Genomic DNA, 44,216 nt, shown 5'->3' with positions numbered 1-44,216 from the left:
GCCGGGGTGCTCGCCGTGGTCGGCGGCGGGTCGGCCGGGGTGCTCGCCGTGGTCGGCGGCGGGTTGACGGGGGCCGTCGTCGACGGGATGCCCGACGGTCTCGGGTCGGTCGACGCGCTGGGCGCCGCGCTGGGCGTCGCCGAGACCGACGCGGACGGCCGGTTGCCCGGTCCGACCGGCCGGTAGGTCCGTCCGTTCTGGTCCGTCGGGACGGCCTCGGTGGCGGCCGGGTCCTCGCTCATTCCGCCGCTGGGCGTGGGCGCGGTGTTCTCGATGGTGGTGGCGGGGTTGTTGCCGACCGACTTGGCCGCGCCGAGCGCCGCCCCGAGGGCGGCGAGCGCCACCAGCACCGCGGCGAGCGCGCCGACCAGCGTGCCGCGCCGCCCCCGGCGGCCCGCCGGGACCACCGTGGCGAGCGGTGCCGCGGCAGTGTGGTCGTCCCGGGTGGTCGTCGGGCCGCCGGCCGGCCTGCGCAGCGCGACCGGCACCATGGCGGTGGGCGACTCGGAGAGCGCGGCCCGGGCGGCCGTTGCCATCGCGACGCCGGTCGGGAAGCGGTCGGCCGGGTCTTTCGCGAGCGCCCGGGAGACCATTTCGCGGACCGGCTGCGGGATGTCCTGCGACAGCTCCGGCGGCTCGTCGTCGAGATGCCGCACGGCGACCTGGAGCGGGTTGTCCCCGGTGAACGGCGGGCCGCCGGTGAGGCAGCAGTACGCGACCGCGCCGAGCGCGTAGATGTCGGTGGCCCCGGAGACCGGATGGCCGGCGGCCTGCTCGGGAGCCATGTAGAGGGCGGTGCCGGGCACCGCGTTCGCGCTGGTGATGCTGGTCACGTTGGTCGACCGGGCCACCCCGAAGTCGACCAGCACCACGGTGCCGTCCTGCTGCACCAGGAGATTGCTCGGCTTCACGTCCCGGTGCACGATGCCGCGGGCGTGCGCCGCGTCCAGGGACTGGGCCACCTGCGCCACGATCGACATCGTCTCGGCGACCTCGAGCTGGCCGGCGGCCTCGATCCGCCGGGACAGCGGTTCGCCCTCGACGAACTCCATGACCAGGAAGTCGGCGTGGCTGCCGTCGGGCAGGTCGTCCGTGCCGGAGTCGAAGACCTGCACGATGCCGGGGCTGCGCAGCGAGGCCATGATCCGGGCCTCGGCGCGGAACCGGGCGATGAAGTCGGGGTCGGACACCAGCGCCGGGAGCAGGACCTTCACCGCGACCTGACGGCCCAGCACCTGGTCCTTGGCACGCCACACGTCGCCCATGCCGCCGGTGGCGACACGTTCGACCAGGCGGTACCGACCGCTGAGTACGACTTCCGATGACAACACCCCAATACCGTACCCAGAGTGGCGGCGGAGTATTTCCCGCGATCTCTCCCGTCGGAGACGGCGGCCGGTCCGAGGTCGATCCGCCGAACGGTCAGCGGTAGCAGCACCATTCGGCTGACCGTGGTGACGTCGGTGCGATTGCCAGGAAAAGGTACGAAAAAGGTCGTATGTCCGTCTTCAGGGCACCGCGTTCACAGGATTGTCCGCCGATCAGGGTGCCGGAGCGTCCGACAGTCGCCTGCCGTTACACCGACTCGCCGTGGTTGGCCGTAGACAAATCTCACTCTCTCCCCGCTGAACGTCGGCTTTCAGCGCCGCGGTGGAGTTCAAGAAGTTCTTCATCACGATCGACAAAGCGGTGCCCGCGTCCAGGCCCTCGAAGCCGACATCCGCGCATGGGTCGCGGACTGGAACCCCAACCCACGATCATTCACCTGGACAAAGACCGCCGAAGAGATCCTCGAATCACTCGCACGATCTCGTAGGCGAACTTCTAGCGCAGGACACTGGCGTTGGCCCGGCTCCCGGCCGCCCCGTGACGCCGGTACGGTATGTCCGCCGAGGGCCGTACTTTGGCGGCGTGTGTCGATACGTGCCGTCCGCCGCTCCGGCGTCGGGCGCGATCGGGTCAGCGGGGGGGCTGATGGGGCGGGTGGTGGTCCGGTTGCCGGACGGGGCGGGCGTCGCGTACGCCAACCCCGGCACGGGCCGGCCCGGAGAGTCCGGACGGCGGAAGCGGCGGGTCCATGACCGGTGAACTGAGCGAGGCGGTCGCCGCCGCGCAGGCGGGGGACGAGGAAGCCTTCCGCTTCCTCTACCGCAGCCTGCAGCCCGGCCTGCTGCGCTATCTCACCGCGCTGGTCGGCGCGGACGCCGAAGACGTCGCCTCGGAGACCTGGCTGCAGATCTCCCGTGACCTGCCCCGCTTCACCGGCGGCGAGTTCCGCGCCTGGACGGTGACCATCGCCCGTAACCGCGCCATGGACCATCTGCGCCGGCAGCGCCGCAGACCGGCGCTGCCGGTGCCCGTGCAGGCGCTCAGCGAGCTGGCCGGGGACGCGGACACCGCCGAGCGGGCCGGGGAGACCATCGGCACCGAGGCGGCGGTCGCGCTGATCGCCACCCTGCCGCCCCGGGAGGCCGAGGCGGTGCTGCTCCGGGCGGTGATCGGGCTCGACGCGGAGACCGCCGGGCGGGTCCTCGGCCGGCGCCCGGGAGCGGTCCGCACCGCCGCCCATCGGGGGCTGCGCCGACTCGCCGCGCTGCTGGACCGCGCCGAGCTGGACCAGCCGTCGGACCGGGCCGGGAGCCCGACCCCGCCCCGCCCCCGGACCCGCCGGGGACGGCAGGCGCCCGGTGCGCCGCACGCCGAGCCGGCGGACGGATGACGTGAGGGGATTCCGAATGAGCTCTCGCCGGTCCGACGGACCCGCCGACCCGGCGGAGTCCGAGCGTCTCCTCGACGCGGCCCGGGACGGCCGCGCCCCGGCGGCCGACGCCGACCCGCTGCGGCACCTGCTCGTCGCCGCGGCCGCCCCGGCCAACCCGGGCGAGCTGTCCGGGGAGGACCAGGCCCTGGCCGCGTTCCGGGCAGCCCGCGCGGCGCCCGCGCCCGCGCCGGCGCGGGCGCCCCGGGGACGGCGGTTCCGGGCCGGCGCGGTGGCCTGGCTCGCCGGGCGCGCCGCCACCGCCACCGCAGGCGTCGCCGTCGCCGCGGTCAGCCTCGACCGCCCCGAGGAGCCGACGCCGTCACCTGCGCCCACCACGCCGGGCAGCGCCGGCTCCGGCGTCGACAGCTCGCGGTCGCCGACCCGGGGGGCCGACCCGACGGGGAGCGACCCGGGCTCTCCCGCCGCCACGGCCCCGTCCGCGGCACCGGGCACCACCGGCGCCGGGCCGGGCCGGCCGGCGGGTACGACGAAGCTGACCGGGCTCTGCCGGGCGTACCTCGCCAAGTCGCCCCAGCAGCGGGCCAAGGCGCTGGAGACGCCCGGCTTCGCCGACCTGGTGACCGCCGCCGGCGGCGCCGACCGGGTCGAGGCGTACTGCCTGCGGCTGGTGCCGGAGGCGGGCGAGAAGTCGTCGCCCGGCCCGGGTGCCGGCACGTCGACCCGACCCACGCCCGCCGCGCCGACCGGGAAGCCGAGCACCGGCACCGTCGACTGAGTCGCCGATCCGGACAAAAATTCGTCTCCTGGGGCGCGCGGATTTCGTCTGCTAGACAGAAGATGGTGGGACTGCGGGCGCACCGGCCGGTCACGGTCGGTGACATCGCGGTCGACGCAGCGGTCGGGACCCGCACGGAGAAGGGAGCCGTTCCTTGGTGATTTCGCCAGAGCTGGACCGGACCATCGTCCTGCGGGACACGGCCAGGGCGGCCAGACACATCGCCAGGATCTGCTTCAAGACCGGCCCACCGAGACTCACCGGCGTCGAACTGGAATGGACCGTGCACGACGCCGCGGACCCGGCCCGCCCCGTCGATCGTGAACGACTGCGCCGGGCGCTGGGGCCGCACAGCCCGGTCACCATCGACGGGGCGAGCCCCGCCGAGCCGCTCCCCGGCGGCGGCGCCGTGACCGTGGAGCCCGGCGGGCAGGTGGAGATCTCCACCCCGCCGCGGTCGTCCGTTGGCGCGCTGATCGGGGCCACTGAGGCCGACATCGCCGAGCTGACCGCCGTGCTGGACGCCGCCGGCCTGGTCCTGGGCCACACCGGCATCGACCCCTGGCGAGCCCCTCACCCCGTCGTGGAAACCCCGCGCTACCAGGCCATGCGCTGCGTCTTCGACCGGCGCGGACCGGCCGGTCGGACCATGATGTACAGCACTGCCGGGCTGCAGGTGTGCCTCGACGCGGGCGAGCCGGAGCGGCTGGCCGAGCGGTGGGCGGCGGTGCACGCGGTGGGGCCGCCGTTGCTGGCCGCGTTCGCGACCGCGGACCGGCACGCCGGCCAGCGTACCGGCTGGGCCTCAGCCCGGATGGCCGCCTGGCTGGCCATCGACCCGGACCGGACCCGACCGGTCTGGTCCCCGGCCCGGCCCGATCGGGACCCGGTCGAGGCCTGGACGGAGTACGTCCTCGCCGCGCCGCTGCTCTGCCTGCGTGACGACGGCCCGGACTGGACCCCGCCGCCCGGAGTCAGCTTCGCCGACTGGCTCGCCGGGGCGCTGCCCGGGCCACCCACCACCGACGACCTGGAATACCACGTCAGCACGCTCTTCCCGCCGGTGCGCCCCCGCGGCTACCTGGAGGTCCGCTACCTGGACGCCCAACCCGGTCGGGAGTGGACGGTGCCGCTGGCGGTGCTGGCCGCCCTGTTCGCCGATCCGGGCACCACCCGGACCGCTCTGACCGTCGCCGCCCCGGTGGCCGACCGCTGGCACACGGCTGCCCGGTACGGCCTCGCCGACCGGCCGCTCGCCGAGGCGGTGGTGGCCCTGTTCGACCTGGCCCTGGCGGCCCTGCCGCGGCTGGAGTTGCCGGCGGGAACGCACGCGGAGACGAGCCGAGGAATCCGGCGGCGTCGCGCCGCCGCGGAGAGGGGGTACCGGTGACCACGACCGAGCGGCCGGGTACGGAGGCGGAACGACTCCGCTGCCGGATCGCGGCGGAGCTGGAGCGGACCCGGGCCCGCACCGCCCTGCTCACCGAGGCGGTGGACGACGACGACCTGATTCGGCAGCACTCGCCGCTGATGTCGCCGCTGGTCTGGGACCTGGCCCACGTCGGCAACCAGGAGGAGCTCTGGCTGGTCCGCGACGTCGGCGGCCGACCGGCCCTCCGCCAGGACATCGACGACCTGTACGACGCCTTCAAACAGCCCCGCAAGGACCGACCGTCGCTGCCGCTGCTGCCGCCGGCCGAGGCGCGGGCGTACGTGAACACCGTCCGGGACAAGGTCCACGACCTGCTGGACGGCATCCGCTTCACCGACCGGGGGCTGGTGGTCGACGGGTTCGCGTTCGGGATGATCGTGCAGCACGAGCAGCAGCACGACGAGACCATGCTCGCCACCCACCAGCTGCGCTCCGGCCCGCCGGTGCTGGACGCGCCGCCGCCGCCGGAGCCGCGGGCCCGGGTGGCCGGCGAGGTGCTGGTGCCGGCCGGCCCGTTCACCATGGGCACCTCCAGCGACCCGTGGGCGCTGGACAACGAGCGCCCGGCACACACCGTCGAGCTGCCCGCGTACGTCATCGACGCCGCGCCGGTCACCAACGGCCGGTACCGCGAGTTCATCGCCGACGGCGGGTACGACGAGCCGCGCTGGTGGAGCGAGGCGGGCTGGCGGCACCGCACCGAGGCGGAGCTGACCGCGCCGATGCACTGGCGGCGGGACGGCGACGGCTGGGCGTACCGGCGGTTCGGCCGGTGGTCGCCGGTCCGCGACGACGAGCCGGTGGTGCACGTCTGCTTCTTCGAGGCGCAGGCGTTCGCGGCGTGGGCCGGCCGACGGCTGCCCACCGAGGCGGAGTGGGAGAAGGCGGCCCGCTGGGACCCCGCCACCGGCCGGTCCCGCCGCTATCCGTGGGGCGACGAGGGCCCGACCGCCGAGCACGCCAACCTGGGGCAGCGGCACCTGTGGCCGGCGCCGGTGGGCGCGTACCCGGCGGGAGCGTCGCCGCTCGGCGTGCACCAGCTGATCGGCGACGTCTGGGAGTGGACCTCGACGACCTTCCGGGGCCATCCGGGGTTCGCCGCGTTCCCGTATCGCGAATACTCGGAGGTCTTCTTCGGCGACGACCACCGGGTGCTGCGGGGCGGTTCGTTCGGCACCGACAAGGCGGCCTGCCGGGGCACCTTCCGCAACTGGGACTACCCGATCCGGCGGCAGATCTTCAGCGGGTTCCGCTGCGCCCGCGACGCCCGACCAGAGGAGGCCTGCGGGTGAGCGGCGGTTCCGCCTGATGTGTCGCCACCTCGCGTACCTCGGACCGCCGGTCAGCCTGCGGACCCTGCTGTACGACCCGCCGCACTCGCTGCTGCGGCAGTCCTGGGCGCCGCGGGACATGCGCGGCGGCGGCACGATCAACGCCGACGGCTTCGGCGTCGGCTGGTACCCGGGCGAGGGTGACCCGATCCGCTACCGGCGCGCCCAGCCGCTCTGGGGCGACACCACCCTGCCGGAGCTGGCCGCCGTCACGGTCACCGGCGCGGTGCTCGCCGCCGTCCGCTCGGCCACCGTCGGGATGCCGGTGCAGGAGAGCGCCGCCGCGCCCTTCGCCGAGGGGCGCTGGCTGTTCAGCCACAACGGGGTGGTCCGGGGCTGGCCGGACGCGGTGGTCCCGCTCGCCGCCGACCTGCCGGTACGCGACCTGCTCACGCTGGACGCGCCGACCGACGCCGCGCTGCTGTGGGCGCTGGTGCGGCATCGGCTGCGGGCCGGCGAGGACCCGGCCGCCGCGGTGGCCGACACCGTGGCGGCGGTCGCGGCGGCCGCCCCCGGTTCCCGGCTGAACCTGTTGCTGACCGACGGCCGGACGGTGGTGGCCAGCGCCGCCGGGCACGCGCTGTCGGTCCGGACCGCCGGGGACTCGGTGCTGCTGGCCTCCGAACCCCTCGACGACGACCCCGACTGGCGGCCGGTGCCGGACGGGCAACTGGTGGTGGCCACCCGGGCCGGGGTGCGGACCGGCGCCCTGGCGGGCGGGTGACGCCGGAGGTTTTCACAGGTGGGACAGGGACGTTCGCCAACGGAAGGGACACCTCATGAGCGCGGAGCCACTGGAGATCTACCTGGAGGAGCAGGACGTCGGCCGCAGCATGCGGGAGGACGTACGGTTCGGGCTGACCGCCGAGCCGAAGTGGCTGCCACCGAAGTGGTTCTACGACGCCCGGGGCAGCGAGCTCTTCGAGGAGATCACCCGGCTGCCGGAGTACTACCCGACCCGGGCCGAGCGGGCCGTGCTGGCCGAGCACGCCGACGAGATCGCCGAGCTGACCGGCGCGAAGACGCTGATCGAGCTGGGCTCCGGCTCGTCGGAGAAGACCCGGCTGCTGCTGGACGCCTTCACCCGCCACGGTGGGCTGGGCACCTTCGTGCCGCTGGACGTCTCGGTGAGCGCGCTGCGGCAGTCCACCGATGAGATCGCCGCCGACTACCCGGGGCTGCGGGTACGCGGGATCGTCGGCGACTTCACCCGGCAGCTGGACCGGCTGCCCACCGGCGGCCGGCGGCTGGTGGTCTTCCTGGGCGGGACGATTGGCAACCTGCTGCCGGTCGAGCGGGCGGAGTTCCTGACCGCGATGCGCGCGGCGCTGGAGGCCGGCGACTGGCTGCTGGTCGGCACCGACCTGGTCAAGGACCCGGCGGTGGTGGTGCCGGCGTACGACGACGCCGCCGGGGTGACCGCCGAGTTCAACCGCAACGTGCTCCGGGTGATCAATCGGGAGCTGGGGGCGGACTTCGACCCCGACGCGTTCACCCACGTGGCGGCCTGGGTGCCGGAGCGGGAGTGGATCGAGATGCGGCTGCGCGCCGAGCGGCCGATGCGGGTGCGGGTGCTCGACCTGGACGTGGAGTTCGCCGCCGGCGAGGAGGTGCGGACCGAGATCTCGGCGAAGTTCCGGCCCGAGGGGATCGCGGCCGAGCTGCGCGCCGCCGGGTTCGCCCCGGAGGCCTTCTGGACCGACCCGGACGGGCTGTTCGGCGTCACGCTGGCCCGGGCCGACTGAGCGGGTACGACGCGGGGAGCAGACCGCCGCGGGTGACCCTGTTCACCCGCGGCGGCCGGCGCCGGAGCGGTCGGCTAGGCTGGCCGACGCGAAGGGGAGTAGCCCCCAATGTCGTGGTCGACATACTGGTGCGTTCCGCATCCGGCCACGCGGCCCCGGTTCCCGGGGCGGGCGAGACCTTCGACTCAGGCTGTCGCAGCCGGGTCGAGGGCACCCCTGTACCTCCTCCCGGCTTGATCGGGAAGGTTCTCATGGACGGTTTCCTCCTTGCGCTGGTGATCAGCTTCGGCGTCATCTTCGTCGCCGAGCTGGGCGACAAGTCCCAGCTCATGGCCTTGACGTTCGCCACGCGGTTCAAGCCGATCCCGGTGCTGATCGGGATCACCGTCGCCACCGCGGTGGTGCACCTGGCCTCGGTGGGCATCGGGTACGGCCTGGGCGCCGCCCTGCCGACCGGGTGGATCTCACTGATCGCCGGCGTGGCGTTTCTCGCCTTCGGCGCGTGGACCCTGCGCGGGGACAAGCTCACCGAGGTGGAGAAGCGCAAGGCCGAGAAGAGCAGCAAGTCGGCCGTCGTCGCGGTCGGCGTCGCGTTCTTCCTCGCCGAGCTGGGCGACAAGACCATGCTCGCCACGATCACCCTGGCCACCAAGTACGGCTGGTTCGGCACCTGGCTCGGCTCCACGCTCGGCATGGTGGCCGCCGACGCGCTGGCCATCCTGCTCGGCCGGCTGCTCGGCCGGCACCTGCCGGAGAAGGCCATCCGGTACGGCGCCGCGGTGCTCTTCGCCATCTGCGGTCTCTGGCTGATCTTCGAGGCGGTCGCCGAGCTCTCCTGAGCCTGCGGGCTGACCGGCCGAGCGGCCCACCGGCCGGTCCCGCCTGCCGACTACTGCTGCCCGCGGCGGGTAACGGCCCGGGGTGCGGTGGTCGGAGGTCCTGCGCCACGGCGACGAGGTCGTGGTCGCCGTGGTGGAGGTCGCCGGCGCGTTGATCATCTTCGTCGGGGCGCTGTGGGCGGCGTTGCGGTTCGTGGTCGTGGGACTCCGGCACCGCGACGCCGCCCTGTTCACCCCGATCCGGATCTCCCTGGGCCGGTTCCTCACCCTCGGGCTGGAGTTCCAGCTCGCCGGGGACATCCTGCGTACCGCGGTGTCGCCGACCTTCACCCAGATCGGGCAGCTCGCGGCGATCGCCACGATCCGGACCGCGCTGAACTTCTTCCTCCGCCGGGAGATCGCCCAGGAACAGCGGCAGGTGGGCCAGGCGGGCCGCGGGTCCCCGCCGTGACCGGACCGCTGCCGGACCTGACCACCGGGCTGGCCTTCCTCGCCGGGTTCGCCGCGCTGGTCACCACCGGTTCCTGGCGGGCCGCGCTGCGGGCCCTGCTGGACCTGCTGGTCGCCGCCGGGCTGCTGCACCTCTCCCTGGCGCGGGGCTGGTCCGCGCTGACGGTGGCGGCGGCCGTGGTGGCGCTGCGGCACCTCCTCTGGGCGGCCCTGGCCGCCGGCGCGCCCGGCCCGGCCCCAACATCGCTGGCGCCCTGCGGCGCAGACGATCGCCGCATAGCGTTGGCGACGAGAGGCGAACACGGAGCAGACCGGAGGGCAGGCCCATGAGCAGGCACGACGAGCCCAACGAGTACGGCTTTGCCGGGGAGACCACCGCCCCGGAGCCGCCGGCCGGCGGGCGGCCCGACGAGCAGGACCGGATCGAGGAGGTCGCGGTGCCGGGCGACGACTTCACCGAGCCGTTCGCCGACGCGCTGGAGGAGACCGAGGAGACCGAAGAGGAGCGGACGCCCGAGCGCCGGCGCTGAGCATCGGCGTCCCGGGCGGCCGGCGCGACCGGACGCGGTGGGATGCCCCGACGGACGGGCCGTCCCACCGCGTGGGCCGTCAGCGCGGGGCGGGCACCGCCCTCAGCGGTGCCTCGGACTCCGTGCAGAGCCCGGCCAACCGCTTGATCAGCTCCTCCGGGTCGGCGTACGGGTCCAGCCCGCGCTCCTCCGGCTCGCAGCGGGCGAGCTGCCGGCACAGCTCTGAGCCGATGGAGCCGCCTGCTCCGGTGACGAGGACCCGGCGACCGGCCAGCCCGCTGCGCCCGGCCGGGCAGGTCGGTGGGCTGCATGTCCCGCACGTCGGTCACCGCCACCGGCCGGTCCAGCAGCTCGCGGACCCGGGGGGAGCACCTTGAACGCGGCGCCGGCCTGGAGGGTCCGCTGTGCCCGTCGCGCATCAGCGCGGCGTCCGAGCCGCTCATCGAGAAGATCAAGGTACGCGCCCGGGTCCGGCGGACGGCCTCGCCGAGGTCAGGCCGAAATTCGAAGCCCGTCCAGGCGGCCCAGAAAACCGGCGCACCAGGCGGCGGTGTCCAGCGTTAACAGAGACGGGGTGGCCGCGCGGTGGGTGCCCGGGGCGGGTGCTGCGGCTGCTTCGGCGGTGGTGGCTTCGCGATCCATGGTCTGCCCTCTGCGTCTGATCCGGGAATGGGGGGATTCGGGGCTTGTGTGTCGGTCTGATCGTCTACATTCGTTGAGTCGTTCACTGAGAAGGATGAGTGTTTTGGATCCTGTCATGTGTACTGGGCGTTTTAGGGGGCTTTCGTGCAGTCTGACCGTATAACTGACCCGACGCGAGGGAGGTTGTGATGGACGTACGCAGCTACCTGCGCCTGATCCGCCGCCACTGGTGGATCGTGCTGGTCACCCTGATGGCGGCGCTGGGCACGGCCGCCCTCGTCACGGTCCGCACCCCGCCCCGGTACGTGGCCTCGGTGACCTTCTTCGTCACCACGCCCAGCCAGGGCGTCACCGACGCCTACCAGGGCGGGCTCTTCCTTCAGCAGCGCGTGAAGTCGTACGCCGACCTGCTCACCAGTGACCGGCTGGCGCAGAGCGTGGTGGCCGAGAACCAGGTCGGTCTCACCGCCGACCAGGTGCAGCGGCGGGTCACCACCTCCACCGAGGCGGGCACGGTGCTGCTGAAGGCCACGGTCACCGACACCGACCAGACCCGCGCGCTGAAGATCACCGAGACCCTCTCGGCCAAGTTCGTGGAGCTGGTCCAGAAGGTCGAGACGCCGCCGGACGCCAAGGCCGCCACGATCAAGCTGGAGGTGGTCAACGGACCCCGGGTCAGCTACAGCCCGGTCTCCCCCCAGCCGGTGCGCAACCTGGTCCTGGGTGGCGTGCTCGGCCTGCTGCTCGGCATGGCACTCGCCGTGCTCCGCGGGCTGGCCGACGTGCGGATGCGGGACGCCGCCGCGCTCCAGCGGGTGACCGGCAGCCCGCTGCTGGGAGAGATCCCGTTCGAGAGCGGCGCCCGGAACGCCCCGCTGATCGTCGGCGAGGCGGCGAACTCGGCGCGCGCGGAGGCGGTCCGCAAGCTCCGCACCAACCTGCGCTTCGTCGACGTGCACGAGCCGGCCCGGGTCATCGCGGTCACCAGCGCCCTCCAGGGCGAGGGCAAGACCACCATGGCCTGCAACACGGCCATCGCGCTGGCCGAGGCGGGCTGGCGGGTGCTGCTCATCGACGCCGACCTGCGCTTGCCCAAGGTCGCCGACTATCTCGGTCTCGACGGCGGCGTCGGCCTCACCGACGTCCTCGTCGGCGACGTCCAGGTCGGCGACGTCGTCCAGCGCTGGGGCGACAAGTCCCTGCTGGTGCTCCCCAGCGGGTCCGCGCCGCCCAACCCGAGCGAGCTGCTCGGCTCCAAGGCGATGGCGGACCTGCTGCTCGCCCTGCGGGAGTCCGCGGACATCGTGCTCATCGACACCGCGCCGCTGCTGGCCGTCACCGACGGGGTGGTGGTGGCGGTGCAGGCCGACGGCGCCCTACTGATCACCCAGCAGGGCCGGACGTCGCGCCGCCAGGTGGCGGCCGCCGCCCGGTCGCTGCACTCGGTCTCGGTCCGGCTGCTCGGCTGCGTGCTGAACATGGCGAAGGTGCCGAAGGCGGACGCCTACCAGTACGAGGCGTACCGGGTGACCGTGCCGCCCGCGCCGTCCGGGCCCGCCGACCGGGCGCCCGCCGCCCGGCGCGGCGAGCGCCTCGGGGCGGGCCGGGTCAGCGATCCGACTCAGGAACTCACCCGGCTGTCCCGATGAGCGCCAGCACGGGTCTGATCGACTGCTCGATCTCCTCGGCGCAGCGCCGGAAGTCCGTCGGCGTACCACCGATCGGGTCACGCAGATCGTCCGCGTCGGGGGCGGCGGGTTGCAGCCGCCCCCGGGCGCGGGCCGCCGCCTCGACCGCCGCCCGCAGCGGTCGGCCGGCCGGGTCCTTCAGCGGTTCCGCCGCGGCGGCCAGCCGGGCGAACTGGCGGAGGGTGAAGGTCCGGTGCAGCACCCCCGGGGCCAGCGCCGTGCAGAGCGAGCGTTGGCGCCGGGTCGCGGTCAGCACCACCGTGGCCCTCGTCAGGTGTTCCGGGCGCAGCTTCCGGGTGCGGAAACCGGTGGGGTCGGCGCCGGTCCCGGCCGCGACGTCGATCGCGTACGGATGCATGGGCGCCCCGTCGACGGCGTCGGTGCCCGCGCTGGCCACCGTGACCGGGTGCGCGGCGAGCAGCCGACGCGCGATGTACTCCGCCATCGGTGACCGGCACATGTTGGCGTGGCAGACGAAGAGCACCCCGTCGACCATCTGCACCCCTCTCGTCGGCGTGGTCGCGGGACGGATCGCCGCGACGGCGGTGCCCCGGCGGTCGCGGCCGGACGCAGAGGGGTTGCCGGCATCGTACGGGGTTCCGGCGGCCCGCCGCCGGGCCGCCGCGCCGGGGGCAGGCGCATGAAGATCGGCATCCTGTCGTACCACTTCCCGCCGGAGCCGGCGTTCATCCCCGGCAGCCTGGCGGAGGAGCTGGCCGCCCGCGGGCACGAGGTCCGCGTCCTGACCGGCTTCCCGGACTACCCCGGCGGGCATGTCTATCCGGGCTGGCGGCAGCGCTGGCGACACCAGACGCGCAGCGAGCGGCTGACGGTCCGCCGGGTGCCCCGGTACGCCGGGGGCGACGGGTCCACGCGGGCGCGGATGGCCAGCTGGCTGTCCTTCGCCGGCAGCGTCGCGCTCACCGGCCGGCGCTACCTCGGCGACGTCGACGCCCTGTACGTCTTCCAGCTTCCGGCGGTCACCTTCGCCGCCGCCGGCCTGCTCCGGCTGCTCGGCCGGGTGCCGACCGTGCTGCACGTGCAGGACGTCTGGCCCGAGGAGGACCCGTCCCGCGGCGCCGACACCCGACGCTGGTCGGGTCGGGTCGGCGCCACGCTGCGCCGGCTCTACTCGGAGGTCGACGGCATCGCGGTCAGCGCACCGTCGATGCGCGACCTGGTCTCCGACGTCGGCGCCGACCCGGCCCGGGTGCGGAACGTGCTCAACTGGACCGACGAACGGATCTTCCACCCGACCGAGCCGAGCCGGGCCGCCCGCCGGCTGATCCGCCGGGACGGCCGGTGCGTGGTGATGCACGCCGGCACGATCGGCGTACGGCAGGGTCTGGAGACCGCGGTGCGCGCGGCGGCGGCGCTGGAGGACCGGATGGACCTGGTCCTGGTCGGCTCGGGCGCGGAGGAGCGGCGGGTGCGGGGGCTCGCCGCCGAGCTCCGGGCGGAGAACGTCCGCTTCGTCGAGCGGCGCTCACCGGTCGACATGCCGGAGCTGTACGCGGCGGCGGACTACCAGCTGGTGATGCTGCGGGACCTGCCGGAGCTGCGCGGCATGGTGCCCGGGAAGCTGCAGGCGGCCCTCTCCTGCGCCTCGCCCGTGGTCGCCTCGGCCGGCGGTGACACCGTCGAGCTGGTGGAACGGGCCCGGGCCGGGCTCTCCTGCCCGCCTGAGGACTGGGCCGCGCTGGCCGACCGGTTCTGGCTGGCCTCCGCCATCCCGCCACCGGCCCGCGCCGACATGGGCCGCCGGGGACGCGAGGCCTACCTGCGGGAGATGTCGCTGCGGGCCGGGGTCGACCGGATCGAGCAGATGCTCCACGACGCGGCGGCCGGCGCGGCGCCGGCCGGCGGCCGCTCCGAACGAAATCCGCATAAGGGCTTGAAGGCGTAAAAGGTCGAATAACACCACCGGACCTGGTCGTTAGTGCTAGAAAACGGCCAATGGGGGTGTCTATCCGTTTTTCGGAGTGGAGAGCGGTGTGACGCATAGTGGTGTGCCGAGTCGCCGGAGCAGGTCCCGACGGCGCACCCGGGCTCGGGTCCGGCGCGTGCTCCTCGCCGGGCTGGTGGTCCTCTCGCTGGTCGTGCTGACCGGCGGGTGGATCGGTTTCCGCGGTTGGCAGGCCCGCGCCCACCTGCTCAACGCGGCCGGCCTGGCGCGTCAGCTCAGCGTGGACGTGGAAGGTGGGGACGCCGCCCGCGCCCAGCGCACCCTCGCCGCCCTCCAGGAGCAGGCCGGCGCGGCCCGGAGGGCGACCGGTGATCCGGGCTGGTGGCTCGGCCAGCATTCGCCGTACGCCGGCGACGACCTGGGCGCGGTACGCCAGATCGCGGTCGCGATCGACGACCTCGCCCGGCGGGCGCTCCCGAACCTGCTCCGGACCGACCTCACCAGCCTGGTGCCCCGCACGGGGCGCCTCGACCTGGCCCGCCTCCGATCGGTCTCGGCCGAGCTCTCCGGAGCCGACAGGGCGGTGAAGGAGACCAGCACCCGGCTGGCGGCGGTGCCCACCGGCGACCTCTTCGCGCAGCTCCAGGACGCCCTGTCCAGCGTGCGCGCGGCGATCGACCGGCTGGCCGACCTGACCGGCGCCGCCGACCAGGCCGCCCGCGTGCTCCCGCCACTGCTCGGCGCCGACGGACCCCGACGCTATCTCCTGGTGTCGCAGAACCCCGCCGAGCTGCGGGCGACCGGCGGCACGTTCGGTGCCTACGCGGTGATCCGGGCCGAGAACGGCCGGGTCGCGCTGGCCCGGCAGGGCACCAGCGCGGAGCTGACCCGCTTCAACCCTCCGCTGCGGGTCGACCCGGAGCTGCGCCGGCTCTGGAACGACCTGCCGGGGAGGTATCCGGCGGACGTCAACCTCGGGCCGGACTTCCCCAAGGCCGCCGCGCTGTACCTCGAGATGGTGCGTCGGCGGACCGGGACCACCGTGGACGGTGTCCTGGCGGTCGATCCGGTGGTGCTCTCCTATCTGCTCAAGGCGACCGGTCCGGTCGCGGTGCCCGGCAGCCCGCCCCTGGTCGGCGACACCGTCGTCCGCACCCTGCTCAGCGATGCCTACCGGGATCTGGGCACCAGGGAGCAGGACGCCTACTTCGCCGCCGCCGCGGCGGCGGTCTTCGACGCGTTCCTCACCAAGAACGTCGACGTGCGGGCACTGTTGACGGCTTTTGATCGTTCTGTGGAGGAACGCCGGATGTTGTTCTGGAGTGTCCATCCGGAGGAGCAGCGTGTCCTGGGTGACAGCCGGTTGACCGGGACGCTCCCCGAGAAGGACGTCGTGCCGACGGTTGGCGTCTTCCTCAACGACGGCAGCGGCGCGAAGCTCGGCTACTACCTGCGGTTCTCGGCGAACCTGACGGTCGGCGACTGCCATTCCGACGGCCGCCGGGAACTCCGGCTCCGGGTCGCCGTGCACTCGACCGCGCCGAGATCGGGCCTGTCCGACTCGGTCACCGGTCTGGCCCTCGCCGGCGATCCGTACACCGCCCGCACCTTCGTGTCGGTGTACAGCCCGGCCGGCGGGGCGGTGCTCGGCGGCCGGCTCGACGGCAAGGTCGCCGCATTGGGCAGCGGGACCGACCGCCGGCGGCAGGTGACGGTCGCGACGGTCGAGGTGAAGCCCGGGGCGACCCGGACCCTCGACGTCACGCTGCTCACCGGGAAGCCCAGCGCGGGCACGATCGAGCTGCAACTAACCCCCACTGTCACCCCATGGAACACCCAAGTTGCTACCGCGCCAAGCTGTGATCAGTAGGAGAGAATCCCCATGCGGCTTTCCCGCATCATCATGGCGCTCACGGTCGGCACGGCCCGGCGCAGCGACGGCAGCACCGTCGCGCGCTGGCCGTCGTGTCGGCACAATGGGACGATGTGGGCGGAGAAGTCCTGGGTGGATCGGACTGGGCTGGTGACGCTGCCCGGCGGGGCAGTGGTGCGCGGACGGCGGATCGCCGACACCACCTCGCCCGCCGACTTCGCCCTGCTGCTCGCCCCCGGCCCGCTCCCCGCCTGGCCGCACCGGCGGATCCGCTGGCCCGACTTCTGGCTTCCGCTGGATCGCGAGGACGCGCTGGACGCGCTGCACGAGGCCCGGCTCCGGGCGTACGCCGGTGAACGGGTCGAGGTGACCTGCCGGGGCGGTGTCGGCCGGACCGGGACGGCACTGGCCGCCCTCGCCGTCCTCGACGGACTGCCGGCCGACCGGGCGCTGGAGTGGGTCCGCGCCCGGTACCACCCCCGGGCGGTGGAGACTCCCTGGCAGCGGCGCTGGTTGCGCCGGCTGGGGTGACCACCCGCTCGCTCAGCCCCCGACGTGCGCGCGCAGGTGGCGGCCCGGTGACGGCGTCGCCGTGCGCGACCAGGTCGGCGGGGGTGCCGGTGGAGACCACCCGCCCGCCGTCGTGACCGGCACCCGGTCCCAGGTCCACGATCCAGTCGGCGTGCGCCATCACCGCCTGGTGGTGCTCGATGACGATCACCGTGTTGCCGGCGTCGACCAGCCGGTCCAGCAGCGCGAGCAGTTGGTCCACGTCGGCCAGGTGCAGCCCGGTGGTCGGCTCGTCCGGCTGGCCCGGCGCGAGCAGGAGCTGCATCGGCGCAGCCTGCGCCGGCTGCGCGCGTCGGCCGCCCTGCACGACTACCTTGCCGAACGCGGAGCGACGCTGCTCTGACCGCCTGGGTCGGCAGCGGTCGCGGGTCAGGCCGCGTGCGGTCGCAGTCGGGTACGGACCGCGGCGCGGTCCACGGCCAGCTCGCGGAACACCTCGGCGGCCGGGTCGGGCGGCGCGCACTCCAGGATGGCCAGCAACAGGTGCGCCGGCCTGATCCGCCGGCCGCCCTGCTGGCGGGCCACGCCGACGGCCCGCCGAAGGGTGGTTCGCGCCGCGGAGGTGAACGGCGTCCGCTTGGGGGACAGCGGCACGGGTGCCCGCTCGACGCCGCGTACGTCGATGCCGACCGCGGCGAGGGCGGCGAGGTCCAGCGCGTCCAGGGCCGCCCGGGCCCGGGTCAGATCCAGGCCGAGCGTGCCCAGCGGGTCGAGTTCGCGGGCGTGCAGCACCCCGAGGAGCAGGTGCTCGGTGCCGATGCGGCGGTCGCCCCGATGCCGGGCCTCCTCTAGGGCGGCGGTCACGGCCATCCGCGCGTCGGCGGCGACGTGTTCGAACATCTCGGCCTCACTTCCCGTGCTTGCTGTGCACCGACTGGCGGGACACGCCGAGCGCGTCCCCGATCTGCTCCCAGGACCAGCCGTCCTGACGGGCGCGCGCCACGGCCGCCGCCTCGACCTGTTCGGCCAAGCGGTGCAGCGCGCCGACCGCGCGCAGCCCGACGGCCGGATCGTGCGAGCGCAGCCGCACGCCGAGCTCGGTCTCCTCCATGCCTGTCAGTCTGGATTGACAAGCTTGAGTTTGTCAATCCAGACTGACGCCGAGCGCGGTTGTCAGGCCAGACTGACAACGCCGTCCGGAGGAGGACCGGAATGACCCTCGATGTGGTGATCGTCGGAGCGGGCCCGAACGGGCTGCTGCTCGCCTGCGAACTGCGACTGGCCGGCGTGCCCGTGCTGCTGCTCGAACGCAGCCCCGGGCTCGGCGGCGAGCCGCGCGCGAACGGCCTGATGGGTCGGGTGGTCCAGGCGATGGACCTGCGCGGCCTCTACGAGCCCCTGGCCGGGCGACCCGGACCGCCGGCACCGACGCCCTGGTTCCAGTACGGCGGCCTGCCGCTCGACCTCTCCGGAGTGGCCGACAACCCGCTCTTCGCGCTGCCCGTGCCCCAGGCCCGGATCCAGCAGGTGCTGGCCGAACGCGCCCGCGCCCTCGGCGCGGAGATCCGGTACGGACACGAGGTGATCGGGTTCGCGCAGGGCGACGACGGGGTCGTGATCACCGTCCGCGCACCGGACGGCGACCAGCGGCTGCGGACCCGCTGGCTGGTCGGCGCGGACGGTGGCCACAGCCTGGTCCGCAAGCATGCCGGCATCGACTTCCGGGGCGGCGCCGACGACCGGTTCGTCTCCCACCTGGGGCACGCCGTCATCCCCGCCGACCGGCTCGGCCCGGACGGCACCCTGGCGCTGCCCGACGGCCGGCGGCTCTGGCCGTTCGCCCACCACAGGCTTCCCGGCGGGGTGTTCACCTTCGCCCGGCTCGGCGACACCGGCGCGGCGCACCTGGTCGCCGCCATGGAATGGACCGGCCCACGGCCGGACGACGCGCCGGTCACCTTCGCCGATCTGCGCGACGCGGTCGACCGGGTGCTCGACGTGACGCTTTCGCTGGGCCCCCCGACCGGGGCGGCGCCGCTGCTGCGCCGGCTGTCGGGCGTCAACCTCCGGCAGGCCGCCAGCTACCGGGCCGGACGCGTCCTGCTGCTGGGCGACGCCGCGCACGTGCACCCCGCGGTCGGCGGTCCCGGACTCAACCTCGGGCTGCAGGACGCGCTGAACCTCGGCTGGAAGCTCGCCGCCGAGGTGCGCGGCTGGGCGCCGCCCGGCCTGCTCGACACGTACCAGGCGGAACGGGCGCCGGTCGGCCGACGGGTCGCGCTCCAGTCCCGCGCGCAGCTCGCGCTCCTCGCCCCCGGGGACGACGTGACCGCCGTCCGCGAGCTGCTCGCGGAGCTGCTGCGGCAGGAACACACCCGGCGGGACGTGGCCGCCCTGCTGGCGGGCGCCGACCAGCCGTACGACATGGGCCAACCGGATCCCCACCCGGCGACCGGTGCGTGGCTGCCAGACCTGCTACCCACCCTCGCGCGGGGGCGGGCCGCCGTCCTGGACCGGATCCGAGCCGCCCGCCCGGTGGTGGTGGAGCTGGTCGACGGCGCGGCGGCGGTGACGGCCGGGTGGCGCGACCGGGTCGACGTCGTGCCCGCCCGGGGTGGCCCGGACGCGACGGCACTGCTGGTCCGTCCGGATGGCCACCTGGCCTGGGCCGGCGACACGGCCGACGGGCTGGCCGGAGCGCTGCGCCGGTGGTTCGGGTCGCCGCGGTAGCCGTGCCGGCGGACCTGCTGGACTCCTTCGGCGGCCCGTCACCGACGCGGGTGGAGGGTGCGGGGCGGTGGCTGCTCGCGCTCTGGTGGCCGCTGGGACAGTTCGGCGTCGCCCTGGGGTGTCGGTGCTCGGCGTGCTGGGCGTGCGCCGGCTCCGTCATCGCCGGGCCTACCGCCGGTCCGGCCAGCTCGGGTGACCGGCCCGCCGTGTCCGGCGATCGTATGAATTGTCCGGGAACGCCCGGCCGGGCCGGCCGCAGCCAAGCGATCTTGCGGGTTAGTCTGCGTGGTCATGAGAGCTCGGGTCCTGGCCGCCACCGCCGCCGCCGTACTCCTGACCGTCGGGCCGGCCGTGCCGGCCGAGGCCGCGACGACCCAGGCCGCGCGGGCCGCCCGCGCGCCGCTGCCCTGCCCGAAGGCGCCGGCCCCGAAGGTGTCCCGGCCGCCCCGGCCGGTGCCCCCGCCCGCCGTGCCGCCGGACCGGGTGGTCGGTGGCGAACAGCTCGACACGCCGGGACTGGTCGCGCCGGCCGGCGCGCCGGCGCCGCCGCCGGTCACCGCGACGTCGTGGCTGGTCGCCGACCTGGACACCGGCGCGGTGCTGGGCGCCTGCGGCCCGCACGAGTACGGCACCCCGGCCAGCACGCAGAAGCTGCTGCTGGCGGCCACCATGATGCCGAAGCTCGACCCGAAGCAGCTGGTCACCGTGACCCGGGGCGACCTCGACATCGCTTCGGGCAGCTCCGCCGTCGGCCTGCTCGCCGGCGGCCGGTACCCCGTGGAGACGGTCTGGCTGGGGCTGCTGCTCAACTCCGGCAACGAGGCGGCGAACGTGCTGGCCCGGCTCGGCGGTGGCACCGAGGGCGTGACCGGCGGGGTCCGCGCGATGAACGAGGAGGCCCGCCGGCTGGGCGCCCGGCAGACCCACGCGGTCACCCCCTCCGGCCTGGACGGCAAGGGGCAGTTCACCAGCGCGTACGACCTCGCCCTGATCGCCCGGGCCTGCTTCGCCAACCCGCTGTTCCGCCGGTACACGCTCACCGAGCGGACCCAGATCCCGGCCCAGCCCGGGCTGAAGAAAGGCGGGTTCCAGATCCAGAACGAGAACCAGCTGATCTACCGGTACCCGGGCGCGCTCGGCGGCAAGACCGGCTTCACCGAGCTGGCCCGGCACAGCTACGTCGGCGCCGCCCAGCGCAACGGCCGGCGACTGGTGGTCACCCTGCTCGGCGCGGAGGCCCGGCCGGTACGCGGCTGGCAGCAGGGTGCCCAACTGCTCGACTGGGGCTTCTCGCTGCCCCGGGACGCCTCGGTCGGCCGGCTGGTCGACCCGGGCGAACTCGACGTGGCGGAGGCCGCCCCGACCGGGTCCCCGGCTGCCCGGCCGGCCGGGACCGCCCCATGGCGCGGCCCCGCCGCGACCGCCGTGCACCGGATGGCCGAGGGGGACTGGCGGGTCATCGGGTCGGTCGCCGGTGGCGCCGCCACCGTCGTCGGAGTGCTGGTGGCGGTGCTGGTGGCGCGCCGCCGTCCCCGCCCGACCGGCCGCCGCCGCGCGTAGCCCGCGCCCCGGGCCGCGTCGGCCCGCGAGGTAGGGACGAATCGGCCCTGTTGCGGCCCGTCGCGCCCCGGGGTCGCCCTATGGTCGACTCATGCGGGACAGCGCGGCAGCCGCCCGGACGATGTCGCAGCCGGAGCCGGCCCCGCGTACCGGTGGCCCGCGCCGGCCGGACGTCCGCTAGGGCCGGGGATGCCCGGGGCCCGCCGGCCGTCGCCGGCGCTGGTGTTCAGCCTGACGGTCTCCGGCGGGCTGCTCGCCGTGGTCAGCCTCTGGGTCCGGAACCGGCCGCCCGGCCGCTGGGAACGGGACCTCTTCGCGCTGGTCAACCAGATCCCGGGGCCGGTCGGGCCGGCCCTGGTGCTGGTCATGCAGCTCGGCGCGTACCCGGCGGTGCTGGTGGCGGCGGCCGGGGCGTTCGCGGCCCGGCGGATCGGCCTGGCCCGGGACCTGCTGATCGCCGGCAACCTCGCGTACTGGTCGGCCGTCCTCTGCAAGGCCCTGGTCGCCCGGGAGCGACCGGCCGCGTTCCTGGCCGACATCCGGTTCCACGACACGATCACCGGGCGGTTCGGGTATCCCTCCGGGCACGTGTCGGTGGTGACCGCGCTCGCCGTGGTGCTCGCCCCCGCCCTGCCCGCTCGGCTGCGTAGCCTGGTCTGGCTCGCCGTGGCCGCGGTCGGGACCGCCCGGATCTACGTCGGCGCCCACCTGCCGGTCGACGTGCTGGGCGGGTTCCTGGTCGGCTGGTTCGCCGCCAGCCTCACCCGGCTGATCGTCGGGGACGTGGGCCCCGGCGACTCGGCCGGGCGGCTCCGGCAGGTCCTCCTCGGCCGAGGTGTCGAGGTGGCCGAGCTGACGCCGGTCCGCGGGGACGCCCGAGGCTCCCGCCCCTGGCAGGTCACCGCCACCGACGGGCGACGCCTCTTCGTGAAGGTCACCGGTGGCCGCCAGCGGGACGCGGACTGGCTCTACAAGCTCTACCGCCGGCTGCGCTACCGGGACATCGCCGACGAGCCGCCGTACGTGACGGCGAAGCAGAAGAACGAGCACGAGGCGTACCTGCTGCTGCTCGCCGAGCGGGCCGGGGTGCGTACCCCGCGACTGGTCACCACCGCCACCGACGCGGTGGGCGACGCCCTGCTGGTCCTGGAGTTCGTGCCCGGGCGGCCGCTCGACGCGCTGGACCCGGCCGAACTCGGGCCGGACGTCCTCGACGAGGTCTGCCGGCAGGTGGCCCGGCTGCACCGGGCCGGCCTGGCTCACCGGGACCTGCGGGCGGCCAACGTGCTGGTCGCCGACACCTCGGCCTGGCTGGTCGACCTCGGCTTCGGCGCCGAGGGCGCCTCGGCCGACCAACAGGCCCGCGACCTGGTGGAACTCCTGGTCACGCTGGCCGCGCTGGCCGGCGTGCGGCCGACCGTCGACGCCGCGACCCGGCAGCTCGGCGCCGATCCGGTCGCCGACACGCTGCGCTGGCTGCAACCAGCGCTGCTGTCCCGGGCCGGCCGGGCCCTGGCCGACGCCCACCCCGGCCTGCTGGAGGACCTGCACGACGAGATCGCCCGCCAGTGCCCCGACCGGCAGGACCGGCTGGCCCGGGTCGTCCGGATCACCCGTCGGGACGTGTTCCTGCTGGTCATGCTCGGCCTGCTGGTGCACTTCCTGCTGCCCCAGCTCGGCCAGGTGCGGGCCGCGTTGCACGCCGTGCTGCACGCCGACCCGCTGGCCGTGGCCGGCGTCCTGCTCGCCTCGGCCGCCACCTACCTGCTGAGCGCGGTGGTGCTGCGGCTGGCCGCCGCCGGCCGGGTGCCGCTCGGCCGGACGGTCGCGGTGCAGGTGGCCGCGTCCTTCGTCAACCGGCTCGCCCCGGGCGCCCTCGGTGGCGCCGCGCTGAGCGTCCGCTACCTGCGCCAGCAGGGCCTGCCGGTCCCGGCTGCGGCCACCGCCGTCGCCGTGGACCGGGTCTCGGGCATCGTCTCCGTCGGCCTGCTGCTGCCCGTCCTGCTGCCGTTCGCCCATGGCTCGCGCCGGCATCTGGTGAACGCCGCCACCGGGCGGGGCCTGGCCGTGTCGCTGACCGTGCTGGCGGTGCTGCTGCTCGCCGCCGCGGCACTGGCCGTACCCCGGCTGCGCGCACGGGTCGACGCGGCCCGCCGCCAGGCGGCGCAGGCCGTACGCGCGCTGGCCCGCAGCGGCCGGATCACCCGGCTGCTGGCGGCGAGCGTAGCGCTGACCCTCGCCTACGGCGCCGCGCTGTATCTGGCGCTCCTCGCCGTCGGCCTGCCGTTCGACCCCGCGCTCGTCGCGCCGGTGGTGCTCGTCTGCGTCGTCGGGGAGGGGGTGTCGTCCGCCGCCCCGACCCCCGGCGGGCTGGGCGCCACCGAGGCGGCGCTGGTCTCCGGCCTGCTGCTGTACGGAATCGGGGTGGACACGGCGGTGGCCGGGGTCCTGGTCTACCGGCTGGCCACCTTCTGGCTGCCGGTGCTGCCCGGCTACGTGGCGTTGCGGGTCCTGGTCCGCCGACACGCCGTCTGAGCGGCCGCACGCGGCGGAGTGGAACCCCCGACGGAGTGGAACCCCCGGCGGGGGGTATGCGCCGCGGCATGGAGGGCCCGGGCCGGATCGTCGTGGTCTCCGCCGACGTCGGTGCCGGCCACGACACGGCGGCCGCCGAGCTGGCGCGGCGCCTGCGCGGCCGGGGCTTCGTGGTGGACCGGCTCAACCTGCTGGAGGTGCTGCCGCGCCCGGTGCACTGGGCCTTCCGTGAGGCGTACCGGGGCATCCTGCGGTGGATGCCGTGGGGCTACGAGGTGATCTTCGCCGTCACCAGCCGGTCCCGGCTGTCCGTTTCGGTGCTCCGGGCGCTGCTTCGTCCGGTCCGTCGCCGGATGCGCCGGGCGATCCCCCCGGACACCCGGGCGGTGGTGACGACCTATCCCTTCGCGAACCAGCTCCTCGGGCCGCTGCGCCGGCAGGGACGGCTCGTCGTCCCGGTCATCACCTACGTGACCGACTTCGTGGTCCATCCCACCTGGCTCTCACCCGGGGTGGACGTCTACTGCGCGGTCCGGCACGCCGAGGTGCAACCCGCCGGGGCCGGCGACGGCATCGACGTCACGGTGGTGCAGCCGCTGGTCGCGGGCGCCTTCTCCGCCCCCTCTGCGACAAGCCGCCAGCAGGCCCGCGAGCGGTTCGGCCTCCCGCCGCACGGCCGACTCGCGCTGATCGTGGCCGGCGCCTGGGGCGCCGGTGACGTGGAGACCACGGTGGCGGAGGTCGCCGGCGCCGGCTGCGTACGGCCGGTGGTGGTCTGCGGCCGCAACGAGGCGCTGTACGACCGGCTGCGGCAGAGCTGCGACCACGTGTTCGGCTGGGTCGACGACATGCCGACGCTGATGCGGGCGGTGGACGTGGTGGTGGAGAACGCGGGCGGGCTGACCTGCCAGGAGGCGCTCGCCTGCGGGGTGCCGGTGGTGACCTACCGGCCGATCCCGGGGCACGGACGGGCGAACGCCTCGATCCTGGCCCGGTCCGGTCTCACCCGGTGGGTCCCCACGTCCGCGCAGCTGCGTCCGACCCTGGACGCCCTCGCCGCCGGGGAGGACTCGACGGCCAGCCGGTCCGCCCGCGCCGGGCCGGCACCCCGAATCGACCCGGCCGGTCTCGTCGCCGAGGCCGTCGCCGACGCCGCCCCCGGGACCGGGGTCGCCGGCGCGGACGACCGGTCGCGCCGCTCCTTCGCCGACTCGCTGGGCGACGCGGTGGCCGTGGTCGCGGCGCTGCTCCAGTCGTCCGGCGGCCCCCGGTGAGCCGCGGGCGGGCCGGGCTGGTCGCCGGTGCGGTGATGCTGCCGGCGCTGCAGGTGGCGCCGGCCGTCACCGCCCTGCCGGCCGTCCGGGCGCGGTTCCCCGGCCTCCGGGGTGCCGGCCCGCCGGACCGGATCGCGCTGACCTTCGACGACGGTCCCGACCCGGAGTCGACCCCGCGGTTCCTGGAGGTGCTGGCCGGACACCGGGTCCGGGCCACCTTCTTCCTGCTGGGCGCGATGCTCCAGCGGGCGCCGGACCTCGGCCGGGAGGTCGTGGCCGGCGGTCACGAGGTGGCGGTGCACGGTTGGGAGCACGACAACCTGCTGCTGCGGGGGCCGGTGGCCACGGTCCGGGACCTGGCCCGGGCGCGAACGCTGATCGACACGGTGACCGGCCGTACGCCCCGGTTCTTCCGCCCGCCGTACGGGGTGCTGACCGGCGCCGCCCTGCTGGCCGCCCGTCGGCTGCGGCTGGAACCGGTGCTCTGGAGCTGCTGGGGGCGGGACTGGACCCGGACGGCCACCCCGGAATCGGTGTTCGACACCGTACGCCGCGGGCTCTCCGCCGGCGGCACCGTCCTGCTGCACGACTCCTCCAAATCCGCCGTGCCCGGCGCCTGGCGGGCCGGCCTGGCCGCCCTGCCGCGTCTGCTCGACGAGTGCCGCCGCCAGGGTTGGACGGTGGGTCCGCTCGCCGAGCACCGGGAACCCGCGCGGTGATTCTCGCGGTGGCGGCCGCTCTCGCCGCGGCCTTCTTCTTCGCCCTGTCCACGACGATCCACCAGCGGGCGGCGAAGCGGCAGCCGCCGCGGCGCGCACTGGACCCTCGGCTGCTGCTCCGGCTGGTGCGGACCCGGATGTGGCAGCTCGGCTGGGTCCCCGGTACGGCCGGCGCGCTGTCCCAGGCGGTGGCCCTGCGCTTCGGCCCGCTGACCGTGGTGCAGCCGCTGCTGGCCAGCGGGCTGTTCATGGCGATCCTGATCGAGGCCGCCTGGAGCCGGCAGCCGGTGCGGCGCCGGGATCTCGGGGCGACCGTCGTCGGCACGGGCGGCCTGGCCGCCTTCCTGGTCACCGTCGACCCGCGGGCCGGGGTCGCGGACCCGGGTTCGACCGCGTGGTGGTGGGTCGCGGCCGGCGCCGGCGGCACGGTGGCGGTCTGCCTGGCCGCCGCCCGGTCGACCACCGGCGCGACCCGCGGCACGCTGCTCGGCGTCGCGACCGGCGTGCTCTACGGCGTGGCCGCGGCCCTGCTGAAGGCGGTGGCGACGCGGTTCCAGGGCGACCTGCCGGCGCTGCTGCTCGATCCGCGTCTCGCGGCGCTGGTCCTGGTCGCCCTCGTCGGCGTGCAGGTGAACCAGAGCGCGTTCCAGAGCGGGCGCATCGCGGCGCCGCTGACCGCGCTGACCCTGAGCGAGCCGGTGACCGGCGTGGTGATCGGGGTGACCGCGTTCCGGGAGGCGCTCTCGCTGAGCGGCCCGCGGATCCCGCTCGTCGTGGTGGCGGCCGGCGCGATCACGGTGGGCGTGTGGCTGGCCGGCAGTTCGTCGCGCGCCGCCGCCCGGTGACGCCGGCCCGACCGGCGTCCCGCAGGCGTCGCGGGTGGCCTCGGTCCGGGCGCAGCCTAGCGTTCCGGAGCCCGTGACGGTCGGGATCCGGCGACCGGCACCCCGATCGGGCAGCCGTGGCTACCGTCGCTGAGCATGAGAGCTTGGGCTCTGCCGCTCGCGGCGCTCACCGCCGTGCTGCTGCCCGCCGTCGGCGTACCGACGGCCGCCAGTGCTTCCCCGGCCGCGGTCCGCGCTGCCACGGCCGCCGTCACCGGCGGCCCGGGCATCCGCAACCGTGCCCCGGCTCGCATGGCGCCGCCATGCCCGAACGTGCCCGCCCCGGCGACCCGGCCGCCGCAGCCACCACCGCCGGCGGATCCCGCATCCCGCGCCGTCGGCGGGGCCGAGCTCGCCACCGCCGGCCTGGTGGTGCCGCCGTCCGTGCCCGCACCGCCCGCGGTGACGGCCAGGTCGTGGCTGGTCGCCGACCTGGACAGCGGCGCGGTGCTGGGAGGCTGCGGCCCGCACGAGTTCGGGGTCCCGGCCAGCGTGCAGAAGCTGCTGCTGGCCGCCACGATGCTGCCCCGGCTGGACCCGCAGCGGGAGGCCACCATGACGGCGGAGGACCTGGCCATCGAGCCGGGCAGCTCCGCGGTCGGCCTGGCCGAGGGCGGCCGGTACCGGATCGAGACGATCTGGCTGGGCCTGCTGCTCAAGTCCGGTAACGAGGCGGCCAACGCGCTGGCCCGACTCGGCGGCGGCGCGGACGGCCAGGCCGGCGGGATCCGGGCGATGAACGAGGAGGCGCGGCGGCTCGGCGCCCTGCAGACCCACGCGGCCACCCCGTCGGGCCTGGACGGCCCGGGCCAGTTCACCAGCGCGTACGACCTGGCGCTGATCTTCCGGGCCTGCTTCGCCGACCCGGCCTTCCGCCGGTACACGGCGACCCGGACCGCCGAGATCCCCGGGCAGCCGGCCCTGCGCGAGAAGCCCTTCCAGATCCAGAACGACAACCAACTCCTGTACCAATATCGCGGCGCGCTGGGCGGCAAGACCGGGTTCACCGACCTCGCCCGGCACACCTACGTCGGCGCGGCCGAGCGCAACGGCCGGCGGCTCGAGGTGACCCTCCTCGGCGCGGAGATCCCCACCCAGCGGGGGTGGCAGCAGGGCGCGGCCCTGCTCGACTGGGGCTTCGGGCTGTCGAGGGACGCCGCCGTCGGCCGGCTGGTCCGCCCCGGCGAGCTGACCTCCGCCAGCCCGTCGCCGACCGACGCGGTGCCGCCGTCGGCCCTCGCGGGTGGCGCCCGGCTGCACGGCGCCGCGGCCGGCGGCTCAGCGCCCTGGCCCCGCACCGGGCCGCTCGTCGGGGTCGGCGCGGTGCTGGTGGCGGGCGGAGCCGTGCTGATCACGCGGCGCCGCCGGCACGCCGTCCGGGCCCGCTCGGGTACCGGTCAGGGCTGGTAGCGCCGGTCATCCGCCGCGGTGCCGGTCGACCCGTCGACGGGTCCGGGCGCCGGCCCGGCCGCGCCGGTGTGCGCGTTGGCCCGTCGCCGCTTCCGCCCGTCCGGTAGACAGGGCAGCGTGAGCAGCGGGAGACGGCCGTACCGGGCCGCCCGGCGTGCCGTCGGTCGGCGCCTGGTGGCGGTGCTCGCCGCAGCGGCGGCCACCGCCGGCTGTCAGCGGCCCGCGCCAAGCCCGCCTGCACCGACGCCGTCTCCGACCGTCGCCGGCCCCCGAGCCCCGGCGGACTTCGTGGCGCTCTCCGACGTCGACGCGAGCATCAACATCGACATCCGGTACGCCACCGCGCACAACTTCGTCGGCCGTCCGATCGCCGGCTACCCGGAACCGCTCTGTCTGCTCACCCGCCCGGCGGCGGAGGCGCTGCACCGGGTGCAGGCCGCTGCGCTCGCCGGGGGTCGCAGCCTGAAGGTGTACGACTGCTACCGCCCCCAGCGCGCCGTCGACGACTTCGTGGCCTGGGCGAAGCGGCCGGGGGAGCAGCAGATGAAGGCGGAGTTCTATCCGGACGTGGCCAAGACGAAGCTCTTCGCCGAGGGGTACATCGGCGCGCCGACCGCGCACAGCCGGGGCAGCACGCTGGATCTGACCCTGGTCCCCGTGCCGCCGCCCGCCCAGCCCGGATATGTGCCCGGGCAGCCGCTGGTGGCCTGCACCACGCCGGCGGGGCGACGCTTCCCCGACAACTCGGTCGACATGGGCACCGGGTTCGACTGCTTCGACCCGCTCGCGCACACCGCCGACCCCCAGGTCACTGGGGCCGCCCGGGCGAACCGGGAGCTGCTGCGGCGGTTGATGACCGCTCAGGGGTTCGAGAACTATCCGCGGGAATGGTGGCACTACCGCTTCACCGCCGAGCCGTACCCGAAGACGTACTTCGACTTTCCGGTGGCCCGGTCGTCGCTGCGGTGAGCGCCGTCCCGGCCGGTGTCCGGCCGGGACGGCGCCGCCGGTCAGAGGAGGCCGCGGGCGACGAACGCGGCCTGGGTCGCCGACGCGACCTTCGACCCGTAGAGCCGCCCCGCGGCGGCCACGGTGGCCTGCGCCGCGTCCCGGAACGAGGTGTCCGGGGCGAAGTCGAACTGCGCCTCCACGATCAGCGTGGTGGCCATGCGGTCACCCAGCGCGGACCGGATGTCCCACAGCGCGCGGGACCAGATCTCGCCGTCGGCGTGCACCTCGCCCCGCATGTCCTGGGGGTAGACCTTGGTGCCGTCGAGGCGCCGCAGGCAGTGCGGCGCGGTGCGGGTGTAGGAGACGGAGTCCCAGTCGGCCACGCAGGCCTCCGGGGTCTTCGTCGGCGTGCCGGTGGCCCAGCTGGTCACCGCGACCGCCAGGTAGTCGCCGAAGGCCTCGCCGATCGCGCCGGACTCCAGGTTGGTACCGAAGCCGGGCACCTGACCGTCCTGCACCGAGTGGCCGTACTCGTGGACGATCACCTCGGCGTCCTCGGCGTCGTCGACGCCGCCCTTGCCCAGGGTGATGTTGGCCTTGTCCTCGCGGAAGAACGAGTTGTCGCCGCCGAACTGGTCGATGCGCAGCTCGATCTGCCGCTGGTTGACCGGCCGCAATGTGCTGCCGAAGCCGAGCGACTGCAGGTACGCCTGCGCGGTGTTCACCCAGTGGTAGCCCATGACCTGCTCGAACTGGTCGGCGTCGCGGTGCCACGCCGGGTAGCCGCCGTCGACGGCCCGGGCCGGGGTGCCGGTCTTGCTCTTGACCACGACGTACTTCCCGGTGAGAGTCCCCGAGCCGTCCAGGTTGGTCAGCAGCACCGACCGGTACGCCCCGGCCAGCGCCGGGTAGTCGGCGTCCTTGGCGTCGGTCAGGCTCTGGTCGCCGAGCTGCTGCACCGGGTTCGGGGCGAAGGCCGTCGCGGTGGCGGTGTGGCCGTACGGGTCGCCGGCCGCCTGGACGGTCGTGCCGCCGGCGACCAGCGCCGCGGTGACCGCCGAGGCGACCAGCGCGGAACGTCTGATGTGTGGGTGCATCCATGATCCCTTCAGAGGTGGATCGATCGGCCGAGACTAGGCTCCCCGGGCAACCCTGCCAACCCTCGGCGGGCAGGCCGGTGGCCCTCCCGTCGTCCCAGGAAGGATCCCTCGTGGATACCGAACGGATCGGCCCGCCCCTGCTGGCCGGCGAGCGGGAGACGCTGCGCGCCTTCCTCGACTTCCACCGCGCCACGCTGGCCCTGAAGTGCGCGGGCCTCAGCGACGAGGAGCTGCGCCGGCAGTCCTCCCCGCCCTCGACGCTGTCGCTGCTCGGTCTGGTCCGGCACATGGCCGAGGTGGAGCGCGCCTGGTTCCGCCGCGTGATCAACGCCGAGGACGTCCCGCTGGTCTGGTCGGAGGCCGGCGATTACCAGGAGGCGTACGACGCGACCGGGGCCAGCCGTTCGGAGGCGTTCGAGGCATGGCAGCGGGAGGTCGAGCACGCCCGCCGCATCGAGCGGGGGGCGGAGTCGCTGGACGTGACCGGCCACCAGGTCCGCTGGGGTGAGGACGTGTCGCTGCGGCTGGTGATGCTGCACATGATGCACGAGTACGCCCGGCACAACGGCCACGCCGACTTCCTCCGCGAGTCCATCGACGGCACAGTCGGCGTCTGACCCGCGGCGCGACGAGTCCGGGCTGACCGTCGGGGTCGCCGCTGTCGCCGCGCTGGCCGTGACTGCCCGGTGAGAGGGTCACCGCTGGCCGGGACCTCGGCCCGGCCGGCGGGCCCTCCGGCCGCGGCGTGAACCCCCGCGCACCTCCGGTCCCCGGCCGGAGGTGCGGTGCCGTACCGATCGCTGACCGAGCCGGGGACTCCGCTCAGCGACCGCTGACGTCGTCGCCGTCGCGCCGCAGCGGGAGCCAGGCCAGCACGTCCTGGATCTTCGCGTCCCAGTACGCCCAGTCGTGGGTGCCGGGGGAGAAGTCCACGGTGAGCGGCACCCCGCGCCGGCGGGCCGTCTCGACGAAGCGGGTGTTGTCCTCGTAAAGGAAGTCCTCGGTGCCGCAGGCGACGTAGAGCGCGGGCAGGTCGTCGCCCGCGCGCTCCAGCAGCGCGACCGTGTCGTCGTCGGTGCCGGGCACCTGCCGGTCGCCCCAGACGGTGTGCCAGACCGCCGGGTCCACCGGGCTGGTCGGGTGCTCCCGCCGCTCGGCCACGTCGAGCGCGCCGGAGAGGCTGGCCGCCGCCGCGAACCGCCCCGGGTCGCGCAGCGCCCACTTCATCGCGCCGTACCCGCCCATCGACAGCCCGGCGACGAAGGTGTCCTCCCGCCGGTCGGAGAGCCGGAAGAACGAGCGGCAGACCTCGGGCAGTTCGGCGCTGAGGAAGGTCCAGTACCGGTTGCCGTGCTCCTCGTCGGTGTAGAAGCTGCGGCCTGCGTTCGGCATCACCACGGCCAGCCCGAGCGGCGCGACGTACCGCTCGATCGCCGTGCGCCGGGTCCAGATCGTGTCGTCGTCGGTCAGCCCGTGCAACAGGTAGAGCACCGGCGGGTCGCCCGCCGCGGCGCTGCCCGCCATGCCGATCTGCGACGACGTCCGCTCCGGCAGGAGGACCGTCATTGAGGTGCCCACGCCCAGCGCCTCGGAGAAGAAGTCACAGCGGATCCGCGCCATGGGCGTGCATGCTACGCGCGGTCCGCCCTGTCGCCACGTGCTGGACGGGTGGCGACAGGGCGGGCGCGCCGGTCGTGCGGAACTCAGCCGGCGGTCCGGATGCGGTGCAGCCCGCCGACGGCCGCCGCCACGGTGACGGCCGCCGCGACCACTCCGGCGGAGAGGTTCGCCCCGATGCCGGCCGGGTCGCCGAACGCGGCCTGGGCCAGCACCGGGAGCGCGAGCAGCGCCGCCGCCAGTCCGAACACGGTCGTGGCGACCAGGGCCACCGGCCCCGTCGGTGGTGCCCAGCGCGGCCCGCGCAGCGGCCCCCGCCGGCGTACGGCGACGTAGAGGGCGAGCGCGAGCAGCCCGAGCAGGCCGGCCGCCACCCGGTACTCCACCACCTCGCCCCAGTGGTGCAGCTCGGCGGCGCGGGCACAGGTCGGCGCGCCGGGCGACAGTCGCAGGTACTCCGCGCAGCGCTCGGCGGTGTAGGTAACCCCCGCCGTGTCGCCAGCGACCAGGTGCGGACCGAAGAGCCGCCCCAGCGCCTCGGCGAGCAGCCCACTGACGCCGATCGCCAGTAGGCCGACCGCCCCGAGCAGCCAGGCGCCGGCGAAGGCCCGGCGCAGCACGTCGGCGGTGGAGATGTGGGCGCGCCGCAGCTGGGCGGCGATGTCGGTGGCGTCGCCGAAGCGGGCCACGGCGAGCCGCTCGGCCTCGGCGCGGTCGGACCCCTCCGCGACGGCCTGGGCCGCCGCGCTGTGCAGGTGGTCCTCGGCCTCCACCAGGGCCCGCCGCCCGCCGGTGCCGGTGCCGGCCAGCCGGTCGAAGAGCCGGTCGAGGTACGCGTCGATCGGAGATTCGTTCATGCCGGTGCTCCCTGGGCCGGTGTGAGGATCGCGGCGACGCCGCGGACGAGGGCGTGCCATTCGGACTGCTTCGCCGCCAGCGCCGCGCGGCCCTGGTCGGTCAGTTCGTAGCACCGGCGGCGGCGGCCGGTGTCGTCGTTCCACGCGCTGGCCACCAGGCCGGCGCGTTCCAGCCGGTGCAGCGCGGGGTAGACGGTGCCCTCCGGCAGGTCGAAGGTGCCGTCGGAGCGGTCCCGGAGGGCCTGGATCAGGGCGTAGCCGTGGGTCGGACCGGTGTGCCGCAGCGCGGCCAGGATCAGCAGGTCCAGATGCCCGCGTAGGTCCATGCTCATACCAAGGCACGCTAGGCCTAGGGTTTCTAGGTGTCAAGGTGTTTCGCCCCGATGGCGGGCGAATCGAGGCTTCCTATTGCCCTCGCGGTCCAGGAGGGACAGGATGGCCAGGCGCGCCCTGGAAACCTCCGCGTAACCTGCGCGCTGCTGGTCTCTGTCACGAGGAAGTGGGAGTCAGTCATGAGCGACGTGTCGACGGCGCTGGGTGTGCGTCTCTATCCCGACCTGGTCGAACGGGGTGGGCTGGCGTCCGGGCTCACCGAGGCGGCCGCCCAGCACCAGCTCGACGTCGGCCGGGTGTCCGCTCCCGAGCAGGGCCGCAGCCGCTTCACCTGTGCCGAGCTGACCTCCGAACGGGGCACCGTCTGCGTCGGACTGGGCGCCGAGGCCCGATACTTCATGATCGACATCAGGGTGACGGGGGAGGTCCAGGCCCGCGGTGACACCACCGACCTGGTGCAGGTCGTCCAGGTGGCCGCCGCCTGGCGGGCCGGCGCGAGCCTCGCCGACCTCACCACGCGCTTCCCCTTCATGGAGCAGATCAGGGTCCGCCCGCCGGTCGCTCAGGTCCGGTAAAGGACGCGGCAGACCGGCTTCCGGCCGAGTCTGCGCAGCGACGCCGACGACCTGCCGGCCGCCCGCGCCTGGTACGCGGACCTGCTCGGCCTCGAGCCCTACTTCGAACGGTCCGGCCCGGATGGCAGCCCCGCCTACTACGAGTTCCGCCTCGGTGACCACCAGGACGAGTTGGGCCTGATCGACCGCCGTTTCGCGCCGGCGGGAGCGGCCGACCGGCCGGGCGGCGCGGTCGTCTACTGGCACGTCGACGACGTGGCGGCGGCCCTCGACCGCCTGCTGGCCGCCGGTGCCGCCGTGCACGACCCGCTGCGCGACCGCGGGCACGGCTTCGTCACCGCCTCGGTCGTCGACCCGTTCGGCAACGTGCTCGGCGTGATGACCAACCCGCACTACGTCGAGACGCACCGCCTGGCGCAATAGCGACGACAGGCGACGCGCTCCTCCGGTAGCGCGTCTCAAGAAGCGGTTTCCACACCGCGCCAACCGCCATCACGACCACCAGCGCCTGACCGCCCTCACGGCCGACCGGACTGACCGGCGGAAGGGTTAATCGGTTGCCGGCCCCCCCGGTCGGCTGCTGCAATCCGATCAGGAATCCCGAGCAGAGGAGCAAGGCAATGCGCGCAGCGTCCATGTCCCACCAGAAGGGAATCGCCACCTACCCAGAGGACATGACGCTGCGTGAAGACTTTGAACTTGGGAATCCTGGCACATGTCGACGCCGGTAAGACGAGCCTGACGGAGCGGCTGCTGCACAGCGCCGGCGTCATCGACGAGCTCGGCAGCGTCGACGACGGCAGCACCCGTACCGACACGATGGCGCTGGAACGGCAGCGCGGCATCACGATCCGCTCCGCGGTGGTCTCCTTCGTGGTCGACGGTGTCACCGTCAACCTGATCGACACTCCCGGCCACCCCGACTTCATCGCCGAGGTGGAACGGGTGCTCGGCGTGCTCGACGGCGCAGTGCTGGTCGTCTCCGCGGTCGAGGGCGTCCAGGCCCAGACCCGGGTGCTGATGCGGACGCTGCACCGGCTGGGCATCCCCGTGCTGATCTTCGTCAACAAGGTCGACCGCGCCGGCGCCGACCCGGAACGGGTGCTGCGCCAGATCGCCGAGAAGCTCACCCCGGCCGTCATCGCCACCGGACGGGTCGACGCCCCCGGCACCGCGGCCGCCCGCTGCCTCCCCTTCGACCCCGACGATCCGGGCCACGCCGAGCGCCTCGTCGACCTGCTCTCCGCGCACGACGACGCGCTGCTCGCCGTGTACGTCGAGGACGAGCGCGCGCTGACCCGGCGCCGGCTGCGCCGGGCGCTCGCCGCGCAGACCGCGCGGGCGCGGGTGCACCCGGTCTTCGCCGGCTCGGCGATCACCGGGACCGGAGTCGAGGCGCTGATCGCCGGCGTCGTCGAGCTGCTGCCGGCGGGTGAGGGCGACGCGGACGCCCCGCTCCGCGGCACGGTCTTCAAGGTCGAGCGCGGGCCGGCCGGCGAAAAGATCGCGTACGCCCGGATTTTCGCCGGCACCCTGCGGGTCCGCGACCGGGTCCCGTTCCGCGGGGACGCGACGGCCAGGGTCACCGCGATCAGCGTCTTCGAGGCCGGCACCGCCGTGCCGGGCCCGTCGGTGGGCGCCGGCCGGATCGCCCGGCTGTGGGGCCTGGCCGACGTCCGCGTCGGCGACTTCCTCGGTACGCCGCCCGACGGGCCGGCCGGACGCCACCACTTCGCCCCGCCGACCCTGGAGACGGTGGTGGTGCCGTGCCGGGCCGTCGACCGGGCGGCCCTGCACTCGGCCCTCACCCAGCTCGCCGAGCAGGATCCGCTGATCAACCTGCGGCAGGACGACATCCGGCAGGAGATCGCCGTGTCGCTCTACGGCGAGGTGCAGAAGGAGGTCATCCAGGCCACCCTCGCCGACGAGTACGGCGTGCGGGTCGACTTCCGCGAGACCACCACCGTCTGCGTGGAACGTCCGGTCGGCGTCGGCTCCGCCGTGGAGTGGATCGGCCGGGAGCCGAACCCCTTCCTCGGCACCGTCGGGCTGCGGATCGAGCCGGGCCCGGTCGACAGCGGGGTGGAGTTCCGCCTCGGCATCGAACTCGGCTCGATGCCGCTGGCCTTCCTCAAGGCCATCGAGGAGACGGTCCGGGAGACCCTGCGGCAGGGCCTGCGCGGCTGGGAGGTGATCGACTGCGTGGTCACCCTGACCCACGGCGGGTACTGGGCCCGGCAGAGCCACTCGCACGGCGTGTTCGACAAGAGCATGTCCAGCACCGCCGGGGACTTCCGCAACCTGACCCCGCTGGTCCTGATGGACGCCCTCACCCGGGCCGGCACCCGGGTGCACGAGCCGATGCACCGGTTCCGTCTGGATGTGCCGGCGGACCTGTTCGGCGCGGTGCTGCCGGTGCTGGCCGGACTCGGCGCGGTACCCCGCGGCTCCACGGCGCGCGGCTCGTCGTACGTGGTGGAGGGTGAGGTGCCGGCCGGTCGGGTGCACGCGCTGGAGCAGCGCCTGCCGTCGCTGTCCCGCGGCGAGGGGATGCTGGAGTCGGAGTTCGACCACTATCGGCCGGTGCGCGGGCCGGCGCCGCGCCGGGCCCGCTGGGACCACGACCCGCTCAACCGCAAGGACTACCTGCTGGCGGTGGCGCGCCGGGTCACCGGAGCGGCCCAGGACCGGTGACCGCCGCGCGGCGGGGGTGGCGGGCCCGCACCGCGTCGACGCAGGTGTCCCGGGAGGTCGGCCCGCCGAACCGGAGCCGGTCGTAGCCGGTGAACGCCGGCTCCAGCGCGTCCAGCTCGTCGACCAACGCGTGCAGCCGCACCGACCAGGCCGCCGACCCGGCGTCCGGCTCGTCCGGCGCCGACCGGATCGCCGCGGTCAGCTCGTCCTTGCGCCGGATGCTGTCCGGCGTGACCGAACGCAGGCAGACGTACCGGCCGCTGAGGTAGCCGTCCCACTCCGTCACGCCCTGCGCCGGGTCGGCCCAGTGCCCGACGAACCAGTCGGCCAGCCGCTCCGGGCCGCCCGCCCGCTCGGCCAGCGCCAACAGGTCCGCCGGGACCATCTCCGCGCCGTCCGAGCGCAGATAGCCCGGCAGCGGCAGCCGCCGGTCCAGCATCAGCCGGCGTACGTCGTCCGGGTCCCGCCCGGTCGCCGCGCACAGCTCGTCGAGGACCACGAACTGCCCGCTGACGTACGCGTCGTCCGCCGCCGTCATCGGGTGCTCCCCGTTGACCTCGCGGAACCGCTCCGCCACCCGCCGCTTCCACTCCACCGCCGGCCGCTCCTCCCGCTGGTTCCCGGCAGGCTACGGCTGCGATCCTTCGGCGCTCGCCGAAGCGTGACCGCCGAATATCCATTGCGCCACATCCGCGGGCGACTTACCGTCAACGGGCAACGTCGACCGGATCAACCCAGGGGAGCACGCCGTGACGCAGCACCTTCGCACCAAAACCCCGCGGCCCATGCCGCGCGGTGGTGCGTTGCTGCCCGCCGGCGAGCGAGGCCTGGGTCTCTGCCGGCGGCAGCGGTGGCAATCGGGGTGGCGGCGCGACTAGCGCCAGCGCGACACGCGCAGCCGCCCGCCCCGCGAAGGGACCGGGCGGCTTTTTCGTCGCCCGCTCCCGCCCAGGGGCGTAGCTCAACCCGGTAGAGCACCGGATTCCAAACCCGACGGTTGCAGGTTCGAATCCTGTCGCCCCTGCTCGCATGTCCCGGCCGCGGCCGGCGACGTCGCACCTTCTCAACTCCACAGTGGATGGCATGAACACTGACCCGGCCGGCGCCCTGACGCGCCGGCCGGGGCGACACATCCGGGCCGAGGGAGCTGGCTGACCGGCTCGCCTTGGGCGCGAGAGACACGGGGTTCGATTCCCCGGTCCCGGACTTCACCGGGACGGCGTCCGCCGTCCCGCACGGGCCGTTGGAGCAACTGGCAGCTCACCCGGTTCTCAGCCGGGCGGTTACGGGTTCGAGCCCCGTACGGCCTACGCCTGGTCCCACCCCGGGACCGCCCTCGCGGCTGTAGCGCAGTCAGGCAGCGCGTCACCTCGCCATGGTGAAGATCGCCGGTTCGAATCCGGCCAGCCGCTCGAACACCCCCGACACGAGGAGACGACGATGGGTTACACCCCGCTGGCCGGGACCCGGGCGCCGGTACGGGTCTGGACCGACCCGTACGGCATCGAGCCGCAGGCCGCGCAGCAGCTGCGCAACATCGGCGCACTGCCCTGGGTGCAGGGCGTCGCCGTCATGCCGGACGTGCACTTCGGCAAGGGCGCCACCGTCGGGTCGGTCATCGCGATGCGGCAGGCCGTCTCGCCCGCGGCGGTCGGCGTCGACATCGGCTGCGGCATGTCGGCCGTGCGGACCTCGCTCACCGCGGCCGACCTGCCCGACGACCTCGTCCCGCTGCGTTCGGCCATCGAGGCGGCCATCCCGGTCGGCTTCGCCAAGCGGAACGACCCGGTCGACCCGCGCCGGGTCCGGGGCCTGGAGCAGGCCGGTTGGGACGCGTTCTGGCGGCGCTTCGGTGAGCTGGACCGGAAGGTGGCGCAGCTGGAGCACCGGGCCCAGCAACAGATGGGCACCCTCGGCGGCGGCAACCACTTCATCGAGGTGTGCGTCGAGCAGGGCGGCCCGGACGACGGCCAGGTCTGGCTGATGTTGCACTCCGGTTCCCGCAACATCGGCAAGGAGCTGGCCGAGCGGCACATGGCGGTGGCCCGCGGGCTGCCGCACAACGCCCACCTGCCCGACCGCGACCTCGCGGTGTTCCTCACCGGCACGCCAGAGATGGACGCCTTCCGCCGGGACCTCTTCTGGGCCCAGGAGTACGCCCGGCGCAACCGCGAGGTCATGCTGGCCCTGCTCTGCGGCGTGGTCCGGGACCAGTTCCCGCACGTCACGTACGGGGAGCCGATCAGCTCTCACCACAACTACGTGGCGGAGGAGACGTACGACGGCGTGGACGTGCTGGTGACCCGGAAGGGCGCCATCCGCGCCGGCCGGGGGGACCTGGGCATCATCCCGGGGTCGATGGGCACCGGCTCGTACATCGTGCGCGGCAAGGGCAACCCGGACGCGTACTGCTCGGCCTCGCACGGGGCCGGGCGGCGGATGTCGCGGGGTCAGGCGAAGCGGACGTACAGCACCGCGGACCTGGTCCGGCAGACCGCCGGCGTGGAGTGCCGCAAGGACGCCGGGGTGGTCGACGAGATCCCCGGCGCGTACAAGGACATCACCAAGGTGATGGCGCAGCAGGACGACCTGGTCGAGGTGGTCGCGCAACTCAAGCAGGTGGTCTGCGTGAAGGGTTAGACCGACCGGCGCCCGAGGGGGGCGCCGGTCGTACGCCCCGGTGGCTCAGTGGAAAGAGCGCCGCTCTACACGGCGCATGCGGGTCGCAGATCGCGGCGAACCGCGCTGTCTTACCCCGGCGGTAGCGTGGACGCGCACGGACGCGCGAGGGAGGACGAATCGTGCCGAACAGCCGGGAGAAGGTCAGCGTCACCTGCGCCGAGTGCGGCTACACGCGGTCTGTGCGCGCGGTGCTGGTCCGCGGCTTCGACGCGCTGGTGTGCGCCCGGCACCGCCTCCCCGGTCCGCCGGCCTCGTTGGTCGTGCCCGCCGGTCACGTCGTGACCGTCACCCCGAACGTCGCCGGATATTTCACCGGCCACACCGTCAGCGAGCCGACCCCGGCCGAGGCGCGCTCGCTCTGGCGTGCCGCGGCGCTCGCCGCCGCCGCAGCCGACCGTCCCGCCCCGCCGCTGCCGCCGGTCGCGGACGTGCCGGCCTGGCAGCCGGTCGTCGACGCGCTCACCGCCGAGCTCGGTCCCGACGGCTGGGAGCTCGCCGACGCCGCCTCCGAACGCGGCCGCCGGGGCCGGGTGTGGACAGTGAAGATCTACACCGACTTCGGCTGGGCCGGGTTCCTCGCCGGGTCGCCTGGGCGGATCGCCGCAGATCTGGCGGCGATCCGCGACGACTACGCCCGGCAGACTGCCGCCGCCGGGCTGACCTGTCCCCGCTGCGACGCCGACCTGTCCCCGGCCGCGCCGGCCACTCGCTGTGGCTGCGGCTCGATTGCCTGGCATCCGGTCGCCTGGACCGCTGGTGACCTGGTGTCGGCGATCGCCGACGTGCTGGCCCACGTCGACGGTGCCCCATCGTATGAGGTCGCCGCCGAGCAGGTGTTGCTCACCTGCCTGCTCGAACCCCACATCGAGTGGGACGCGGGCGAGCCGCCGTGGGTAGCGGGCACCTTCGACGACGTTGCGGCAGCGCTGCGGGTGCTCGTTCCGGGCGCGCGCTGGGCGACGATCGGTGGACGATTGTGCGGAGTGCTGCCAGTGGGGGTCCGTTGGGAGGGCGGCCCTGCGGCCCAGCTGCGCCAGGCGGCGAGTGTCCTCGGGTACCAGATGGTCCGCGTCCACCCGATCGGTTCCCTGCGCATCCCCTGCCTAGCGGGGGGTGAAGACACCGACCACGACCTGCCGACGTGGTTCGACGTCACCGCCGCGGGCGAGGGCTGGCAGTTGCGTATCGACGCCGACGCCGGCCGGCTGTGGCAGCGGTGCGTTGACGAGCACCCGGACGTGGACGACACCGACCTCGACGAGGCCGTCGGTGAGGTGCTGGGCGACGCCATGCTGTCCAGGGATCGCGCGGTGTGGGCGGTAGCCACGTCATGGTGGGAAGGCGTCCTCGCGGTCGCGCGCCCGATCGACGACCCGTTCGACGCTGCGGCGCTGTGGGCGGCGCTACGCGAGGGCGTCGAGGCGGTAGCTACCCTTCACGCCACCGCCACCACCCGCGTCACCGCCTTTTTACGCGGTGCCGAGTAGCCGTCCGCAGCCGCCGCCTCGGACTAGCCCGATACCACGCGGTCATCCCAACGGACTCAGAAGGGCGGATCGATCTGACACTCGCTCGTTTCTGCAAGCGGAGGACGGCTGCCAACCAGCAGGACAGGGCCCGCTTTAGGGTTGTCGAAGTGTTCAAGGTTGTCACCTCGAAAACCGCAGAAAACCACTTCATCGAGGTCTGCGTCGAGCAGGGCGGTCCGGACGACGGCCAGGTCTGGCTGATGTTGCACTCCGGTTCCCGCAACATCGGCAAGGAGCTGGCCGCGCGGCACATGGCGGTGGCCCGCGGGCTGCCGCACAACGCCCACCTGCCCGACCGCGACCTCGCGGTGTTCCTCACCGGCACGCCAGAGATGGACGCCTACCGCCGGGACCTCTTCTGGGCCCAGGAGTACGCCCGGCGCAACCGCGAGGTCATGCTCGCCCTGCTCTGCGGCGTGGTCCACGACAAGTTGCCGAACGTGACCTATGGCCAACCGATTTCATGCTTTGCGGCTGAGACGCTGGTTATGACCGACTCGGGTTCTCGGCCCATCCAAGAGTTGGCGGGCGGTGTGCACACCTTGCTGACCGCGGGCGGCAGATGGGTGAAGGCTCCGGTTCAATCTTTCGGACATCAGCGGCTCTTCGAGGTGACGGTCGGCCGGTATGGCGAGGAAAGAGTCATCCGGGCGACGGCGGAGCACCGCTGGCTGCTGCGCCCCAAGGTGGCCCACAATCGTGCTGAGGCACCAACAGTTGGGCTTCGTGTGGGTGATCGGCTGGCGTACACCTTCCCGATGAGGCCTGCCAGGCTAAAGGTTCATCGTAGGGGTGTCGCCCGCGGCTTCGTCTTCGGCGACGGATCCATCAGCGGGCACAGCCTTGCGCATGCCAACTTCTACGGCGGTAAGGACGAGGCACTGCTCCCCTACTTCGACAACGCGGAGCGGGTGCATAGCTACTACTACGTCTATACGCCCGGCGATCCTAACCACAAGAAGCATCTTCCTGCACGGGAAGTAGATGCCGAGCGGCTTGAGAGCGGCGAGATCAAGTCGTATCGGCGATTGGGAGGGCTGCCCCGTGAGTGGAAGTTGGAGCGTCCGCCCTTGGATAGCCATCCGGATGAGCTGTACAGTTGGCTTGCTGGCTATTTTGCCGCCGATGGCGACGTTGGCAAGACGGGTCGTCCGTCGATTTGGTCCGCCGACCGCAGTAATCTCGAGTTCTTCAAGACGGCTTGCGATCTCCTCGGCATCTGGACCCTCCCGATCCGTACGAGGTGGCGCAAGGGTTTTGGTGAAGTAGATTCTTCGATCTGTGTCATGGGGATCTCTCGGGCTGACCTGACCGCCGATTTCTTCATCCACGAGGAGCATCGCAAGCGCTGGGGCGGCAACCGTGAAGCCGTTGAACGGAGGGGTTGGACGGTACGCCAGGTTCGCGAGACCGACGCGGTTGAGGAAGTCTTCTGCGCTGTCGTTGACGACACGCATTCCTTCGCGCTTGACGGCAACATCCTCACTGGAAACTGTCGTCACAACTGCGTGGCGGAGGAGAGGTACGACGGCGTGGACGTGCTGGTGACCCGGAAGGGCGCCATCCGCCCGGCCGGGAGGACCCGCCTCTGACAAGTTGATTTCGGCGAAAGCATCCACTGTGGTCCTCCGCCGGAGGACGCGGGTCCAGCTGCTGCTCATAACGGCGGCCCGCCCGGTTCGACCCCGGGTCCGGCGACGCAACTCCTGCGGTGGGGGCGGTCAGCCGCCGGCCCTGCCCTCGACCGGCGACATGTGCTCGTACGCGATCGCCGGCCTCCCCGGGACGGGAAGGCCGGCGATCGGGCGCGCGTATGGGTCGTCAGCCCATGTGCACGGCGTTGGCCGTGGACAGGTGCTCCTTGCGGACCTTGATCAGCAGCAGGGTGGCCAGCTCGGAGAGCAGGATCAGCGCCGCGCCCCAGGCGAACGCCACGGTGTAGCCGTGCACCAGCGCCTTGACCTGGGTCATCGGGTCGGGGACCCGGCCGACCAGGTACGCGGTGACCGCGCTGGTGTACATGGTGTTCAGCAGGGCGGTGCCGAGTGATCCGCCGACCTGCTGGGTGGCGTTGAGGGTGGCGCTGGCGGCGCCCGCGTCGTGCTCGGGCACCCCGACCAGGGCGAGGCTGGACAGCGGCACGAAGGTGAAGCCGAGGCCCATGCCGAGGATCACCTGGGCGGGGAGCAGGTGGCTGACGAAGGACGTGTCCACGTCGATCTGGGTCAGCGAGAGCATCGCGGCGGCGGCGAGCACCGCGCCGGCCACCATCAGCGGCTTCGCGCCGAGGCGGGGCAGCAGCTGGCTGGCCACGCCCGCGGCGACGAGGACGCTGCTTCGCTCTGGCCTCGGAAATATGAGCCAAGTCGCAGAACCCCTGCGAAACGAATCCGTTCCGCAGGGGTTCACCGAGGGTTCACCGATTCGCGGCGATGAAGGCGTCTCGTCCACACCCGGCACCCGACTTCGCTACCGTCGGAGGGTGGTCGAGGTGAACCTGCGCCTGCGTGGCGGGCCGTACGACGGGCAGACCGTGGGCTGGGACGTGCCGGACGCGGACGACCCGCCGATGTCGTACGCGCTGAAACTCCACGGACCACACGAGACCACGGAGATCTTCGAATACCGCCGGGCGGAGCGCGCGCCGGAGGGCGCCGCCGAGGACTGGATCTACGAGGCGCCCGCCGTCGGGCCGCGGTAGGCGAGCGGTCGCGACGTGAGCGAGCTGCTGGAGGACGGCGACATCTACTTCCTCTACCGGCCGCGGGTGGGCGAGCGGCAGGTGGAATCGCTGAGCGAGGTGCAGCGGTTGCTGGTGGTGTTGCATCCGTGGCACGGGCGACGGCGTCTGCGGCTGCTCGTGGTGGGCCGCAAGCGCCTGCCCGAGATCGACGAGCACGACCGTTTCTGGGCGTTCGTCGACACCGTGGTGAGCCGGCCGGAGGAGCTCTACGAGGCGCTCCGACCGCACCGGTACGGGACGAAGACGCGTGGTGAGCGGTTCCAGCCACCGGCTCGGCCGGTGGCTGAGGGCGCGTACTGCCTCACCCGGCACGACGACCACACTCATTTGGCGTATCAGCTCGAGCTTCCCCACCGTACCGGCCCGCCGCAGCAGGAGCTCCGGATCGAACCGGAGGCGAGTTACATCGTCACGGTGAAGAATCCGCGGGCGCCGTCGCCGCCGGGAGTCGGTCTGCCCGGCCCGGGTCGGGCGGAGCTCCCCGCCGACCTGCAGGAGCGCTTCTCCACCCGCCGGTTCGCGCCACTCGATCCGCCCAGGTTCCTCGACCACGCAGGCGTGGAGATGGTGCTGATCGGGGTGGGCCACGACGCGTCGGCGGAACTCGGGATCGACCTCGACGCCGAGGTCGAGCGGGCGGCCCGGAACACGATCTTCGAGGATCTGCGGATCGGCCGCGCGGAGCGGTCGTCCGCTCCGCTGCTCACCGCCCGGTGGCAGTGACAGCCTCCCGCACTCACCTGCTGGCGGCGACGAGCATGACCGGGATCGCCACCACGTTGATCCGGCTCCCGTCGCGCGCCGAGACCTCGTACACCTCGACGGTTCCCGGCCCGGTGGCGGCCAGCCGGTAGCCGACGGTGGCCCGGTAGTCGCCGCGGCAGCCGGAGCCGCAGGCGGCCGTGGTGAACCCCGTGCCGATCTCCCGGCCCGCCGCGTCCAGGATCCGGACGCTGACCGTCGCCTCGAAGACCTCCGCGGTACCGGTCACCGTCACCGGGCTGGTGAGCCGGTCGCCCACCGACGGGCCGGTCACCACGATCGCCGGCAGCAGGTCGGCGTAGTCGCCGCGCCCGGTCGGCGCGGCGTCGGACGGGGTGAAGGCGACCCGGCGGACGGTGGCGAACTGGGTCAGCGTCCAGACCACCTGAGCCCGGCGGAGCCGGACGGTCGCCGGGCCGCCGTCGCCGAAACCGGCCGGCGGGGCCAGCGTGGCGACCCCGCCGGCGATGCGCACCACCTGGCCACCGGCGGGCACCCGGGTGGTCAGGCCGGCCGCCGCCTCGGCCCGGGACGGTCCGGCGGCCAGCTCGGTGAGCGCCAGCCGGGACGTGGCGAGAGTGGCCGGCAGCGTACGCCGGGTCGGCACGAGCTTCCCGTCCCGGACGAACCAGAGCTGCACGGTGATCGTCCCCGTCGGGCTCGGCTCGGCGGGGCCGGGCGGCGGCGTCGTACCGGCGGACGTCGGCGGGGGACGATGGCTCGGCGGGGTGGTGGCCGAGGGCGGGCCCGGGCTCGCGCCGCTCGGGCTGCCGGCGGCGGTGGGGGAGGGGCCGGCTGGCGCCGGCCCCTCCCCCACC

Annotated in this window: 42 protein-coding genes, 4 tRNA genes and 3 pseudogenes; 36 read left to right on the top strand and 13 right to left on the bottom strand. The window is 74.1% G+C overall.

All coding sequences use genetic code 11. The features are described from left to right. The coding region (locus SLP03_RS23880) for a serine/threonine-protein kinase (protein ID WP_319462857.1) at nucleotides 1-1,331 on the bottom strand (1,331 nt) is incomplete at its 3' end. A 746-nt stretch (nucleotides 1,332-2,077) separates the two neighbouring features. Between SLP03_RS23880 and SLP03_RS23875 the strand changes: the two genes are divergently transcribed. The 10 genes from SLP03_RS23875 to SLP03_RS23830 all read left to right on the top strand — a co-directional run bounded on the left by SLP03_RS23875 (nucleotide 2,078) and on the right by SLP03_RS23830 (nucleotide 9,824). Beyond that, a complete protein-coding gene (locus SLP03_RS23875; protein ID WP_319462856.1) occupies nucleotides 2,078-2,719 on the top strand; it encodes an RNA polymerase sigma factor in 642 nt (213 codons plus the stop codon). A 16-nt stretch (nucleotides 2,720-2,735) separates the two neighbouring features. After that, nucleotides 2,736-3,497, top strand: a complete 762-nt coding sequence (locus SLP03_RS23870; protein WP_319462855.1) for a hypothetical protein — start codon at nucleotides 2,736-2,738, stop codon at nucleotides 3,495-3,497. Between the two features lie 154 nt (nucleotides 3,498-3,651). Continuing rightward, on the top strand, nucleotides 3,652-4,887 hold the full coding sequence (gene egtA / locus SLP03_RS23865) for an ergothioneine biosynthesis glutamate--cysteine ligase EgtA (RefSeq protein WP_319462854.1): 1,236 nt from the start codon (nucleotides 3,652-3,654) through the stop codon (nucleotides 4,885-4,887). After that, nucleotides 4,884-6,221 carry an ergothioneine biosynthesis protein EgtB gene (egtB, locus tag SLP03_RS23860; RefSeq protein ID WP_319462853.1) on the top strand — a complete coding sequence of 446 codons (1,338 nt, stop codon included), beginning with the start codon at nucleotides 4,884-4,886 and terminating at the stop codon, nucleotides 6,219-6,221. The genes egtA and egtB overlap by 4 nt, the downstream gene beginning before the upstream one ends. Before the next feature lie 16 nt (nucleotides 6,222-6,237). Next, nucleotides 6,238-6,984 carry an ergothioneine biosynthesis protein EgtC gene (gene egtC / locus SLP03_RS23855; protein ID WP_319462852.1) on the top strand — a complete coding sequence of 249 codons (747 nt, stop codon included), beginning with the start codon at nucleotides 6,238-6,240 and terminating at the stop codon, nucleotides 6,982-6,984. Nucleotides 6,985-7,039: 55 nt separating this feature from the next. Beyond that, complete coding sequence (gene egtD / locus SLP03_RS23850; RefSeq protein ID WP_319462851.1) at nucleotides 7,040-8,005, top strand: L-histidine N(alpha)-methyltransferase; 966 nt, start codon at nucleotides 7,040-7,042, stop codon at nucleotides 8,003-8,005. Nucleotides 8,006-8,256: 251 nt separating this feature from the next. Further along, nucleotides 8,257-8,844 carry a TMEM165/GDT1 family protein gene (locus SLP03_RS23845; RefSeq protein WP_319462850.1) on the top strand — a complete coding sequence of 196 codons (588 nt, stop codon included), beginning with the start codon at nucleotides 8,257-8,259 and terminating at the stop codon, nucleotides 8,842-8,844. Nucleotides 8,845-8,926: 82 nt separating this feature from the next. Then, nucleotides 8,927-9,295, top strand: coding sequence for a DUF1622 domain-containing protein (locus SLP03_RS23840; protein ID WP_319462849.1), 369 nt, complete (start codon nucleotides 8,927-8,929; stop codon nucleotides 9,293-9,295). Continuing rightward, entirely contained in the window at nucleotides 9,292-9,624 is a 333-nt protein-coding gene (locus SLP03_RS23835; protein ID WP_319462848.1) for a hypothetical protein, read from the top strand. The genes SLP03_RS23840 and SLP03_RS23835 overlap by 4 nt, the downstream gene beginning before the upstream one ends. Continuing rightward, nucleotides 9,621-9,824, top strand: a complete 204-nt coding sequence (locus SLP03_RS23830) for a hypothetical protein (protein ID WP_319462847.1) — start codon at nucleotides 9,621-9,623, stop codon at nucleotides 9,822-9,824. The genes SLP03_RS23835 and SLP03_RS23830 overlap by 4 nt, the downstream gene beginning before the upstream one ends. Before the next feature lie 79 nt (nucleotides 9,825-9,903). Here SLP03_RS23830 and SLP03_RS23825 read toward each other — a convergent pair whose 3' ends face one another. Beyond that, nucleotides 9,904-10,056 (bottom strand): hypothetical protein, encoded by a 153-nt coding sequence (locus SLP03_RS23825; protein ID WP_319462861.1) that lies wholly within the window; start codon nucleotides 10,054-10,056, stop codon nucleotides 9,904-9,906. A gap of 598 nt (nucleotides 10,057-10,654) precedes the next feature. Between SLP03_RS23825 and SLP03_RS23820 the strand changes: the two genes are divergently transcribed. Beyond that, nucleotides 10,655-12,115, top strand: coding sequence for a polysaccharide biosynthesis tyrosine autokinase (locus SLP03_RS23820; protein ID WP_319462846.1), 1,461 nt, complete (start codon nucleotides 10,655-10,657; stop codon nucleotides 12,113-12,115). Here the strand turns inward: SLP03_RS23820 and SLP03_RS23815 are convergent. Then, the gene (locus SLP03_RS23815; protein WP_319462860.1) at nucleotides 12,096-12,650 is read right to left on the bottom strand and encodes a low molecular weight phosphatase family protein; all 555 of its coding nucleotides are present in this window, start codon (nucleotides 12,648-12,650) and stop codon (nucleotides 12,096-12,098) included. The two genes, SLP03_RS23820 and SLP03_RS23815, sit on opposite strands and share 20 nt — an antisense overlap. A 144-nt stretch (nucleotides 12,651-12,794) precedes the next feature. Here SLP03_RS23815 and SLP03_RS23810 point away from each other — a divergent pair, with 144 nt between their 5' ends. From SLP03_RS23810 to SLP03_RS23800, 3 genes are all read left to right on the top strand, one after another. After that, a complete protein-coding gene (locus tag SLP03_RS23810) occupies nucleotides 12,795-14,060 on the top strand; it encodes a glycosyltransferase family 4 protein (protein ID WP_319462845.1) in 1,266 nt (421 codons plus the stop codon). Nucleotides 14,061-14,217: 157 nt separating this feature from the next. After that, a complete protein-coding gene (locus SLP03_RS23805; RefSeq protein WP_319462844.1) occupies nucleotides 14,218-15,930 on the top strand; it encodes a DUF4012 domain-containing protein in 1,713 nt (570 codons plus the stop codon). A 114-nt stretch (nucleotides 15,931-16,044) separates the two neighbouring features. After that, the gene (locus SLP03_RS23800; protein WP_319462859.1) at nucleotides 16,045-16,464 is read left to right on the top strand and encodes a protein-tyrosine phosphatase family protein; all 420 of its coding nucleotides are present in this window, start codon (nucleotides 16,045-16,047) and stop codon (nucleotides 16,462-16,464) included. Nucleotides 16,465-16,476: 12 nt separating this feature from the next. Here the strand turns inward: SLP03_RS23800 and SLP03_RS23795 are convergent. The 3 genes and pseudogenes from SLP03_RS23795 to SLP03_RS23785 all read right to left on the bottom strand — a co-directional run. Then, a pseudogene (locus tag SLP03_RS23795) lies at nucleotides 16,477-16,741 on the bottom strand (excinuclease ABC subunit UvrA); the annotation flags it as partial. Between the two features lie 131 nt (nucleotides 16,742-16,872). Continuing rightward, complete coding sequence (locus SLP03_RS23790; RefSeq protein ID WP_319462843.1) at nucleotides 16,873-17,343, bottom strand: Clp protease N-terminal domain-containing protein; 471 nt, start codon at nucleotides 17,341-17,343, stop codon at nucleotides 16,873-16,875. A 7-nt stretch (nucleotides 17,344-17,350) separates the two neighbouring features. Next, on the bottom strand, nucleotides 17,351-17,554 hold the full coding sequence (locus tag SLP03_RS23785) for a helix-turn-helix domain-containing protein (RefSeq protein WP_319462842.1): 204 nt from the start codon (nucleotides 17,552-17,554) through the stop codon (nucleotides 17,351-17,353). 101 nt (nucleotides 17,555-17,655) lie between these two features. Here SLP03_RS23785 and SLP03_RS23780 point away from each other — a divergent pair, with 101 nt between their 5' ends. The 8 genes from SLP03_RS23780 to SLP03_RS23745 all read left to right on the top strand — a co-directional run bounded on the left by SLP03_RS23780 (nucleotide 17,656) and on the right by SLP03_RS23745 (nucleotide 28,524). Then, nucleotides 17,656-19,173: an FAD-dependent monooxygenase gene (locus SLP03_RS23780; RefSeq protein WP_319462841.1), complete on the top strand. Its 1,518-nt coding sequence runs from the start codon at nucleotides 17,656-17,658 to the stop codon at nucleotides 19,171-19,173. A 291-nt stretch (nucleotides 19,174-19,464) separates the two neighbouring features. Beyond that, complete coding sequence (locus SLP03_RS23775) at nucleotides 19,465-20,733, top strand: serine hydrolase (protein WP_319462840.1); 1,269 nt, start codon at nucleotides 19,465-19,467, stop codon at nucleotides 20,731-20,733. Nucleotides 20,734-20,922: 189 nt separating this feature from the next. Further along, a complete protein-coding gene (locus SLP03_RS23770; protein ID WP_319462839.1) occupies nucleotides 20,923-23,268 on the top strand; it encodes a flippase-like domain-containing protein in 2,346 nt (781 codons plus the stop codon). Between the two features lie 68 nt (nucleotides 23,269-23,336). Then, nucleotides 23,337-24,542, top strand: coding sequence for an MGDG synthase family glycosyltransferase (locus SLP03_RS23765; RefSeq protein WP_319462838.1), 1,206 nt, complete (start codon nucleotides 23,337-23,339; stop codon nucleotides 24,540-24,542). Continuing rightward, the gene (locus SLP03_RS23760; protein WP_319462837.1) at nucleotides 24,539-25,261 is read left to right on the top strand and encodes a polysaccharide deacetylase family protein; all 723 of its coding nucleotides are present in this window, start codon (nucleotides 24,539-24,541) and stop codon (nucleotides 25,259-25,261) included. Before SLP03_RS23765 ends, SLP03_RS23760 begins: the two co-directional genes overlap by 4 nt. Next, nucleotides 25,258-26,106, top strand: coding sequence for a DMT family transporter (locus SLP03_RS23755; protein ID WP_319462836.1), 849 nt, complete (start codon nucleotides 25,258-25,260; stop codon nucleotides 26,104-26,106). Before SLP03_RS23760 ends, SLP03_RS23755 begins: the two co-directional genes overlap by 4 nt. A gap of 135 nt (nucleotides 26,107-26,241) precedes the next feature. Next, nucleotides 26,242-27,555 carry a D-alanyl-D-alanine carboxypeptidase gene (locus SLP03_RS23750; RefSeq protein WP_319462835.1) on the top strand — a complete coding sequence of 438 codons (1,314 nt, stop codon included), beginning with the start codon at nucleotides 26,242-26,244 and terminating at the stop codon, nucleotides 27,553-27,555. Nucleotides 27,556-27,672: 117 nt separating this feature from the next. Continuing rightward, on the top strand, nucleotides 27,673-28,524 hold the full coding sequence (locus SLP03_RS23745) for a M15 family metallopeptidase (protein WP_319462834.1): 852 nt from the start codon (nucleotides 27,673-27,675) through the stop codon (nucleotides 28,522-28,524). Between the two features lie 41 nt (nucleotides 28,525-28,565). Here SLP03_RS23745 and SLP03_RS23740 read toward each other — a convergent pair whose 3' ends face one another. Then, entirely contained in the window at nucleotides 28,566-29,603 is a 1,038-nt protein-coding gene (locus tag SLP03_RS23740; RefSeq protein ID WP_319462833.1) for a M4 family metallopeptidase, read from the bottom strand. 113 nt (nucleotides 29,604-29,716) lie between these two features. Here SLP03_RS23740 and SLP03_RS23735 point away from each other — a divergent pair, with 113 nt between their 5' ends. Then, nucleotides 29,717-30,223, top strand: a complete 507-nt coding sequence (locus tag SLP03_RS23735) for a DinB family protein (protein WP_319462832.1) — start codon at nucleotides 29,717-29,719, stop codon at nucleotides 30,221-30,223. 205 nt (nucleotides 30,224-30,428) lie between these two features. Here SLP03_RS23735 and SLP03_RS23730 read toward each other — a convergent pair whose 3' ends face one another. The 3 genes from SLP03_RS23730 to SLP03_RS23720 form a co-directional block, all read right to left on the bottom strand. Next, nucleotides 30,429-31,226: an alpha/beta hydrolase family protein gene (locus SLP03_RS23730; protein ID WP_319462831.1), complete on the bottom strand. Its 798-nt coding sequence runs from the start codon at nucleotides 31,224-31,226 to the stop codon at nucleotides 30,429-30,431. Nucleotides 31,227-31,309: 83 nt separating this feature from the next. Then, nucleotides 31,310-32,080, bottom strand: a complete 771-nt coding sequence (locus SLP03_RS23725) for a permease prefix domain 1-containing protein (protein WP_319462830.1) — start codon at nucleotides 32,078-32,080, stop codon at nucleotides 31,310-31,312. After that, on the bottom strand, nucleotides 32,077-32,412 hold the full coding sequence (locus tag SLP03_RS23720; protein WP_319462829.1) for a PadR family transcriptional regulator: 336 nt from the start codon (nucleotides 32,410-32,412) through the stop codon (nucleotides 32,077-32,079). Before SLP03_RS23720 ends, SLP03_RS23725 begins: the two co-directional genes overlap by 4 nt. 180 nt (nucleotides 32,413-32,592) lie before the next feature. Between SLP03_RS23720 and SLP03_RS23715 the strand changes: the two genes are divergently transcribed. From SLP03_RS23715 to SLP03_RS23705, 3 genes are all read left to right on the top strand, one after another. Further along, a complete protein-coding gene (locus tag SLP03_RS23715; protein WP_319462828.1) occupies nucleotides 32,593-32,988 on the top strand; it encodes a hypothetical protein in 396 nt (131 codons plus the stop codon). Between the two features lie 30 nt (nucleotides 32,989-33,018). Continuing rightward, nucleotides 33,019-33,411, top strand: coding sequence for a VOC family protein (locus tag SLP03_RS23710; protein WP_319462858.1), 393 nt, complete (start codon nucleotides 33,019-33,021; stop codon nucleotides 33,409-33,411). A 276-nt stretch (nucleotides 33,412-33,687) separates the two neighbouring features. Beyond that, complete coding sequence (locus SLP03_RS23705) at nucleotides 33,688-35,682, top strand: translation factor GTPase family protein (RefSeq protein WP_319462827.1); 1,995 nt, start codon at nucleotides 33,688-33,690, stop codon at nucleotides 35,680-35,682. Here SLP03_RS23705 and SLP03_RS23700 read toward each other — a convergent pair. Then, entirely contained in the window at nucleotides 35,657-36,277 is a 621-nt protein-coding gene (locus SLP03_RS23700; RefSeq protein WP_319462826.1) for a DUF6058 family natural product biosynthesis protein, read from the bottom strand. The two genes, SLP03_RS23705 and SLP03_RS23700, sit on opposite strands and share 26 nt — an antisense overlap. A 355-nt stretch (nucleotides 36,278-36,632) precedes the next feature. Between SLP03_RS23700 and SLP03_RS23695 the strand changes: the two genes are divergently transcribed. From SLP03_RS23695 to SLP03_RS31730, 8 genes and pseudogenes are all read left to right on the top strand, one after another. Next, a tRNA-Trp gene (locus SLP03_RS23695) sits at nucleotides 36,633-36,706 on the top strand. A 109-nt stretch (nucleotides 36,707-36,815) separates the two neighbouring features. After that, nucleotides 36,816-36,888, top strand: a tRNA-Pro gene (locus SLP03_RS23690). A gap of 31 nt (nucleotides 36,889-36,919) precedes the next feature. Further along, a tRNA-Glu gene (locus SLP03_RS23685) sits at nucleotides 36,920-36,992 on the top strand. Nucleotides 36,993-37,020: 28 nt separating this feature from the next. Then, nucleotides 37,021-37,094: transfer RNA gene (locus SLP03_RS23680), tRNA-Gly, on the top strand. A 28-nt stretch (nucleotides 37,095-37,122) separates the two neighbouring features. Next, nucleotides 37,123-38,322 (top strand): RtcB family protein, encoded by a 1,200-nt coding sequence (locus SLP03_RS23675; RefSeq protein ID WP_319462825.1) that lies wholly within the window; start codon nucleotides 37,123-37,125, stop codon nucleotides 38,320-38,322. A 161-nt stretch (nucleotides 38,323-38,483) separates the two neighbouring features. After that, nucleotides 38,484-39,851, top strand: a complete 1,368-nt coding sequence (locus SLP03_RS23670; protein WP_319462824.1) for a hypothetical protein — start codon at nucleotides 38,484-38,486, stop codon at nucleotides 39,849-39,851. Between the two features lie 182 nt (nucleotides 39,852-40,033). Beyond that, a pseudogene (locus SLP03_RS23665) lies at nucleotides 40,034-40,360 on the top strand (RtcB family protein); the annotation flags it as partial. A 21-nt stretch (nucleotides 40,361-40,381) separates the two neighbouring features. Continuing rightward, nucleotides 40,382-41,101 (top strand): annotated as a pseudogene (locus tag SLP03_RS31730) (hypothetical protein); the annotation flags it as partial. Between the two features lie 613 nt (nucleotides 41,102-41,714). Here SLP03_RS31730 and SLP03_RS23660 read toward each other — a convergent pair. Further along, nucleotides 41,715-42,206, bottom strand: a complete 492-nt coding sequence (locus SLP03_RS23660) for an MFS transporter (RefSeq protein ID WP_413644739.1) — start codon at nucleotides 42,204-42,206, stop codon at nucleotides 41,715-41,717. Between the two features lie 169 nt (nucleotides 42,207-42,375). Between SLP03_RS23660 and SLP03_RS23655 the strand changes: the two genes are divergently transcribed. Together SLP03_RS23655 and SLP03_RS23650 are read left to right on the top strand one after the other, a co-directional pair. After that, nucleotides 42,376-42,594 (top strand): hypothetical protein, encoded by a 219-nt coding sequence (locus SLP03_RS23655; protein ID WP_319462822.1) that lies wholly within the window; start codon nucleotides 42,376-42,378, stop codon nucleotides 42,592-42,594. 15 nt (nucleotides 42,595-42,609) lie between these two features. Next, the gene (locus SLP03_RS23650; RefSeq protein ID WP_319462821.1) at nucleotides 42,610-43,359 is read left to right on the top strand and encodes a hypothetical protein; all 750 of its coding nucleotides are present in this window, start codon (nucleotides 42,610-42,612) and stop codon (nucleotides 43,357-43,359) included. A 13-nt stretch (nucleotides 43,360-43,372) separates the two neighbouring features. On the opposite strand, the gene SLP03_RS23645 is transcribed toward SLP03_RS23650, so the two are convergent. Next, complete coding sequence (locus SLP03_RS23645) at nucleotides 43,373-44,038, bottom strand: Gmad2 immunoglobulin-like domain-containing protein (protein WP_319462820.1); 666 nt, start codon at nucleotides 44,036-44,038, stop codon at nucleotides 43,373-43,375. Between the last annotated feature and the right edge of the window lie 178 nt (nucleotides 44,039-44,216).

This window comes from Micromonospora sp. RTP1Z1 (assembly GCF_033804685.1).
Lineage (GTDB): Bacteria > Actinomycetota > Actinomycetes > Mycobacteriales > Micromonosporaceae > Micromonospora.
This window is presented reverse-complemented; position numbering and strand designations above follow the sequence as displayed.

Bases quoted from the DNA above. Each gene is read 5' to 3' on its own strand.
- SLP03_RS23875 (WP_319462856.1), top strand. From the start codon at position 2,078: ATGACCGGTGAACTGAGCGAGGCGGTCGCCGCCGCGCAGGCGGGGGAC.
- SLP03_RS23870 (WP_319462855.1), top strand. From the start codon at position 2,736: ATGAGCTCTCGCCGGTCCGACGGACCCGCCGACCCGGCGGAGTCCGAG.
- egtC (WP_319462852.1), top strand. From the start codon at position 6,238: ATGTGTCGCCACCTCGCGTACCTCGGACCGCCGGTCAGCCTGCGGACC.
- egtD (WP_319462851.1), top strand. From the start codon at position 7,040: ATGAGCGCGGAGCCACTGGAGATCTACCTGGAGGAGCAGGACGTCGGC.
- SLP03_RS23845 (WP_319462850.1), top strand. From the start codon at position 8,257: ATGGACGGTTTCCTCCTTGCGCTGGTGATCAGCTTCGGCGTCATCTTC.
- SLP03_RS23830 (WP_319462847.1), top strand. From the start codon at position 9,621: ATGAGCAGGCACGACGAGCCCAACGAGTACGGCTTTGCCGGGGAGACC.
- SLP03_RS23820 (WP_319462846.1), top strand. From the start codon at position 10,655: ATGGACGTACGCAGCTACCTGCGCCTGATCCGCCGCCACTGGTGGATC.
- SLP03_RS23815 (WP_319462860.1), bottom strand. From the start codon at position 12,650: ATGGTCGACGGGGTGCTCTTCGTCTGCCACGCCAACATGTGCCGGTCA.
- SLP03_RS23810 (WP_319462845.1), top strand. From the start codon at position 12,795: ATGAAGATCGGCATCCTGTCGTACCACTTCCCGCCGGAGCCGGCGTTC.
- SLP03_RS23800 (WP_319462859.1), top strand. From the start codon at position 16,045: ATGTGGGCGGAGAAGTCCTGGGTGGATCGGACTGGGCTGGTGACGCTG.
- SLP03_RS23790 (WP_319462843.1), bottom strand. From the start codon at position 17,343: ATGTTCGAACACGTCGCCGCCGACGCGCGGATGGCCGTGACCGCCGCC.
- SLP03_RS23785 (WP_319462842.1), bottom strand. From the start codon at position 17,554: ATGGAGGAGACCGAGCTCGGCGTGCGGCTGCGCTCGCACGATCCGGCC.
- SLP03_RS23780 (WP_319462841.1), top strand. From the start codon at position 17,656: ATGACCCTCGATGTGGTGATCGTCGGAGCGGGCCCGAACGGGCTGCTG.
- SLP03_RS23775 (WP_319462840.1), top strand. From the start codon at position 19,465: ATGAGAGCTCGGGTCCTGGCCGCCACCGCCGCCGCCGTACTCCTGACC.
- SLP03_RS23770 (WP_319462839.1), top strand. From the start codon at position 20,923: ATGCCCGGGGCCCGCCGGCCGTCGCCGGCGCTGGTGTTCAGCCTGACG.
- SLP03_RS23765 (WP_319462838.1), top strand. From the start codon at position 23,337: ATGGAGGGCCCGGGCCGGATCGTCGTGGTCTCCGCCGACGTCGGTGCC.
- SLP03_RS23750 (WP_319462835.1), top strand. From the start codon at position 26,242: ATGAGAGCTTGGGCTCTGCCGCTCGCGGCGCTCACCGCCGTGCTGCTG.
- SLP03_RS23740 (WP_319462833.1), bottom strand. From the start codon at position 29,603: ATGCACCCACACATCAGACGTTCCGCGCTGGTCGCCTCGGCGGTCACC.
- SLP03_RS23730 (WP_319462831.1), bottom strand. From the start codon at position 31,226: ATGGCGCGGATCCGCTGTGACTTCTTCTCCGAGGCGCTGGGCGTGGGC.
- SLP03_RS23725 (WP_319462830.1), bottom strand. From the start codon at position 32,080: ATGAACGAATCTCCGATCGACGCGTACCTCGACCGGCTCTTCGACCGG.
- SLP03_RS23720 (WP_319462829.1), bottom strand. From the start codon at position 32,412: ATGAGCATGGACCTACGCGGGCATCTGGACCTGCTGATCCTGGCCGCG.
- SLP03_RS23715 (WP_319462828.1), top strand. From the start codon at position 32,593: ATGAGCGACGTGTCGACGGCGCTGGGTGTGCGTCTCTATCCCGACCTG.
- SLP03_RS23675 (WP_319462825.1), top strand. From the start codon at position 37,123: ATGGGTTACACCCCGCTGGCCGGGACCCGGGCGCCGGTACGGGTCTGG.